A 51,476-nucleotide genomic window follows, 5' to 3' on the forward strand; every position below is an offset into this window, starting at 1 on the left:
TACCCATGAATACCTGCAGGCGCAGGCGCGGGTAGAGCCGCGCAACCTCCTCCTCACTACGACGAGGTGCCGCAGGAGGTGCAGCTAGCCATCCAAGGTTCATTTCTGTTCCTTTCATGCGAGGTTGGTAGCGCATGACAATGCTTGAGCTACTCGACGCCCGCCAGTACATGAGGGAATGCAAAGCATAGGATTACCATCCATATTAGCTAGCGACGGGGGTGTTAATCCTGGAAAAATCCCACAATATCCACAAACCTTTTGCCTAGTTAGTGAGATTTTCCCAGGCCTACAATCATTTCCTACTGCACCGTAGGTGGCTGCGTACGGCAGGAATGTGAAAAATTTCTCATCCAGATTGGAGCGCCTCGTGGCGCAATCCCCCCACGGTTGTGCCACGTGCGTGTTGTGGACGTCGAAAAGCATAAAAAGGGCCGTAAAGATGCAGAATTCACTGCGTCTTTACGGCCCTGATTTTTACGGTCGTTTAGTGTCCACGCTCTTGCTCGATCGGCTGCCCCTCGTTGAAGTAAGGAACGAGTTTGTTATCAAACATGCTCAGCGCAGCACCGATAGCCATGTGCATATCCAGGTACTGATAGGTTCCCAGGCGTCCACCAAAGAGAACCTTGTTATCCCGCGCTTCCGCCGCAGCTAGTTTGCGGTATGCCTCAAGCTTTGCCCGGTCCTCGGGGGTGTTGATCGGGTAATAAGGCTCGTCGCCTTCCTCTGCAAAGCGAGAGAATTCCTTCATAATCACAGTCTTGTCTGAAGGGTACTGCTTGGCGCGCTCTGGGTGGAAGTGACGGAACTCGTGGATGCGGGTGTAAGGGAACTCAGCATCGTTGTAGTTCATCACCGGTGTACCTTGGAAGTCGCCAGTTTCTAGCACTTCGGTCTCAAAGTCGAGGGTGCGCCAACCCAGATCGCCTTCTGCGAAATCAAAGTAGCGATCCAGTGGTCCTGTGTAGACGACGGGCGCGTCAGGGCTTGCAGCACGAATCTCATCGCGTACTTCAAACCAATCTGTGTCCAGAAGGATTTCGATGTTCTCGCTGTCAGCCATCCGCTCTAGCCATGCGGCGTAACCGTCAACGGGCAGTCCCTCGTAATCGTCGTTGAAGTAGCGGTTGTCAAAGGTGTAGCGGACGGGCAAGCGAGTGATGTTTCCAGCGGGAAGTTCCTTGGGATCCGTCTGCCACTGTTTAGCCGTGTAATCGCGGATAAACGCCTCATAGAGCGGGCGACCGATGAGGGAGATCGCCTTCTCTTCCAGGTTGGTTGCTTTATCGGAATCAATCTCAGAAGCCTGCTCAGCAATCAACGCGCGAGCTTCATCTGGCGAGTAATACTTGCCAAAGAACTGGTTGATCAGACCCAAGCCCATGGGGAATTGGTAAGCAGTGCCCTTGTGCATGGCAAACACGCGGTGCTGGTAGCCGGTGAAATCCGTGAATTGATTTACGTACTCCCACACGCGCTTGTTAGAAGTGTGGAAGAGGTGTGCACCGTATTTGTGGATCTCGATGCCAGTCTCAGGTTCTGCTTCAGAATAGGCGTTTCCGCCCATGTGACTACGGCGTTCAACAATGAGCACCTTTTTGTTGAGCTGGCTAGCGGCGCGCTCTGCAATGGTGAGGCCAAAGAGACCTGAGCCTACGACAATGAGATCAAATTCCTTCATGATGCAAAAGCCTATCGGAGTTTTGCACATTATGAACATCCGGGATGCATCTTTAATCGCACATGAATCTCATAACAGCTAACTCCGAATATAAAGCCGCAGCTTAGGGCGATTCTTCAGAGAGAACACACTTCCGCCGTGGGATCACTGCCGGCGCATCGCCGATAAAAGTCACATCTACAGTGGCCTCATAGATATTTTCTATAGTTTCCTCGGTCAGCACTTCCGCCGGGGTTCCGTGTGCGACTATTCGCCCTTGATCCAGCAACGCCACCTCGTCGCTGTACTCCGCTGCCAATGTCAGATCGTGCATGGCCGCAACGACGGTAAGTTGTCGGGTGACGCGGAGCGCGTCGACAAGCTCAAGCACTTCTTGGGCGTGCCCGATGTCCAGGGCTGACGTGGGCTCGTCGAGAAGCAAGACAGCAGGCTCTTGCACCAAAGCGCGCGCTAAGGCCACCCGCTGCAGCTCCCCTCCCGATAGCTGAGTCACAGACGCGCCAACAAAAGGCTCCAGATCAAGGTCGCGGATAGTGTGCTCTATCAGCTCATTGTTGCTGGTGCGATGAGGATAACGACCAAGCTTGATGTAGTCGATCACACCCATCCCTTCAGGAAGCGTAGGGTGCTGCGGCATAAGAGCCACCGTGCGCGCCCATTCTTTCCGGTTCCGCCCCCGCACAGACACACCATCCATGTACACATCGCCCGATGCTTGTCGACGCACCCCCGCAATCACGCTCAGCAACGTCGATTTTCCACACCCGTTAGGCCCGACAAGAGACAACCATCGTCCCGTTGGACACAACACGCTCACGTGTTCCAAGGCCATCTGCTGCGTCCTGGCATAAGAAAAACTGAGGTTGCGTACGTCAAGCATGCTACATCCTTCCGCGACGGTGGCGGTGGAGTACAAAAAGGAAGAAAGGCGCACCCACGAAAGCCGTGACCACACCCACTGGCAGTTCCGCCGGGGCCATCGCGGTTCGCCCCGCGGTATCCGCAGCGAGAAGAAAAATACCTCCCCAGATCACAGTAAGCGGGATAAGTCGCCGGTGAGCTGGCCCCACCACCAGTCGAACCGCATGCGGAACGATAATCCCCACAAACCCGATGAGGCCGGATACCGCAACGACCACCGAGGTTCCCAGCGTGGCCACTCCCACCAGCATGAGCCGTGCGCGTTGCGGGTGCACGCCCAATGCTGCGGCTTCCTCATCACCCAAAGTCATCACGTCAAGCAGACGAACACTTAGGCACAGCAACACGACGCACAACGCCACGGGCAATATCACCAATCCCACCGTTGACCAGCCGGCCGTATTAAGGCTTCCCAGCATCCACGCGTAGATACGTTGAATGGTGTCTATGTTGCGCTGCTGCACAAAGGTCTGCGCCGCAGACGCACACGCCGCCACTGCCACACCTGCGAGAACCACGGTCGTAGCGTCACTCGACGTTGCCTGACCGCCCATCACGCCGGCGCAGACGCATGTCACAGCAACCGCAGCTACGCCGCCCACAAAAGCCGCGCTGATGATTCCCGCGCCGCCAAGGCTAAATCCTATGGTGGCCCCAAAGACCACCGCCAGAGTGACACCAAGCCCCGCACCAGCACTTACTCCCAACAGATAGGGATCTGCGAGGGGATTATGAAACACTGCCTGATATGCGGCACCCGCCGCAGAAAGCATGGCCCCCACGATCACGGCCAGCACGATCCTGGGCAACCGAACGTTGAACAATATCGCATGATGACGTTCGCTCAACACGTGTCCGCCGAGAAGCTCGCGGAGAACGTCGCCAGGGCCGATGCCGACCGCACCCACAAGAGCCGCGGCGATAACCACGCATCCCAGCACGATCATGCTCAACACCATGACCACTGGAAATACCGTTAAAGGGTTTCGTTCTCGCATGGACTAGGACGCAGATTAGTGGGCCACTGGCGCTGCAGAGCCATGGGCAATCACCTCATGAGGAAGCGCCACGAGTTGTTCCGCAACCTGTTTAACCAGCAACGGCAACCGAGTACCCCAACGAGCGGCCAGATCCTGGTCGAGCTGCACTATCGCACCGTTCTTTATGGCCTTGATTGTGCTCCAACCAGGGCGAGCAGCCAGATCCTGCGGGGTGATCTTTTCCGAGCCTTGGTTGGCTTGGAAAATGACGTCCGGGTTGGCGTCGATAACGGCCTCGTTTGTGAGCTGCGGGTAGTCCTTTGTGCCCGACGCTATGGACTTCATACCAAAAAGCGCATAGACCTGACCGATAAACGAGCTATCGGCCGCCGCGTATAACTTGCTACTGATTTCGTGATAGTAGGAGAGATGAGCACCTGTAATGGACTCTGGCACGGTCTTCACCGCTGCCTCAATATCGGACTGCATCTCCGAAACCCGCAAGGTAGCGTCTGCGATATGGCCAGTCGCTACTCCTAGCCTTTCAATTTGCGAGTACACATCGTCGAGTTTCTTTGCGGCAGGCAACACCAACACGGGGATCTTTGCCGCATTTAACCCAGCTACAAAGGTGTCGTCTTCCCGCGAAACCACGACAAGATCTGGGTCGTGGGATACCACTGCCTCAAGGTTGGGCTTAAATCCTGATAGCCCATCGACGATGGGGGTTCCCGCCGGGTAATTGGAGTGTTTGTCTACCGCCACCACGCGTTCTCCTGCGCCGATCGCATAGAGAACTTCAGTGGCACTCGGCGATAAGCTCACGATCCTTGTGGGTTCTTGTTCCAGGGTGACGCTCTCGCCTTCGCCGGAAACTCCTGATTTCACGGTGACGGGAAAGTTCTGTGACGCGTCCGCATTTTTTGTGTTGTTCGATGCTGTTCCGCCGTCGCTAGAGCTGCAGCCAACTAGTGCTGCTGCAGCGATAGCAATGCCGCAGAGGGCACTTCCTACAGCGCGAGCTAACGAGTTCTTGCGTGACATCATTATGGTGCGTGCTGCCTTCTTTTTCTTTGGGGGTACGTGAGGTCTTATCCGCACCCGAGGGAATTCCTTTTTATGAGGTATGGACTTGATTACCGTGCCCTATCTGGCAGGCCCAGCGCGGGCAATGTGCTGGGGTTCACGATACGGTCCACACACGCAAGAAAAACCATTTTTACCCACATCTAGCTGCTGTTTTATCGCTTTAGTTGAGAGCTATTTTTTGAGTTCCCGTGAAGTTTTCCACAATAAAGCTTCGGAATACGGCGCACATCATCCGGATTTTTCCCAGCCTTTTATGCGATCGCGGCAGCGCATACGACTCCCCTATGTGCACAATTCCCTATAAAAATTCCGCCACACCTATCACAAGTGTTCCAACTTTCACATAAATGCACTAGAGTGAACAGGGATTTTGCATTTTCTCAACAGTTCGCAATATTCCCAGACGCACCTCATTAGGGAGTTCACTATCGTGCAGCAACGACGTCGCCTAGTCCCCACACCGACTCGGCCAGTCACTGCCATCGTCTCCGCAGTGGCACTTTTGGCCTCCGCAGCCGTTGGCATTGGCGCCAACCAGATCTTGCATACCGATAACACCGGTATCGACCCCATCGAAACCAGCGTGAGCACAGACAGCCTCGCCTCTGGCCAGAGCGTCACCGTTAACGACGCAGCCATTTCCGCCCAAGGCGAGACAGGTGCTCGCACCGTCAAGCAGTTCCACCGCGACCAGCCATTCTCGCAGTTCGCGATCACGTGGAACGGCGAAAAGGACATCGCAGCTTTCGTCCGCGCTCAGCGTGCCGACGGAACCTGGTCCGAGTGGTACGACACCGAGCCTCTCGATTACGGCGCAGGCGATACAGAAAAACGTGGCACCGACCTGATCTACATCGAGCCAACCAACACAATCCAAGTGTCTATGTCCGGCGTGGATATCACCGGCGGCGCTCCGGCAACACCACCCAATGCTGAGGCAGCACCCCAGCCGGCAGCTGAGCAACCAGCAGCAGATGCCCAGCCAGCAGGCCCCGTGGAAAACCCGGCAGTACATGGCATGGCTCCTTTGCCTTCCAACTTTGGTGACATCAAGCCTGTAGCAGAGGCAACCAATATCACCGCTACCAATGATGTCTCAGAATTCGATGTCGTCTTTATTGAGGGCGGCGAATCTCAGCTACCGGAAAATGGCATACAGATGACCGCCGATTCCGATGGCATGCCCCGGGTTATCTCCCGCAAGGGTTGGGGCGCTAATGAGTCCATCCGATGCCAGCAGCCAAGCTACTTTGACGGCGTCAAGGGCATCACGATTCACCACACCGCAGGCTCCAACAACTACTCCGAGGCACAGGCCCCCGGAATTGTCCGAGGCATCTACCAGTACCACGCACAAACTCTGGGCTGGTGCGACGTGGGATACCAATCGCTAGCGGACAAGTACGGCAACCTGTACGAGGGACGCTACGGCGGATTGAACCGCAACGTATGGGGCGCTCACGCTGGTGGATTCAACGAAAACACCTGGGCTATCTCCATGCTGGGTAACTACGACACTGCTCCTACCACACCGGCGATGATCAAATCTGTCGGCGAGCTTGCCGGATGGCGCTCAGCTGTCGCAGGCATCGATCCCACTGGCTCTGAAACCCATTACTCTGAGGGAACCAGCTACACCCCTTACCCCAAGGGACAAGCAGTGAATCTGCCTAATATCTTTGCCCACCGCGACGTCGGCAACACCGCATGCCCGGGCCAGCACGCCTATGCGCAAATGGGTAATATCCGAACAACCGCCAAGCAGAAGTACGACTCCATCAAGAGAGGCACCGCTCAGTCTGGCGGAATACAGAACACCCCACCGCGCGGTGATACCCCGGCACCGTATCACCCGGCACCCGCTCAGCCGAATGCTCAAGTAGCAAATATCGCCGAGTTGATAAACAAGATGGCTGGATCGTCGATGCCCAAAGATCTTAATTCTGCAGTGGCTGCGGGCGGATCCTTGCTGCTCCTCGCTGCAACCATTGCTTCTACCCAGGGGCTTATCCCTGGCAACCTGGGCACCGTGGGCAATGTGCAGGTGATTAACGGCCTGAAGCTTTCACAGATCCCACCGATTATCACTCGCGTGGTTGATCTGCTCAGCAACTCCCAGATCACGCGCGCATGGAATGACATTAAAACCGTCTTTGGCCCGGTACTAGGCAATCCCCGCTCCGGCGTAGCCACCTATGCGTCCAAGACCGGTGAAGAGGTCGAATACGCTCTCTTTGACAACGGCATCATTGTCTCCACCCCGTCTACCGGCACAAACGCGCTGTGGGGCGCAATCGGTGACGCCTGGGCACAACAGGGCTTCGACGCAGGCCCACTGGGGCTGCCCACCGGAACGCAGTACCAGTCCGGCGAGGAATACCGCGTAGATTTCCAGCACGGTTACATCACGTTCAACCCAGCTACTGGAGCAATAGATATTCACACAAACTAGTGCTCCAGGTGCGTCTTAAAGAAAATGCTTAACGACGAGGACAAGCTACTCACGGCTTGTTCCCGTCGTTTTCTTCTAGAACCAACGATGAAGGACCCTCGCCACACCGGCATCATTGTTGCTCGTGGTTATCTCATCTGCGACCTGCTTAAGCGCCTCATGAGCGTTGCCCATAGCCACGCCGCGCCCTGCCCACTGCAACATTTCTATGTCGTTAGGCATATCGCCAAAGGCTATTGCATCGGAAGGATCCACACCCAGCAACTCACCCAGGTCTTGCAGCCCCGCTGCTTTGTTCACGCCCGGAGCGGAAACTTCTAAAAGCCCGTGGTCAATGGAGAAGGTAACGTGAGCTAGATCTTCGGGGATAGCCGGCGCAGCCAGTGCGTACATCTCGTTGGCAGAGAGGGCGTCGTTACGCAAAAGAAGCTTCATAGCTGGGCGCGACAAGAGTTCATTCTCTGTCTCCATGCCGTGTTCGTCGCTTTCCCACGCATGAACATAGCCCGGCGTCACAGCAAAAAGCTCCGCAGGGTGGTCAAAGGCAGAAGCCCCCGAACGCTCAACGGCAATTCCACAATCAAGATTTTCCCTCACTGCGCTGACCACAGTGCGCAGAACCTCGGGGCTGAGCCTGTGTGCACGCAGGACGCGGTCGCTTTCCGAATCATAAAGAACAGCACCATTGGCGCACACGCAGATAGAGCGAATACTCAACTGATCCAACACATGGTAAATCCACCGCGGAGGACGGCCAGTGGCCAAAGCAAAAAAGACTCCCTGAGCCCCGGCGCGCTCAACAACCTCGCGCAGCTCCGGTAACACCCGCTCCCGAGAATCGAGGAACGTTCCGTCTACGTCGCTCACAATGAGCTTGGGTTCCCACGTCACAATGCGGTCCTCCGGTTCCAAGGGAATGTGAATACGTCACCCATCATTGTCCCGCCCTGACGTGACAATTGTCTAGGGCGGAGACAGCCACGGGGGCAGCAACATAAAGATGACGCCCAGGGCGGTAGCGTGGATAAGCTACTACCCTGGGCGTCAAACGCTAAAAACTCTTATTTCTGTTTCTTAGCCTTTTTCTCTGCGCGAATACGCCGCTGTTCTGCATCAATGCGTTCAGCTTCTTCCACGGTGGGCGCAGAGCCGCCCATGGATGCAGGGCGCCACGGCTCACCACCGGCAAACGGGCCGTAGGCCTTTTCGTACTCCGCGCGTACTCCGTCGAGTAGCTCGATCATCGCTTCGCGGAGGCGTTGCGTGGCTTCTTCCACGGTGCCGTCGAGTGACACGGGTGCGCCGATCCGAATCCACACGGGAATGTGGCTGCGTCCGATATCACGCTTCAGACCTTTAGTCCATACTCGTTGACTACCCCAGACCGCGACGGGAATGAGGGGGGCATTCGCTTGCTGAGCGATGCGCACGGCACCGCTCTTGAGCTCTTTGATCTCAAGACTCCGGGAAATTGTGGCCTCCGGGAAGATACCCACAAGTTGCCCTTGCTGGAGATGCTTAATTGCCTCATCGAGAGCACCTGCGCCGGCAGCCCGGTTGACAGGGATGTGCTTCATAATCCGCACAAGTTTGCCCACTACAGGCACATCGAAGATTTCCTTCTTAGCCATGAATCGGGTCAGTCGCCCACCACGAAGGTTGGCCGCAGCGCCGCTGAAAATAAAGTCGTAATAGCCTGTGTGATTGATCGCCAGCAGCGCCGATCCCTGCGCAGGGACATTTTCCGAGCCCTCTACCGTAAGTTCGATAGCTTGAGCGCGGAGAAGACCTTTTACCAGCCGTGCCACGATTCGGCCGTAAAACCACTCTCGACTTTCTGGATGCCTCGGGACTTTATGCAAGCCCTTTGGCACCCAGCAAATGCCCCGCTTTTCCCATCCACTGTTCATGGTTACCCAAATACCTCTTACTTGATTGGCTCCAAGACGTCCTTACCCACGAATGGGCGCAGAGCTTCAGGAACGATGACTGAGCCATCTGCTTGCTGGTTGTTCTCAAGGATCGCAACCAACCAGCGCGTGGTGGCAAGGGTTCCGTTGAGGGTGGCACAGGTTTGGGCTTTTCCGGACTCATCGCGGTAACGGGTCTGGAGACGACGTGCCTGGAAGGTGGTGCAGTTAGAGGTAGAGGTCAGCTCACGGTAGGTGTTCTGGGTGGGGATCCATGCCTCAGTATCAAATTTACGAGCTGCAGAGGACCCTAGGTCGCCGCCGGCAACGTCGATAACGCGGTACGGAACCTCCACGGCTGCAAGCATGTCGCGTTCCATCTTCAGGAGCGCTTGGTGCTGCTCGACGGCGTCTTCTGGCTTACAGAAAACAAACATCTCAAGCTTGTCAAACTGGTGAACGCGCAGGATACCGCGGGTATCTTTGCCATAAGAGCCGGCTTCACGACGGAAGCAGGAAGACCAACCAGCGTACTTAATCGGCCCTTTGTTGAGGTCAATGATTTCGTCCTTGTGGTAGCCAGCCAAGGCCACCTCGGAGGTTCCCACTAGGTAAAGGTCATCGCGCTCAAGGTAATAAATCTCATCAGAGTGAGCGCCCAAGAAGCCGGTTCCCTGCATGATCTCTGGACGCACCAGCACTGGTGGGATCATCAGCTGGAAGCCATTGTCGCGTGCCTTCTGTGCAGCAAGATTGAGCATTCCCAACTGCAAGAATGCGCCGTCGCCGGTGAGATAGTAGAAACGTGCGCCGCCTACTTTTGTGCCGCGCTTGGTGTCGATCAGTCCCAGAGACTCGCCAAGTTCCAGGTGATCCTTGGGCTCAAAGTCAAAGGTGCGCGGCTCACCAACGTGCTCCAAAACAATGAAGTCATCTTCGCCACCAGCAGGGGCATCGGTAACAACATTGCTAAAGAGCATTTGAAGCTCGTCTACCTTTGCCTCTGCGGCAGACTGAGCATCCTCCGCTTCTTTGACCTTTGTCTTCAACTCATTCGAGCCTTCAAGCAGGGCTGCACGCTCTTCCCGAGCGGCCTGGCCAATCTTCTTGCCAAAGGCCTTGTGCTCGGAGCGGAGCTCGTCTGCAACCTGGATTGCAGCACGTCGTTCTTCATCGGCGACCAGGAGTTTATCTACCAACTCAGGGTCTTCGCCACGAATACGCTGGGATTCGCGGACAATATCGGGGTTCTCGCGGAGGAATTTCAGATCAATCACACATCCGACCTTACCGCCTTCCACTAACTAGTAGGTCACAACATGACCAAAATCATGGCTGGTTATGACCAGCACGGCTACACTGATACCTATGGTCGACACTCGATTGGGGTTGCCCGCCAGAACCCTAACTGACGGAACCAGCACGCCAAAGCACCAACAGCTCAGGGAAATACTGGAAGAACTCTGCCGTACAGAGCTCAAGCCTGGCGACATGTTGCCTGGTGAGCGCGTTTTAGAAGAGGCCTATGGAGTAAGCCGAATTACTGTAAGACGCGCCATCGGCGACCTCGTAGCCACCGGTCAACTCCGCCGCAGCCGCGGCAAGGGCACCTTTGTGGCGCAATCTCCGATGGTCACCCGCCTCCAACTCGCTTCCTTTACGGACGAGATGTCTGCGCGTCGTATCGAGCCCTCCAGCAAGATTTTGGCGTCCGCATGGTCGGCCCCCAATTCCGTGGTCCAAGAATTCTTCCGCACGGACGCCGCCACACCGCATACTCATCTCGTGCGCCTCCGCCTAGGAAATGGCAAGCCTTTCTGCCTCAACGACGCGTGGTACAACTCGACCTTTGCCCCAGATCTCCTAGAAAACGACGTGTATAAGTCCGTTTATCAGATTCTGGAAAATTCCTACAACATTTCCATCACTGGCGCGGAACAAATCACCACAGCAGTCGCTGCGACGGCAGAAACCGCCCGGATTCTCGACGTTGAAGTGGGAGAACCCCTCCTCAAAGTTGAGCGTCACGCCAGCGCGGGCAACCACCCCATCGAGTGGTGTTCCTCTCTTTATCGCACAGATAGATTTGCGTTGCGGACCTTTATTTCAAAGTAAGTAAGTAGACTGAGGTCACTATGACTCAATCTTGGCGCAGTGCTACAGCAGTTCGTATCCTGCTTGTCGGAGCTTTAATCTCCACAGCGGGAGTCGGCGCGTACTCTTTTTCTTCCCAGAGCGAGGGTTCGTCCAAGCAGTCTCAGTCACGCCCTTCCTCAGACAGCAAAACGTCTGCAGCGTCCTTTACCACCGCTGACTCGGGGTCATGTCTCACGTGGAAGGACAACGAGGGAAAAATTACCAATTTTGAGCAAGCCGACTGCGCAGGTGAGCACCGATTCGAGGTCTCTTCCCGCGAAGATCTGCGGGCTTATCCCGCATCCGAGTTTGGCAGCGAGGCTCCGATGCCCGACCTCACCCGCCAAGCCCAACTGCGTGAGGAGTTATGTCTTAACCCCACGATTCAGTACATGAAAGGCACCTTCGACCAGATGGGCAAGTATTCGGTTGCCTCGATTTTGCCGCCGCAAGATGCCTGGTCGAAGGGGGATCGCACCTTGCTCTGTGGTGTACAGGCAACCGATGACCAAGGCACCCTCATCCCCACGTCCGGACGCGCCGCTGAACAAGATCAGTCCCGCATCTTCCGTCCCGGCGAATGCGTGCTTGTCGACGCCGCCAGCGCCACCCGTGTCGTCGATTGCGGTGCCGAGCACCAGCTAGAAATCACCGCCATCGTAGATTTGCAGCCGGTCTTCCCCGAGGGAACCCCCTCCCTTGAGCAGCAAGACAAACATCTCCAGCAGGTGTGCACGCAAGCAGCCCAGGACTATTTGGGAGGCGACGACCCCCTCTACTTCTCCACGCTGCAGCCCTTCTGGACTACCCTCCCCGAAAACTCGTGGGCAGGTGGCTCTCGCAGCGTTAACTGCGCGCTGGTCTTTGGGCAGGATCGTAAATTCGCCACGCTCGCCGGCAGCGCCAAGACCGGATTCACCATCAACGGTCAGCCCCCGGCTTCTCGCCCGGTGCGCGCCCCTATTGTGAACCCCGAAGCGCTCATCGGCCCGCACCCAGAACCAGCACGCTAATGATTCAGATCAGCGATGAGCACTTTGAAGAACTCGTAGACCAGGCGTTATCCGCTATCCCCGAGTCCATCACTGAGCACATCACCAACCTTGCCATCCTCATCGAGGATTATGCCGAGGACTCCCCTTATATCCTGGGCCTCTACCATGGCGTTGCGCTCACCGAGCGCAGCTTTGATCACGCCGGTTTTCTCCCCGACACCATCACTATTTATAGAGAAGCCCTCAAAAAGTACTGTTCTTCCGAGGAAGAACTCGTAGAACAGGTTCGTATCACCGTTATGCACGAGATCGGCCACTACTTTGGGCTCGAAGAAGAAGATCTGCACCGATTGGGCTATGCCTAACCTGGACTAACCTAGCCCAGCCTGCATTTCCATAGACATAGACACGGTTGTGAGGGCTTTGAGGAGCTAACGTCTATGGAAATGCAGGTTCATCCTTGTGTCACGGCAGATTCAGAGGCCTGCTACCCCACATCTCGCAATGCCAGTGGCCGAATTCCCCTTGAGGTTCAATGACCATAAGAGAGGCATTCCCCACGTAAGTATTCCGAGCCACGCTTTCAGGCACGTCGGAAGAATATCGAGTGGCAATGCGGATCGCAGCCCCGTGACTCACCGCGAGATAGTCTTTTCCGGTCTCCCGGCATAGCGTCGCAAGGCTTTCCAAGGGCGCCCGCATCCGAGCAATCACCTCATGCGCGGTTTCGCCTCCCGGCATTGCGGCGTGCAAGTCCCCGCTCATCCAGGCGTCGAGAGCGCGGATATATGCCTCATGGGCCTCAGGTGCCGAGCTTCCTTCTAACTCCCCGGAAAAGACTTCCCGCAGGTGAGGGTCCACGTCGATGGGATAGGTATCCGCCGGAAGCCCCAAGGTTTTTTCATACGCCTTGACCACGGCAACAGCCGTCTGCTGAGTGCGGATTGCGACAGAAGACACCACCCCACCAAGGTTCTGGGTGATATGAGCCAAATCCGCGCCTGCTTCTGTGGCTTGGAGCCGGCCCAGAACAGTCAGTTCCGCCCCAGGTGGCCGCGTATCAAAGATACGAGCAGCGTTAGAAAAAGTGCGCGCATGGCGCATCAGAATAATTCGACCCATGGTTCCCATCCTCTAAAGACGCCCTTCCTTGATGCTACTTACCCACCGGGCGGCTTGATCTATGAGATCAGTATCCGCGGTCAGGGCGGCTTCCCTCGAGTTGGCCTGGTGCGCGGGCCAGGAGCCTAGGAATTGAAGTACGGAACAGCGCAGGTACAGGGCGCGCAGTGCTTCTGCGACGGGGGCGTCGTCGATATGCCCATTAACGTCCACATGGAAGCGGTAATAGCCAAGCCCGCTTTCAATAGGGCGAGATTCAATGCGCGATAAATCGACTCCTCGCAGGGCAAATTCGGAGAGCGCTGCGACCAGGCTCCCTGGCTCGTTTTTCAGAATAAACATGATCGCCGTGCGGTCTGTGCCGGTGCGTGGTGTGGAGCGTGCAGGTTGACCAATCAGAACAAAGCGAGTGCGAGCACCGGCCACGTCGGCTACGTTGTCACTGATCAAGGAAAGGCCATATACCTCGGCTGCGCGTAGTGGGGCGGCCGCAAGGTCTGCTTTCCCCTCGGATACCAGCTGTGCTGCGGCAGCGTTGGAGGTGGCAGCTACGAATTCTGCTTGCGGGGCATGCCGCGCGAGCCAGCCTTTGACTTGCTGGTAGGCCACGGGGTGTGTGGATATGGTCTGTGCGGTAGCGGGGTCTGGGCCCTCAAGGCTCATGATGGCAAAAGCGATGGGGAGATCAATTTCTTCAAAGATCTGCACGTCGTCGGCTGCTGCCAGCGCATCAAAGGTGGGGGTCACGGCACCATCGACGGAGTTCTCTATGGCTACACATGCGTATTCGGCTGCCCCGGAGCGAACCGCATCCACGGCCTCGCGCGGGCTGCGCATAGGAATCGCCCGAACATCCACAAAGCCCTGTCGCTCTGCGAGTTTCCATAGTGCGGCCTCGGTGAATGTGCCCTCAGGGCCTAAATAGGCGATCTTCATGAGCGCTAGTTTATCTGCCTAGTAGTGTGTTCGTCATGGCACTTCATGAGCGAATCGACGCACTCGCAACGCAGGTCGCCGGCTTGTCCGCGCAAGAGCATGGCTTCGCTCATTTCGACGCTGATGCAGCACACCGCCAGGCGGATATGCAGGCAGGCTTAGCACCGCAGCGGCTCTCCGGGTGGATAATCCCAGCCAAGGATCTCTCCGATGTGGCAGGCATGCCTACCAGTTATGGCTCAATCCATCGCAGAGTTATGGCGACGGAAACAGACCCTTTTATAGCCAGATACATGGCGCAGGGTGCGATAGTCCCTGGTAAATCGCTCGTTCCAGAGCTGGGACTCACTGCGTACACAGAGCCTGTGGGGTTGGTGGCCCCGGTTTTTCACGGTCATACGCCCGGTGGTTCTTCGGGAGGTGCCGCGGTGATGGTGGCTCGTGGGTTGGTGCGCGCCGCCCACGCTTCTGATGGCGGTGGTTCGATCCGCGTTCCGGCGGCATGCACGGGAATCGTGGGCTTCAAACCACCCCACGATGCGTCGCGAGCCAACCCCGTAACCCAAGGGTTCCTCACCCGCACGCTTGCCGACGCCGCCTACCTCCACAACATCCGCCCGCTACAGCGCCCGTTGCGCATTGGTGTGCTCACGCAGCCTGTCCACGCAGAGATAGACGTTGCGCCTCATATTCTTGCCGCAGTAGAGGACGCAGCCGCGCGGCTGTCCGCTGCTGGCCACACGGTGAGCGCAGTGAGCAGGCCTTATGGCGACGAGCCCTTTGCGGCTTTTCATGACATTCTGGCGCTAAAATCTACCAAAATTCATGGCTCGGCCTCGCCGCTCGTGGAGTGGCTACGCGACTGCGGGCACCGTGTGTCTCCATCCCGGAAAGCGGAGGCCATGCGGATTTTCGTGGGCGTCGATAAGCTACTGCGCGCTGCCTGGGACATCGACGTCGTGCTCACTCCCACCCTGGCGTTTGATCCGCCACCCGTGGGGCATTTCTCCGCGATGGCACCGGAGGAAGATTTTGCAGCTCAGACCCGCTGGACCCCGTGGGGAACCATGTTCAACATGTCTGGGGACGCCGCGTTATCGATGCCGCACCGTGGGGTGGGAATTCAGCTCGGCGCCGTCCGCGCGACCGTGCCTGAGCTCTTTGGCGTGGCGGAGGCATTATGACTCGCCGCATTCACGTAGAGATCTGGCTGGTTCTTGCTATCACGTTCGGCATGTCCGGACTGCGTTCGCTTTTAAGGCTTATCGACGCCACCCTCTCCCCCATAGCTCTCAACGAACAGAGCACCACTCTTAATTCCTCCCGGGCAGATTCCCCTTGGCTCGACCTTGCGCTGCAGCTGTGCGGCGCAGGAACACTCATCGCGTGGGGGTTGCTCTCCTTATTCCTCCTGGCCACCAATGTCCCTGAGCGCCGCATTTCTGGCCCGTTGCTTCGGCTCGCGTCTGCAAAGGCGTGGCTCACAGAGATCGGCTGGGGCGCTGTGCTCGCGCTTGTTATCGGAGTGCCAGGCCTTGCCTTCTACGCCACCGCGGTGCATCTAGGACTGTCCAAGCAGGTTATTCCAAGCTCGCTCGACATATGGTGGGCGATTCCTATTCTGCTGCTGTATTCGTTTGCCAACGCCTTTGCAGAGGAAATTGTGGTGGTCGGGTGGCTTAGCACGCGCCTTCGACAGCTCGGTATGTCCACCGGCCTCATCCTCCTAGCATCCTCGCTACTACGCGGCTCCTACCACCTCTACCAGGGGTTTTCCGCAGGAATCGGCAATATGATTATGGGGCTTCTCTTTACGTGGTTCTACCTCAGATGGCGCCCGCAGCACGTCTGGCCGCTCATCGTCGGGCACTTCCTTATCGATGCCGTCGCCTTTGTCGGTTACTCCCTCATCGGCGGGAATCTGCAGTTCTTGGGTCTTTAAATGTGAGATAAGTTAGCCGCAAACGGCCTTAACTTACTACGCTTATTCTCATGAACCCACAGGAGCCACAGGCAGGACGCGGATCGCGTGACGAGTTCATGCGCGACTCCCAAGGAAATCCCCTGCTCGATCGCTACGGTCGACCCGTACGTCGCCGAGGTAGGACCGCACCGCAACGACGGCCGCGTCGTAACGCTCAGGTTCCCCAACCGGAGGCAACGCGTTTCGACGCCCCCGCGCAACCGCAACGCCCCCAGCAATACTTCCCGTCGGAGCACGAGCAGCAACAGCTGTCCCAGGGTTACGCCGACCCCCGTGGGTACCAATCCCAGAATTTCCAACCCAATCGCAACTTTGAACGCCACCAGGCTGCCATCCAGCAGCCCAGTGCACCCCGACGCCGCCGGCGGATTCTGCGCCCGCGCGGTTGTCTGTCCAGCTTAACGTGGCTGGTTGTTATTGTCTTGGTCATCGGCATCGCCGGCACGCTCTGGATGGACACCAAACTCAACCGAACCAACGCGCGCCCTGCCAACCGCATCGCCAACACCGCCGGGACAAACTGGCTACTCGTCGGCTCAGATTCCCGCACAGGCCTCAGCGAAGCCGACGCCCAGCGCCTAGGAACCGGTGGCGACCTCGGCTCCATGCGAACCGACACCATCATGCTGCTCCACATACCCACCAGTGGCAAAGCAACCCTGCTGTCTCTCCCCCGCGACTCCTACGTCAGCATTCCCGGGTACGGGATGGATAAAATCAACGCGGCCTTCACCTACGGTGGCGCACCGCTGCTTACCCAAACCGTGGAAGGAGCCACCGGCCTGCGCGTAGACCACTACGCAGAAATCGGCATGGGTGGGCTGGCCAACGTCGTTGACGCAGTTGGCGGCATCGAGGTCTGCCCCGCAGAACCCATCACCGACCCTCTGGCGGCACTGTCCATCAGCGCCGGATGCCAGAAAGTCAACGGACCAACAGCCCTCGGATACGTCCGCACACGAGCCACCCCCCTAGGTGATCTTGACCGTGTGCAGCGCCAACGAGAATTTTTCGCGGCGCTGGTTAATAAACTCACATCCACCAGCACCTTTGCCAACCCATTCCGATTCTTCCCCACCGTAAACAGCGTGGCAGGAAGCTTCACTGTTGGCAGCGAAGACCACGTCTGGCACCTCTTCCGCGTCGCCCTAGCAATACGCGAAGGCGTAGACACCGTCACCGTCCCTTACTCAGGATTTGCCAACTACGACGTAGGAAGCGTGGTCCTCTGGGACAAGGCAGTGGCTGAACAACTATTCGCCTCCTTGCGATAACCATCGCCCTATGAGTGATGCCGTTGTGACTAGAGCAGTCACAACGGCATCACTGTATTTACAGCATCCTAGTGAGCCTTTGGCTCAGGCTTTTGGTGTGCCTTTAACGAGGCAAGAACGGCAGCAACACATGCACCAAACCTGCAAGCAAGCCCACGCCGCCCAAAGACACAATTGCCTTCAACCATGACGGCCACGTGGTGGGAGACCAAGAAATCTGCGGCTTCTGCGGTGATTTAGCAGGCGGAACCTGATCCTTCGTCTCAGGAGTCTTGTTCTCTGTGTCTACCTTGGGCTTTTCTGCATCCGTTTTAGGCTTCTCGGGGGCCGGCTTCTCTGTATCAGCCTTGGGTTTTTCTGGTTTTTCCTGAGGCTTTGGCGCTGGTGAAGTACCATTGAGCGCAACTAATTTTGTCTTGTTCTCCAGAGCTGCCTTGAGAATTTCATCTTTATCGATTTTTTTAGGATCAATAACTTTAGAAGGCGTTAATTGGTTTTCTTCATCTCCTAAATGATGTTCGCCTTTAATCTTTTCGATAAAGCGATCTTGAACATTCCAGTCGAGGATGGAATACGCACTGTACTCATAGGTTTCTTCACCTGACTCCAACTTAGAAATGACCCGTTGTAAGCCATCTGCACCGTTATTCGCGATCTTATGAGTGTTGTTTATCTGAGCTCTATTGGGCGTTCCAGCATCAGCATTCAACGCTAAAATACGATATTTTTCCTCCATAGTCTTCACAAGAGGGAGCGCCTTTTTCGATTCCGCTAAGTCAATACCAACTTGTGAAATATCAATCTCTCGCGCTTGCTGGTTACCTTCTACTTTAAGTATTGCTAGCGATACACGAGCTTTTGCTAGATAACAGGCATTTTCGGATTCTTCATGCGCCTTTCTAATCTCTGGTGACGCTCCAACATAGTTTTCAAACTTTTGTTCCCCTGATGCCGCATGGTACAAATGCCGCATTTTAGCCACCGATACCAAGGATTTTAATTCCGAGACGTACTCACCACCATCCTCAGCCTTATTAATCATCATGTAGTTCCCCGGCATCGCATCGTGAGTCTGCGCGCTAGCCACCGCAGTGACTAATGGCGACGTCGCCGCCAGCGAGGACGCAGTGAACACAGAAGCTGTAGCCAAAGCGCTGATGGTGAGAGAAAGTATGCGGTTGTTTTTCATGTTTATATCCTTTAGAGACCCAAGAAGCTACGAATATGGTTTTGAAAGAAGAAGGAAAGAACGGAAAGCCCGCCCAAGACCCCCAAGACAATGCCGATGATTTTTCCACTGGGTGAGGGCTTTGTTTTCTCGGCTTCACGTCGTTCGATTTCCTTGAGACGGTTTTCGTTGTCAGACTTAGCCACAGGCGGTTTAGACATGTCTGTCATGCGAGTGAGTACGTAGTATTCCTTGAGGTCACCGGTCGATTCATCCAAGGTCTGCACATAAACGTCGCCGTTTTTATTGATTAAAAAGTCACCGTGTCGCCGGTTGGAAGTCTCTCTGCCGTTGGTGATGGGAAGTGACTTCTCCACCTTCAAATCTGCAGGGTTAAGCCAGTTCAGGTTGCCCTTTCTGCCGTCTAGCTGAACGATTTTTCCGTCATGGAAAACTGATCCTGCCCATAGTTCTCCGCCAGAAAGCTGTATGGATTCCGTCATCGGAGAAACATCGCGGTCGGCGTACTTCAGCATTTGTGCCCCGCCCCGACCAAAATGGGTAGACCGCAAAATGGTTTCCCCATCCGTAGATACCCCAGAAAGAGCTGTGCGCTCTAGGTACTGAGACCCCTTCATGTACTTGAAAGCATCATCGGAGGCATTCAAGTCAATGGAGAAAAGGAAACCCTTGGTGGCGATGTCGTTATCTTCCAGCGTGACGGCAGCGCCTGGGTGGAAGATAAAGGTTCCGTCGTTCATCTTCGCGACTTCAGCAAAGTCATCATTATTAAAGATCTTGGCGTACACCGATTCGCCATCGATAACCTTCGCCCCCAGAACTTCTGCAGTCTTTGGAAGAGCTATCGATCGCTTGTCCTGAGACTTATCAAAAATGGTGAGATGCCCACCGCTCTCCCTGGCCGAGTCGTCGCCTGATTCAGCACTAATTGCAAAGAACTTGCCGGAATCTGGATCCACGCCGATTCCCCGGATAGTCTCAGGCACAGTTCCCACGCTGGTAGGCTCACCGATTCCATCTCCAGAGACGGCAACTTTCATGAGCGTCTTCGCATCAGAGGACCCCTCCGATGCTGCGTAAAAGAGCTCACCTGTTGAAGCATTGAAAGCGACCGTGGCCAGCTTATCTATGGGTAATTCTTTTTTAGCTATCAGTCGCAATTCTGCGTCGAGAAGCGTCACTCCGTATTCGGCGGTCGCAATCACAATTTTCTCGCCGTAGAGGAACGGGCGGGAGATGCGATCGTAGTCCTTTGGAGCCGTCCATTTTTGGGCCGCGGTTCGCAGGCCTCCTTGATCGCCGGCAGGGCGCACACCCTTGCCTTTGTATGTGAAACCAAGGGGATCAAGGCCTTCATTCTCGTTATAAAAATCAGAGAACATTTTCACGCCGTCGGGGGTTAGCGCGGTGGCAATATCGGACCAGCTGATCTTGCCTTCACTATCCGTAAATTGCGCTCCCGACGTATATAGGTTTGCAATTCGGACAGGCTTTTCAGGAGAGAAGTACTGCCCCATGGTGTATTGCTTCGAGCGCACAGTGGCTTCCATATAGGAGCCCTCTGGAGCAATGACGACCTTGGGGTTCTTCATGGAGAGGTCAAGCGAGCAATCGTCTTCAACAGGGTCTTTTGTCCCCGCGTTTTTGCAGTACTTCTTGTATAGGACCTCACCTTTGAATTGGGCTTCAAGCTTTGAGGTGGATTCATCGAAAGCCTGGGAGACCAGCGGGAAGGTAAAGGATGTATCGGAGCGGGTGGCACCGTCGGAAAGCTTTGTAGCACCACCGGTGTAATTGTTAAAGCTAGAACGTATTCCCCAAGACAGGGAGCCTTCAGCTGAGGCATCCTGCGAATATGCAACTGGTGTGAGGGAAACGAGGGAGGATGCCATAAACGTTGCCACGATAGTGGCCGTATGGCGTCGCATTCGGTTCAACGCAGTTCCTTTCGAGTTATGCAGTTCACCCGGCCCTAGCCGAGCGCACACAACCATATACCCGTTTTATTAGGCATGCCTAACATTAATTAAAGACGGGGGTACGTGAGCCACGTCGCTTCTTCTTTACCGGCCCAATAAGCTCGGAAAATTAACCCTTAAGGAAAACCTTTTTTATTTTGCATAACACAATGGTTGACCCTGTTACCTGGCACACAAAAACGGGCACCCACAGTGGAGTGCCCGTTAAAGGTTAAGGTTTAAGGTTCGTAGGGTGCGTCGCCAAGCCGGGGATCGATGTGAGCGCCACGCTCCGCGCCAACCGCCTCACGACGCTTCTTACGCTCAACCCAGAAATCGGCATTCTTAATGCCCACGGCATCCGGATCAAAGTCCGGTTCCAACCCGGCTTTCTTTTGCCGGTAATAATCGCGCAAGCACTTAAGTGCAGGCACCTGCAAAATGAGTATTCCGATAACGTTAAGCCACGCAGTAGTACCCACTCCAATATCGCCCAGCGTCCACGCCGCGCCAGGAGTGGAGGTCGCGCCAATAATCACAGACACAATCATGAGTGACCGAAGCGCCCAGATAATAACCCTACGCAGACCCTTGCTGTGCACCCAACGATTTAGATACGCAAAATTGGTCTCCGACAGGTAGTAATACGCAACCACCGTGGTAAAAGCGAAGAACATAATAGCGACCGCAATAAACGACGGCCCCAGACCCGAAGCAACCGAATCAAGACCCGACTGCACAAACCCCGGCCCCACCGGAACACCATCAGGCAGCGAACCCTGGTAAATAACCGCGCCCTCTTCACTCTCGCCGGAAAATACCTTGTACATATCGGTCGAGATGATGATGAATGCCGTTGCAGAACACACAAAAAGCGTATCGACGTACACGGCGAACGCTTGCGCGAAGCCCTGCTTTGCCGGATGCGAGACTTCCGCAGCGGCGGCAGCCTGCGGACCGGTACCCTGACCAGCCTCATTGGAGTAAATGCCACGACGGACACCCCACATGATCGCCGATCCAAAGAGTCCCGAGAATGTGGCTTCAGCATTAAAAGCAGACTTAAAAATCAGCCCAAAGACGTGAGGAATCTGATCAAAGTTCATGAACAAGATGACGATGGCAACCGCGATATAAACAACAGCCATGGCCGGCACCACCATCGTGGCAAAGTTCGCGATACGCTTCACACCGCCGATAATGATCAGAGCAAGCACCACCGCAAGTACCACAGCAGTAATCTTTACATCCACTCCCCATGCATTATTGACCGCCGCAGCCACGCCGTTCGCCTGGATTCCAGGGAGAAAGTAGCTGGTGGAAAAAATCATCGCAACGGCAAAGACAATGCCGTAGACCAGCATGAAAGGAGCAGCCTTGGTGTGGCGATACGCCTTTTCCAGATAAAACGCCGGACCACCGCGGTACTCGCCAGTGTCGCGGTCTTGCTCTTTATAGATCTGGGCGAGGGTACATTCCACAAAAGATGTTGAGGCACCCAAAAAGGCAACCATCCACATCCAGAACACTGCGCCGGGGCCACCGAATGCGATAGCTGTAGCCACACCAGCAATATTGCCCACACCCACGCGACCAGCAAGGGACATCATCAACGATTGAAAAGAGGAGACACCGTTTTCCGATTTTTCACCGCGCCGCAGCTGACGGAGCATGTCTGGAAGACCCCGAAGCTGCACAAAACGGGTGGCGATGGTGAAGTAGATGCCGGCAGCCAAGCACAAAAACACAAGCGCTGGAGACCAGATTATTGAGTTCAGAGTATTCAGTGCATCAGCCATATAAACTCCCTAGATGTGATTGGCATCTCTTTTTGAGGATTTATACATCATGCACCACGATGGCCCGGAATGCACTGATTCCGAGAAAAACGCCACCATGTGGGGGCACGAATACTCTGAAAACGTGCCCCCAGTCAACCACTGTCTAACGTTGCCTAACGCCGTCTAGCGAATAGTCACCTGGCGAGACTTGATGTTCTCCAGCTGGCGACGCTCATCGGGGTTCAGCTGAGAGTCATTGCCCAGCTCAGCCTCAATCTTCTCGTTCAAAGCCACAAGATCGGCGGCATAATCCTCGTGAGAGCGCTCAGGATCCAGATCCCATACCGGAACGGCGAGTCCGTGGGTACGGAAAACGCCGGCAAACTTGGTTTCGTCGCCAAGCTTTAGCTCCCCACGAGCAGCGATGCGGGCAAGTGCACGCAACAACGTGTCTTCTTCCTCGCCGCGCACCCACCGGATGTGAGCCTTCTGGCCTGGGTTAATCCACCATACGGTTCCTGGAACGTCTGCCTCCACACGGTGCGAAGGCAAAACGGAGTCGTTAGCCGCCTGGATTGCCTGAGCATGCATGGGGCTCACGGCGGTACCCTCTGGAATCCACCAGTTGAAATCGCTGAACTCGGTGATCTCGATCTCCTGATCAGCACTAAGCAGCTCGTTCAGTCTTGGCTCCGTGCCATCTGCCACAGCACGAGCCAAGGTCTCCCCTGGCTTAGCGCTCTTCGCCCAGTTCAGGGCATAGGCCAGGTCACGATTCGGATTATTGGAACGGGCCTGGGTCTGCAGAGCGACGAGGACGTCTCCCCCTACTGACTCTTCGCGCACCAATGCCGCGCTGCCACCTGGCAAAACCGTGCACAGCGATACTTCGCCGAGGCCCTCAACCGTAACCTTAGCCACTGCGGAAGGCACGAATTCCTGCATAGCCACCAGATCCGTCTCAAAAGCGAATCCGCCGTACGGACGCGGGTCGCGCTCAAATGCCGCATGTTCTGCAGCGCGAGCAGCAAGCTTAGCCTGACGACGGCTCATGCCCTCAGGAAGCTGTTCCTTCTTTTTGTTCTTCTTAGCCATGCCACACAACTTACCGGTAGTAAGTCCTCAACACCGCCTCAGGGTTTCTTCACCTTGAGACGCTTATCCGCCACGCACTACCTCAAGAGCAATATCGGGGTAATCGGTAGCGATCATATCGACGCCATGCTCAAGCGCCCATCGCATATCCTCACGCTCATTCACAGTCCATATATATGTCCTCTGGCCTTTCCTCCCGACCAATCCCGGACGCAACTTCGCATGAGCGATGGAGAGTCCCCGAGCTGTCGGGTGCGACGGCGCAACATCCAAAGGGTTGTAGCGAGCCTCCCATTCCCTCCGCAGATAAATCGCGTCAATGCCCGGAACCAGCCGACGTATCCTGCTTATCGACGCATGTGAGAAGGAAATAAGGTGAATCCGCGGGTCTGCGAGCAGCCCCCGGTAGCGCAAGCGCATGGCGATGCTTTCCTCTAGCATCGCGCCGTAGCGCAGCGGGTGTTTAGTCTCCACATAAAGGTGTTTGTCTGGGTAGGCGAGCACAATGTCCAGAAGCTCATCAAGAGTAAGAATGCGCTGCGGATTCTCACTGGTCCCGATGTTGGCATGACGCAACTGTTGCAGGGTGGCAGTAGATACCTGCGTCTTCTCACCGGCGGTGCGCAACAAAGTTCGATCATGGTGGCAGACCACGTGTCCGTCGCTCGTTAAACGGACATCGCATTCAACTCCATGAATGGGAAGCTCCAGCGCCTTTTCAAAGGCCTGGGCAGTCATCTCAGGATACGCCGATCTAAAGCCTCGATGGGCGATAATCTGCACGTCACACCCCTATTCTCATACCTTGTTCTGTGGTACTTCCTTTCTTTCCTTAGACTACCTTGCACAAAGCCGGGCCCTTCCTAAGAAGAGACCCGGCTCACGTGCCTACTCAAACCCACAGCACCTTATTTACATAGCGACCACACCAACAATTGCCGCGTTGAGCATGTTGGTAGCAAAACCAGTGATGAGGGCTAGTGGAGCAAGCTTGGCGACTTCACCACGACGCTCCGGAACAAGACCTCCGAGTGCACCGATCTGAATTGCGATGGAGCCGATATTGGCAAAGCCTGCGAGGGCGAAAGTACTGACCATGATGGACTTCGGCGACAGGTTCTCCAGGTTGGCACCAAAGCTGGTGTAGCCCACAAACTCGTTAATAATGGTCTTCTCGCCGATGAAGGATCCCACGAGATGGGCTTCGCTCCAAGGTGCACCGATAAGCCACGCAACAGGAGAGAACAGCACGCCAAAGAGCCCTTCCAAGGACCATCCCTCTTGATCAAAGAGACTGCCGATGCCACCCAAGATCGCAGAAAGCATAGAAATCATCGCGATGAAGGCAATGAGCAAGCAGCCCACAGCAACGGCGATCTGGCCACCACTCATGGCACCACGACCGATGGCGTCGACAACGTTTTTGCTCTCAGTATCGCGTACATCGCGGACACTAGTATCAAGAGTCGATTTCTCTGTTTCCGGCATGAAGGCCTTAGCCACAAGAATAGAACCCGGCGCGTTCATCACACTGGCTGCGAGGAGGTACTCCAGCGGGGCACCAAGCAAGGAATAACCGATGAGGGTCGAACCCGCTACGGAGGCGAAACCACCCGTCATACAGGTAAACATCTCGGAGCGAGTGAGCTTTTTCAGGTACGGCTGAATCACCAAAGGCGCCTCGGATTGGCCCAAGAAAATCACCGTCGCCGCCCATACCGATTCCACCTTGGACGTTCCCAACAGCCACTTTAATGCGCCGCCGACGATGTCCACGAAGAATTGGATCACTCGGAAGTAGTACAAAGCGCCGATGATAGCACCAAGGAAGATGATCACCGGCAGCACGTTGAGAGCAAAAACAAAGGAGTTCTCAGTACTAAAGAGCGATCCGAAGACAAAGGATGTGCCCTCGTTGGTAAAGTCGGTGAGCTTCTGCAGCCCTTTGGATACCGACTTCATTGCATTAAAGCCCACACTCCACTTGAGAACGAGCAGTGACAGCAGAACTTGCAATGCCAGGCCTACCCCGAGGGTCCGCCAGTTGATCTGTTTGCGTGCGCGGGAAAAGAGAATGAGCAATCCTAGGATCGCTACGATTCCTAAAAGTCCCTGAAGCCTTTCCATTATGTGTCCCCTTATAGAGATTCTGGGCCGAAGGAATGCGGAAGAATTGTGGCAAAGTCAACGCTGAGGGAATTGTCACCGTCTTCCACGATGACGCGCTGACAATTGAACTCGCGGAGAACCTGGCGGCACGCGCCACAGGGCCAGCACGGCTCCCCGGCTTTACCGACGATGGCCACCGCCTCAATGCGGAATGGAACTTCATCGCCCGAGCGCGGCTGTCCCCCTACAATTGCGCCACCAATTCCGTTACGCTCAGCACAAATGGTTAATCCATAGGATGCGTTTTCAAAGTTGCATCCGTGGATGAGGCGGCCGTCGTCAAGCAAAAGTGCCGCGCCGACCGGAAAATGTGAATACGGCGAGTAGGAACGTTGGGCAGCAATTCGGGCTTCCGCAAGGAGCTTGTCGTCGGTCCACGTTGCACCGGTTCCCGAGGTCGCGCAGGCGGTCTGACCAGTGGTTGTAGCCTCGGTGGTCATGTCACCACATCCTTTTACATTTGTGCTTTTAACCCTTGACATTCGTGCTACCAGTGATGATAATCAAGAATGTCAAATCGCACAATAGGTTAAGAGAAGTGTTCCACAGCATAATGTGAGTACTCTGGGGGTACTCTAGCCGAGTTGCCATCTAACACTTCCTAAGCCTTAACAGCTCCAATGGAAGGTGATTACCGTGGCCGAGAAGTTCGACGCCGTAGACGTCATCCGCACAAAGCGGGATAAAGGAAAGCTGAGCAAGGGGCAAATCGACTGGATCATCGATGCCTACACTCGCGGTATCGTCGGCGACGACCAAATGGCCGCCCTCAACATGGCAATATTCCTCAACGGTATGGATCGAGAAGAAATCGTCCAGTGGACCCAAGCCATGATCGACTCCGGCGAGACCATGAGCTTTGCCAGCCTTTCCCGCCCCACCACAGACAAGCACTCCACCGGCGGCGTTGGCGATAAAATCACCCTCCCCCTCGCGCCACTCGTTGCCAGCTACGGCGTTGCCGTGCCGCAGCTCTCGGGCAGAGGACTAGGGCACACCGGCGGAACCCTAGACAAGCTAGAAACCATCCCCGGCTGGGAAGCCGACATAGATAACGCCCGCATGATGAAGATCCTGGAAGACCCCGGCTGCGTCGTATGCGCCGCGGGAGCAGGCTTAGCACCTGCAGACAAGAAGATCTATGCACTGCGCGACATCACCGCTACCGTCGACTGCATCCCACTGATCGCCAGCTCCATCATGAGTAAAAAGATCGCCGAAGGAACCGCAAACCTTGTCCTCGACGTCAAAGTCGGTTCCGGTGCCTTTATGAAGGAACTTGACCAGGCCCGCGAGCTCGCCCGAACCATGGTTGACCTCGGACGCGACGCCGGAACCAACATGGTCGCACTCCTCACCGACATGTCCGTCCCGCTAGGCCGCACCATCGGCAACGCCCTGGAAGTTCGCGAGTCCGTAGAAGTCCTCGCAGGTGGCGGACCTTCCGACGTCATAGAGCTCACCTGCGCCCTTGCAACAGAAATGCTTGAGCTCGCCGGTATCCACGACCCCGACGTGCATGAAGCGCTTGCCGACGGCCGCGCGATGGATTCCTGGAAGAAGATGATCCGTGCACAGGGCGGCGACCCCGACGCTGCCCTCCCCACCGCACGCCACACCCACGAGATCACCGCCGACCGCAACGGCTACCTCACGGAAATGGATGCCCTCGCACTAGGTGTAGCCAGCTGGCGACTTGGTGCAGGACGCGCCCGCAAGGAAGACCCAGTCCAGCTCGGCGCTGGCATCGAGATTCATGCAGGACTCGGCGAGAAGGTAACAAAGGGCCAAAAACTCTTCACCCTCCACACCGATGATGAAGATCGCTTCGACCGCGCCCTAGAATCTCTCGAACCCGGCGTAAAGATCGGCGACGAGGCCCCGGCCCCACGCACCTCGGTCATTCTCGACCGAATCAGCTAGCCTGTTCGGCGCGGCGAAAGCTGCGGCGAACTCAGCCAAACACGCACTAAACCTGCATTTCCATAGACATTGCGCCCGCAATCATGCCCACACCGCATGATTGTCTATGGAAATGCAGGTTTTTAGCTCCCAAAGCTGATCAGCTTAAGCCGGGAAGAACTGCCCCTGAATGTCACGCAAGGTATCTGCTGAGTGAGTGAATCGCTCCATCTCATGGTCAGTGAGCTCAAGCTCCACCACTCGGTTGATACCACCACGATTAATCACAGCCGGCGTGCCAATATAGATATTCTCCTGCCCATATTCGCCCTGTAGGAGAGCCGACACAGGCAACGCAACCTCCTGGTTATGGATTACTGCGCGCGTAATACGGGCGAGCCCCATGCCAATGCCATAAGAGGTGGAGCCTTTGGCGTCGATAATGGCGTAAGCGGCGTCGCGGGTTTCCTCGAAGATCTTCTCTAGTTCGGCATCCAAACCGGGGTTTTTCTCCAGCTGGCGGCGCATGGATACACCCGCAACGGTGGCCGAAGAAAGAACCGGAAGCTCTGTATCGCCGTGCTCGCCGATGATATACGCGTGGATCGAGCTGGGTGCGACTTCATAGCGCTCACCAAGCATGTAGCGGAAGCGTGCGGAGTCGAGGACCGTGCCCGAGCCGATCACGCGATGCCAATCCAGCCCCGAATACTTCCACGCAGCATAAGCAAGGATGTCCACGGGGTTAGATGCCACAAGAAGGATGCCATCGAAGTTATTGGCCATGATCTCGTCGACGATGGACTTCATGATCTTCATGTTCTTGTCCACGAGCTGCAGGCGGGTTTCACCGGGCTTCTGCGCAGCCCCCGCGCAGATCACGACCATGGCCGCATCTTCGCAGTCCGCATAGGTGCCCTTGGTAACCCTGGTGCGAGAGGAAGCCCACACAACACCATGGTTGAGGTCCATGACGTTGCCTTCGAGCTTCTTTTCATCAATATCAATAATGGCCAGATGATCGACGGTTCCCTGGTTAACCAACGCATACGCATAGGCGACTCCCACATCACCTGCACCGATGAGCACGACCTTGTTTCCGACGATATCCTTCATGGCTACCTTCCTTAGCGCCCCCGCCAGAGGCGAATCTTGTGAGTTTCTCTAGCCTTCCATTGCCAATTATGCCCGATATTGTGGGATCATGCCCGATGTGATACTTATTTCACACTATTGAATTCCGTTCGGGTTCCGTTTTCACCCATTTTCATCGAGCTTTGCAGCCCCTACCCTAACAAGCTTCTCGACGCCCCTCCAGATCCAACGCCTCCACAGCAAAAGCCACCCCGACGTCATTCATTATCGGGGTGGCGGCAAAGCGAAACTCAGGATTTAAGCGCCGGGAATCCCACAGGCAAGACCCGTGGAATGATGCGGGCAATAGCCTGCCGGATTTTTGTACAGATACTGCTGATGCTCGTCTTCAGCCCTGTAGTACGTGCCGGCGGGAGTGTCTGCAAGCGGGAGAATCTCTGTGGTGATGCGCCCGTGTCCGGCGTCGGCAAGCTTGCGGGCGTAATGCTCTGCAATCTCCCGGGCACGCGCGGCCTGTGCGGTAGCGTTGGGCCCAGCTGTATAGATAGCAGACCGATACTGCGTTCCCACGTCATTCCCCTGGCGATAACCCTGCGTGGGGTCGTGTGCTTCCATTGCTTTGACCACGAGCTCGTCAAAGCTCACTACGGCTGGATCATAAACAATTTCCACGATCTCGGTGTGGTTGGTGCGCCCGCTGCACACCTCACGGTAGGTGGGGTTCGGGGTAATGCCGCCGGCAAAGCCTACAGACGTGGACTCAACCCCTGCGGTCTCCCAGAACATTTTCTCCGCGCCCCAGTAGCAGCCAATGCCCACATAAAGTACTTCTTGCCCCTCTTTCCACGGGCCAGTAATGGGGGTGCGCAATACCGCATGCGGGCGCGGGTGCGACAGCACTGGCTGCGATCCACCCTTGAGCGCCTCGTTATCAGCAACCATCTTCGGTGCGGAACCAAACAACCAACCCATCTTCTTCTCCATTCCTTCTGTATGTACGCCGTTACATGCATGCACACCGCGCAGACCATGCCGCCTTGAACGGCATCCTTCCTGACTGTGCGGTTATTTATTTATACGGTGCACAACCCCGAGTCGGATTGTTTTATTTCCCACCATGAAGTTTTTGGCCAGGCTTCCACGCCTCCTAGCCACACCCCACTCGCACCCTATCCGCACACCCGCGGTGTTCACCCGTGGCAAACTTATTGGAATTTCAATAGATTAACGTTGCGATAATCCAGGTTTGTCCTATCATGGGGTCAAGTCGTCTCACGCGCATGACCAAGTTTCTTTGGTCCGATCACACCTCGAAGTGCGCGTGGCGCTCACCTCAACGAAAGGACCACGGCAATGGCTAAGTATGAACTGCCCGAACTTGATTACGCTTACGATGCTCTCGAGCCTCACATCGCTGCCGAGATCATGGAGCTACATCACTCCAAGCACCACGCAAACTACGTAAACGGTGCTAACACAGCCCTGGAGAAGCTTGCCGACGCCCGCGGTAACGGCTACATCGGCGTCGCCGTTACCGCCCTTACCAAGGACCTCGCCTTTAACCTCGGCGGCCACACCAACCACTCCATCTTCTGGAAGAACCTCTCCCCGAATGGTGGCGGCGAGCCAACCGGCGCACTCGCAGAGGCAATCAGCGCTGAATTCGGTTCCTTTGACAAGTTCAAGGAGCACTTCTCCGCAGCAGCTCTCGGCCTGCAGGGCTCCGGCTGGGCAGTGCTTGGCTACGACCACGTTGGCGAGCGCCTAGTCATCGAGCAGCTTACCGACCAGCAGGGCAACATCTCCGCTAACCTCACCCCACTGCTCATGCTCGACATGTGGGAGCACGCTTTCTATCTGCAGTACAAGAACGTCAAGGCTGACTACGTTAAGGCAGTATGGAACGTCTTCAACTGGGAGGATGTTGCAGCACGTTACGAGGCCGCAACTAAGTAACCCACCAGTGCAGCAATGCACAGGCAACCGTCTTCACGCTTCTGCCAGCACAAAAACGTGAAGACGGTATACAACATCGCCGTCGCGATGCCTAGCCCCTAGGCATGAGCCACACCGCTCGCCTAGGGGCTAGGCATATCTCAACTAAGGAATAGACCAGACAACTTTGAGCGCTACGAGCCTCCTCAATCTGCTTGGCGGAACATGAAAAGAGTGGAAAGAACTAAGTCAATGGAACACTATTATTCAATGGCTTGAACTTGAAGATACTACGCGCATAGACTCGCTGCAAGTATTATTTTTAGTTTTTCTATCCGGGAGATTTTATACCAACATGTCTACCGCATCAACCAAGGTCAGCGTCCTCGTCGGCAGCCTCCGCGAAGGCTCTTTTGCCCGCAAGATCGCACTCAACGCCATCGAGATGCTCCCCAGCGACTGGGATTCCAGCATCCTAGAAATCCGTGATCTACCGCTCTATGATGCCGACTACGACGACCCAGCCATGGCTTCCAAGCCCCTGCCAGAGACCTACACAATCTTCCGGGAAGAGCTCAAAGCCTCCGACGCAGTCCTCTTTGTCACCGCAGAAAACAATCGCACGATCCCCGCCTGCCTCAAAAACGCCATTGACGTCGGATCCAAGCCCAATAGCGACGTTGCCTGGACGGGCCTACCAGGTGGAATCATTAGCCATTCGGTCGGACGCATGGGCGGCTACAGCTCTCACAAGAACCTCCGCCTCGCGCTTTCATACTTTGCAATGCCGCTCACCGGCCAGCCAGAGGCATTCATCGGCCAGTCCAATACGCTTATCGACGACAACGGCGCCATCTCCAACGAAGACACCCGCGCGTTCATCCAGCGCTACCTTGACACCTTTGTGGAACTAGTTAAGACAAACCCGCGTAAGCGCTAGCCACAAGCGCGGGACTGCGGTCGAGGATAAACGTGCGGAATTGCTCGACCGCAGGCGCTGGCTGCGATTCTTTCCGCCACACCATGCCAAGCTCCCGCTTGGCCACCGGAGTGAGGGGACGCAACACCACATTCTTGGGCACCAGGTAGGGGTCGTCTAGAGGCACCAGACCAACTCCCAATCCCGCCCCAACCAGGCCTATCACCGTAGTAAGCTCCATCGACTCAAAAACTAACCGTGGCGTAAAACCGGCACGGTGGGCGAGGTCGTCGAGAAGCATACGAGTACCAAATCCCGGCAGCATTCCCACAAAGGGAACATCGCGAGCTTCCTCCAGCCTGATGGGTGAGTTCTTCCTTGCGAGTGGATGGTCGAGCGGGATTGCGAGAGCCAAGCGCTGCGAAAAGAGAGGTGCCCAACCAGAGGGAGCGTCGAAAAGCTTAGGGCGTGGGGCTATAAGGGCAAGATCAGATTCTCCGGAAAGTACGCGGCTCGTGAGGTCCTGCGCTGCACCTTGGTGCAGCTGAAAGTCCACGTGCGGGTGTTCCGCCCGGTAGGCGCGAAGAAAATCTGGCACCATCCAGGTACCCAAGGAATGCATGAAATCGAGGCGCACCGTACCATGCTCCGGATCCAGCAATCTCTGCACCTCTTTACGCGCATTCACAAGTTCTTGATCCGCCCGGCGCGCGTGCAGCAAAACCACGCGGCCTCGCATATTGAGTTCAATACCCCTGCCATTGCGTTCAAAAAGCGTGCCACCAAAAGCTCGTTCTACGCGGGCGATCCTGCGTGAAAGGGTGGGTTGCGACATCCCAAGCGAATCAGCCACCGCGCTCACATGACCCATGTCTGCAACGGCAATGAAGCTGCGAAGATCCTCACTATTTATGTTCACAGAGACCTCACCGTTCAAATCATGTACATAATGCATGAATTCTGCTTATTTTTTCATTTTACACATATTCAGAGGTGAGCAACCATAGATGTATGCCTTTGTCAGAGCCATCGCAAGCATCCGGACCGGAAGGGCTGCGTCAAGGTAGCACTGATTACCGACGCGCCGTAGTCGCCTCCCTAGCTGCAGGCCTTGCTACCTTCAATGCCTTGTATTGCACACAAGCTATCCTCCCCAGGCTTGTGACAAGCTTTGATGTCAATCCCACAACAGCAGCACTCACCATCTCTGCAACAACAGGGGCCCTAGCGATCTGTATAGTTCCTGCTTCCATCCTCTCGGAACGGTTCGGGCGTAGCCGGGTTCTCGTCATCTCTGCACTTTTAGCCACCACGCTGGGCTTGTGTCTTCCACTAGCGTCCTCTATGTGGGTTCTTATTGTCCTCCGCGCGCTCCAGGGCGTTTTCATTGCCGGAGTCCCAGCAGTGGCAATGACTTGGCTCAGCGAAGAGATTCATCCCGAAGACCTAGCCAAGGCCATGGGAATTTATATCGCAGGCAACACAGTAGGAGGCCTCTCAGGCAGGCTGATCCCCGCACTTTTCCTTGAAGTCACCACATGGCAATGGGCCTTGTTTGCTACAACCCTATGCGCTTTCACCATGGCGATAACCATGGCAATCATGCTGCCCAAACAGCGCCGATTCCAACCACGAACGTTGAGCATTAAAAACGAAAGCTCAGCGATGCTCATCCACTGGGCCACGCCATCCCTGGCGCTTTTATTCGCCACTGCTTTTATCAGCCTCGGCGTTTCCGTGTCGGTGTATAACTACATCGGATTCCGCATGATCCACACATTCAGGTTTTCCGAGGCCTTGGTGGGCGTTGTATTCCTCATGTATCTGGCGGGGACGTGGAGTTCCGCTCGCGCAGGAGCATGGACCAGACGTATAGGACGCGGTCAGGGAATGATGTACGGTGCCCTTGCCATGCTTCTGGGTCTGATCCTCATGCTCTGGGATTTCCTCGCGCTCACGCTTATAGGATTGTTCGTCTTCACAGCAGCGTTCTTCCTCATCCATTCCATCGCATCCGGCTGGGTGGGATTAATAGCCACATCGCACCGAGCTGCGGGTGCAAGCATGTATCTACTCAGCTATTACGTTGGATCGTCCGTCGTGGGATGGATGTCCGGATACGCTTTTGATTCACTGAGTTGGCATGGGTTTATCGGTTGGCTCAGCCTGTGGACCTTAGCACTTTTAGGCATAGCAGTTGCTTTACGACGCTTCGCGGTCTGAAGCATCCCCGCCGCTGAGGAGAAGGGCAGGTGGGAGAATTGTTACGATAGATAAATATTCCCGTGCACTAAAAGCACTAACTGTTGCATCAGTGGCTAAGGAGACCTAGGTGAGAATGCAAAAACCTGAGATCGCAAAGGTCCCTTACGCCGAGGACGAACTGACGCTTTTTATTAATAACCTCCGGAATCAAGACACCCCTGCAGGTGCTGCACGCGCGACTTTTCTCTTGGATTACCCAACTGTCTACATAATTCACGACAAATCTACGAATTCTAGTGCTAAACCAAGCTCCTACAGCGTTTATGTTGGGGAAACCACCGATATTCATCGCCGTACACTCCAACATGTCAAAAAAGGACTTCAAAAACGTCCCGATTGGCAGCATTTCGCTGATTCAAACACCGCAGAAATGTACGTAGTTGGTCATCCTTTATTTAATAAGTCTTTAACCTTAGATATTGAACATCGACTAATTCACTACATGTTGTCAATGGACACTGTAAGTACAGTGCTTAACAGCCGAGGCAACCAACAAAATAAGTACTACACCCAGGAACACTTTGATCAGGTCTTCACCAAAATATGGAAAGGCCTTCGGACGCATGATAGTGTCTTTTTCCCCACAGAAAAGGTCATCAAAGATTCTGCACTGTTTAAAGCTTCACCATTTCATAAACTAACTCGCGAGCAGATTGAGGCGAAAAAAGAAGTTCTCCACGTTATCGAAGATGCTCTACGTTCTGATGCCACCGGACAACTTATTAGAATTCACGGCGAAGCTGGATCGGGGAAAACTGTACTTCTCAGCAGCCTTTTCTATGAACTAACGCAGGGAAAGACCTCTGCTTCAGACCCTGGTGATGCTTTTATCGACCCCATGGACTACCAACCTTGGAATGCCTTTTTATTGGTTAACCACATCGAACAGCTCACTGTTTACCAGCAAATTGCACAAAAACTAATGATTGTCCCACGTGGGGATAAACGTATTAGTCGGCCTACAACGTTCATCAACAACAATTCACCGGAAAAAGCTAGCGACATCGACGTCGTCTTGATCGACGAAGCTCACCTTTTGTGGACTCAGGGAAAACAATCTTACCGAGGAAAAAATCAACTACTCGACATCCTCGAAAGAGCCCGGGTGGTTGTGGCAATCTTTGACGAAAAACAAATTCTACAAACCAATCAGTATTGGGAAAACCATGCTATCGAAGAATTAGAGAAACGCACGACTAAAAACCATCCATCTCAAAAACCAAATGCGCATCGATGCGGATGCAGGAACAGTATCTTGGATCCGCAGCATCATCGACGACGGTATCATCGGCGATATTTCACTAAATGAAAACAACCGCGATTCTAAAAATTACGAGATCAAGATTTTTGATTCTCCTACCGCCTTGCACACTGAGGTCAAGGCTAAAGCGTCTTCAGTAGAACAAGGACTATCACGTCTTATCGCGACTTTTGACTGGAAATACTCCAGTACCGCACCCACCGATGGCTCCCCTACGTGGAATGTAACCATCGGTGATTTCTCCATCCCTTGGAACTTAGAGACGAATCGAAGCCTTACGCCTTCGCAGAAACGTAGATACTCGCATCAGGCATGGGCTGAACGTGACTACACAGTCGATGAAATAGGCTCACGTTCACTATTCAAGGATTCGACCTCAACTACGCTGGGGTTATCCTTGGTCCTTCTGTGATTTACAGAGATGGAAAGATTCGTTTTGGTCCTTCTAAGAGCGCAAATAAAAATGCCACTAACAAACGCACCACGTTGAACAAAGAAAAAATTGATTTAGGCGCCCAACTAATCCGTAACGAGTTGAATGTTTTACTCACACGCGGGATTCATGGTCTCTATGTTTCTGCAAAAGTCAACAGCTCATATGGCACCTCTCATGCGCTACCTAAGCGATAATTGATTCATGTCTACTCAGGATGAAACATTACGAGCCTTATTGTCTTTCCGTGAGGAACGAAACTGGGCGCAGTTCCACCGTCCAGCCAACCTGGCTAAATCAGTAGCTATTGAGGCTGGTGAACTCTTGGAATGTTTCCAGTGGGATGATGAGGTCACAGACATCAATGCTGTGCGCGATGAATTAGCCGATGTTCTCTCTTATGCGTATCTTCTCGCGCACGAACTTGGGTCGAACCCGCATGACCTCATAATCAATAAGATGAAACAAACAGCAATCAAATATCCTGCAGCCCAAACACACCCCGCTAAAAAGAATACGACGTAAAAAGCACGTAGGAGTCACCGAATAGGTGTTGGGCAAGGTTCCAGCGCATAGGTGCACCGTCGTAGCGCGGTGCAGCAAGACCCACATCAACCATGCGAGTACCGCAAAAACGAGGAGGCTTGCTAAAGCCCACAAGGCGGTGTGAATCTCCAGCTGTGTGAACGATACGGGCCACCCCCACATACATGAGCCCATCGAAATGACTGCTATCGTGGCACAAACTACGACTACCGAGTCGTTCATTGCGATCCGAATTTCAGACACGTATGTATCCCCAGGTATTACGCATGCGATAACTAGAAAAGCATGCCTAGGGTACGCAGATTTCGTATACGAAGCAGGCAGAAAAGTGGAAAATAACTAACTTTCCATAAACTCACGCTTTGAGTTCACTACCGCCGAAAGAGACTCATGAACACGACCTCCCGCAGTACTCGCGTATCCCTAGCATTACTGTGCATTGGAAACCTCCCAGTGCTGACCGCGTGTGGGAACCTCATAAACATCAAACAGGTAGGCTCCGCCGCTATAGTTCAAGAACCTGACGGGGAGGTCTCTCTTGCTGTACAAACCTGCGGCTCTTCCGTGCTAAGCATACAATCATCAGATTTGAATGCAGCTGAAGAATCCCAGTCCCTAGACGAGGTGATCTTTGAGGAACCCAAAAGCGGAAGATTTAACGTCCCACTCCCCCAACTTCGCGATGCATTAAATAGTGCCCAGTCTCGCGATGTCTATCTCCTCATCGACGTCTGCGTTAAGCGCAGCTGGAAAGATTCCCTCCCGTTTACTGCCGATCCTTACGTCCCTCCAGTACAACTTCATTCTGCAGATTTTGGCAGTTTCACCCCCAGGAACGCTGGTCAAATCCTCCGTAAACCCCGATAGCACCGACTACCTAAGAGTTGCTACGACGGCGCAGGAGCTTCGCAAGGCTTGCCAAAAATAGCGTAGTGACAAGACGCGTACGCACACACCCTCACTAAAAAGGATACGACGTAAAAAGCACGTACGCGCTCACCACAGCCCATCCCACAGCCACCGCATATGTGACGTTCCCTAGCGCTTTTCCGGCGGTCATTCCCCATGGCTTGATAAACCAAACGCTCATAGCCACGAGCACGAGGATCGCCATAAGCACGTAGGAATCACCGAATAGGTGTTGGGCGAGGTTCCAGCGCATAGGTGCGCCGTCGTAACGCGGCAGCAGCCAGTGTCCACTGCAGACGGTGATAACAACAGCCCAAACACTGCCAGCCATCAATGGGTAAGCAGCGGCAGACGCTCCCCAGCTGCGGGCGGCCACCACAATAGCCACGGCAACAGCTACGACAACCCACACCCAGTGATGCGACCATGATACTGGGGAGCACAGAAGCGCCAATAGGGAATTGACACAGAGCGCTGCGGCCGTATGATCGCGGCGCAACAAGGCCCACATCAACCATGCGAGTACCGCAAAAACGAGGAGGCTTGCTAAAGCCCACAAGCCGGTGTGCGATTCCTGGCCAAAGAAGCGGGCGATCACGCCCCGGAAGGATTGGTTACTTGGCCAGGTGAGGTCTCCGATCCGGCCTGGGTCGCTCAGGGTCTCAAACCAGTAGGTTGTGGAGGTCTGCGGTGCGATCAGCCACGTGAGGAGGGTGACACCGATACCAGAGGCAACACTCCAAGCTGCGGCTTTGTAGTCCTTTTTCACCAGGAAGTACAGGCCAAAGACCGCAGGTGTCAGTTTGATAGCAGCCGCGATTCCTACCAGGCTGCCGCGTGGGAGTACCGTGCGACGGGCAAGAACATCGATGATAACGAGCAGCATAAGAAGCACATTGAACTGCGCAAACCCAATGGTGTCTCTGACGGGTTCCATGAGAAGTGCGATGCTCAGAATCACTGCGGCAAAGCCGTACACTGATGCCTTGCCCCACTCGGGCATAACGCTGCGCGTTGCCAGAACCACGCACCACCACAGCGCAAGTGCAGACGTTAAGCATAAAATCGTGGCACCAAAATTGACGCTGAGCAGCGTAAAGGGCACGAATACGAGTGCCGCAAAGGGCGGATATGTGAATGGCAGGGAGACGCCACCAACTGAGTAACCGCGGGTGTAGAGGTTATCGCCAGCGAGGAAGGCCTTGGCGCCTTCGCGATATACGTCGAAGTCGATGTGGTACCGGAAGTACGCATCAAAGTTTTGAGGGATGGCTCGGAAAAACAGGATGTCTTTACTGATCAGCCACAGGCCTAGGATAATAACGCTAAGCACTATCGACGTCGCCCAGGTCGAGCGCCGCGCCGGCACTCTGGCGAGGGTTGCCGCTAATTGTGGGCCGGAACTGGGCGTTTGTTTACTCACAGCAGCAACAGTATTCAGGGCACCAAATTCAAGGCAAATTCTATTAGCAATCTTCCAGTGCAGGAACACCCGGTGCGCCCTCAGCCAACCAGCGGCGTACGGCAGCTGTGGCACGGCAATCGTCGCCGTTGTAGCTCAGGAGGGTAGCCTGAGCGGCCTCAAGATCGACCCCGGCAACGTCTCCCGTGGCTTCCCGATAAAGATGCACGCTTGTCTCGCCATCGACGTCGTCGGCATCCCAATGGAACCCCGCTGCTGGGGCGACCACTTTGAGTCCTAGCCCTTTGGGGCCAGCCAACTGCTTCTTGACCGCGACAAAAACATCCTGCCATTCGCCGGAAGCAATAAACGCAGAGACCTCGGCTTCGCTAGGAACTCCCTCATAGCGCCCGTGGAAGCGACGCGCGGAGAACCTGAGCCAGTGATTTTCCCCGTGCGAGGAATAGCAAAACACGCCTACGGTTTTACCAGCTGCAATTGCAGCTTCACGACGCTGCTTGAGCCACGTCCACATCCGTGCAAAGGCCTGCGCCTCAGCCTCTCCGCCAAGCCCTTCCCACGTAACAAAGGGTCGATACTCTTCGCCATCGTATGTACCCCACAGGTAGGCCCCTGGTCCAGGTACGCCTCCACATCAATGTCGATCTCTACATCAAAACGCGGGAAAGTTACCTCGGGCGACTTCCGGACTATGTCCACCCCATCCCGCCATGCCCGCGCGAGCTGCGAGGGTGCCCCTAGGTTGGCGTCGGCAAGCCCATTCACAGTAGTAATTCCGCGTTCCCGATAGGAATCACCGCGATCACCAGAAAGGAAAAGGCTGAGGTCATCGGAAGCTTTAAGCTCTTGCTCGCAGAACTCCCAATACCTACAGCTCGCGCATTCTTTCACGCGACGAGCGTGATCCGGGTTCGGAACAACGAGAGCAACATCAAGGCCCTGCTGAAAGAAGTCCGTGTTCAAAAGGAAAACCAGTTCACGGTCCTGCCCAATCAGCCCGGCGCGACTGCTCTCCACTCCGAGGCGATCAAGCGCGCGTGCCGCCAAACCCAAAGCATAGGAATAGGAATCTGAGGCATGGTGTTTGAGCTTAAAGTGGGCGGAGTAGGGAGTTCCCAAGCCCAGACGCGCCGTGGCCATGACCTTGATTGTTTTCTGAGGATGCGGCCTGGCCATCCGGTGGTTAGAGACAAGAACAGGCATATAGGTTCCCTCGGGCCTACGCACGAGCGCATCCAGGCGCACTCGCCACGCCCGCCCGTTGTCTTTCCCCAGGAGGACGGGATTAGTAATGATGGTGGCCTGCGCAGCAAGAGCCTCCAATGTGGCAAACCACGGCGCGTCTGGATCCGCATCGACGGCATCCGCGTCGTCCCTCCCTTGCGGGGGGGATATCAATACGCAGGAAATTCCGGGGATCCCCCATGCTCGGGGCCGTGGGGAAAAAGGCGCGCGCCTCTTCCTTTGCTTGCACACGACGCTCGTACCTGAGCTGGGAATTGTGCGTTGGCGATACACCTGGGTGCCGGCTAGCTTGCACGAGCCGGTAGCGGCAGCCCACCAAGTCAGAAGGCTGCAGGCATATATCGGTGTTCACAAGTACACCAGCCTATTGCACGAGTACGGGTACTGTGGAATTTGACTGGGTTCTGGTGCGGATCACCGGACATGCCGCTACGTAAGCGAGGTATCGTCTCCCGCCTCCCACCGATCCCCTTAGAATCGAGAGACGAGCATACGCACGAGTGAAGGAAACAACCATGGGATTGTTTGAATCTATCCGTAAGGCACGCGCCAAAACCAAGGCAGAGATCAAGGCCGCTAAGGTTCGCGCACGCCAGGAAGCCAAGGAAGCCGCCAAACTCGAGTACAAACGCGATAAGTTCCTTGCCCGGCAGGAAAAGAAACTGCTGAAGGAAGAGAAGAAAGGCCTCAAGGCCAAGCGTAAGCACGACGAGAAAATGGCTAAGAACACTCTCGAGCAGCTCAAGGCCGGTAAATTTAACAAGAACAACGTGCTGCGTTATGCGGGAGCAGCCCGAGCAGTCATCCCAGTTGCGCTCCCCCTCATTTACCGAGGCATCACAATGGCAAAAGAAGAGGCCGCCAAGCGTCGTGCGATGAAGCTGGGAGTCAGCGCAGACGATCTAGGCCGTTTCAGCGGACACGGTGCAGAAATTAAGGCACGTATCGCGGGAATGCGTAGCTCCGTCAAACTCTCTTCCCTGCCCAAGGGCTTTGTTACCGACGTTGAACAGCGTCTTCAGGACCTCGACTTTGCCGTCGATAACGCAGAGTTCATGACTCCAGAGCTGCGTCAGCGTAGTCACCGCAGCATCCATAAGGATCTGGACCAACTCGGACGCCAAATTCAAAACAAGATTGAGGGCTAAAATCCCTCACTAACTCCTCGTTACTTTGCATCGACGCGGGGAGTCTCAATGAGCCAAATCAGTGATTTGGCTCATTTTTTCATCGCTCTATCGCCCGAATCTCCTAGGAAAGACGCTAAATTCCATAATTTTTATATTGCCACTTCCCACTATATGAAGTAAGTAAATTAAAACTCTCACTGTGGAAAATTTTAAATATTACGCAAAGCCCCACAAAGACTATTGCATTCACATGCACACCACAGTGCATTAATAATGAAAATAACTAGCAGAATTCCAAAGGATTAAATAAATAGAAATCAAACTCAACCGGGAAGCTCTAACAAAAATAAGCTTTTATTAGAAAAGTGCAGATAGTAATTACGGCTTTTGGGATATACCATATTGAATTAGTTCATCCCAAAGTACATTCTTTGTTACTTGTATGCCTTTGAGTTTGAATTTAGCAATGATGGCAACTGTCTCTTTGTTACAAACGCTTACCTGCAGATGGTTAAGCACACTTAGCGATTAATAGTAAAGGGGCACTAACGTGGCACGCCGAGAAATCACCCAGTTCTTTGATGACCTAGATAACCGTCCACTCGATGAGTCCGAGGTTCACGTCATTTCTTTCAGCTTTGATGGGGAAGACTTCATCATCGATCTCTCAGAGGAAAACGCAGAAAAATTCCGCGAGGCAATCCGCCCGTACATGGACAAGGCCACCAAAGCTATAGGCCAACGCACCCCCGTGGGACACGACCCCAAGGATGTGCGTCAATGGGCTAAGTCTAAAAAACTAGATGTTGCGGCACGCGGCAAGATCCCACAAGAGATCATCGACGCATTCGTGCAGGCACACAAGCGATAAGCGACTACAACACGCGCCTTACCTCTAAGCAGGGAAGGCGCGTGTTACTCTTTGGCGCTATAAAACGCCCTGTTCACGGGCGATAGCAACAGCCGAGGTACGCGAGCGAACACCCAACTTGTCATAGATATGAACAAGGTGGCTCTTGACTGTCGCCTCAGAGAGCAATAGGACACGACCAATATCTCGATTGGAAGAACCCCCAGCAACCAATTTCAAGACCTCTAGCTCACGCGGAGTCAGTGAGGTACGCGGGGTGCGCACGCGGGTCATCAGCCGGTTGGCCACCGTGGGGGAAAGCGTGGAGTCTCCTTCTGCCGCAGAACGAACAGCAGCAAGCAGCTCTTCCGGCGGAGCATCCTTCAGCAAATAACCGAGTGCTCCTGCTTCGATAGCCCCCAAGATGTCTGCATCGGTGTCATAGTTGGTCACAACCAACACGTGAGGGGATTTTTCCATGGTGCGCTTAATCTCAGCGGTCGCATCAGCACCATTGGTCAGGCGTGTGCCTTCCACCCCTGGCCCAAAGCGTAGGTCCATGAGGATCACATCGATTCCCCCCGCTTGGGCTGCTGCTATAGCGCCTTCTGCGGTGGCTACCTCCCCGATAACCTCGATATCGTCCGCGCTTTCCAGGACTGCGCGCAGGCCAAGTCGAACGATCTCGTGGTCGTCGGCAAGCAAAACTCGAATCATGTGATGATCACGCCTTTCTTTTTCCTGCTACGCCACGCGCTGGCGGGGCAGACACACAACTAACTTAGCCCACCCTTGTAGCTAATTCTATATCGTGTCACCTGCCGCTTTACCCCATCTATAAGCAAGCCGCAGTACTTTACGGGTTATGAGTCCGCGCGTATGGGAAGTGCCACAGATACGGCGGTGCCATCGCCCGGCGCAGATTCCACTTCCAGAGTTCCACCCTGTTCCTCTGCGCGCTGCCTCATCGCATTAATTCCAATGTGCCCTAGCCCGGCCGGGCGGTTAGCCACGTGTTCGGGATCGAATCCTTGCCCGTTGTCCACAACGTCCAGGCGTACTTCATCATCCGCGTACGTGAGCGTCACTTGGCATCTCTCCGCCTGAGAATGCTTTGCGACGTTACCCAACGCCCCCTGACCAATACGCAACAACGCGGCCTCTGTGCGCATGGGCAACTGCCGTTCTACCCCTTCCACCAGAATAGAAATCTCCGGCGAAACAATCTGCTCAGCGACGCGATGCAAAGCGCCTTCCAAGGAGGTTTTACTCAACGCCGCCGGTTGCAGTGCAGCGATCATCGCGCGTGCCTCACTCAGATTATCTGCCGCGGTGGTGCGAGCTAGCTCCATCCGCTTCAAGGGAACAGCTTGTTCCTCCTCGCTCATACTGGAGTTTTTAATATCTTGCTCTGACACCCGCAGCAGCATCTGAATGCTCGATAGTCCTTGCGCCAACGTATCGTGAATTTCATGGGCAATGCGCTGTCGCTCGGCAGCCACGCCTGCCGCGCGCTCCGTCTCCGCCAGCTGCGAACGCGTAGAAATAAGCTCTCGGATCAATAAATCACGCTCCCGCGCACCTTTCCAGATCGCCTCAAAAGCAAAGTGAATCGCAATCACCACAAGAGCGGACACCAGCGGCCCCATAACCGCACCTAAAGTCAGGTCTGGCATCTGGCTAAAGATCGCTATGAGGGTTGCTCCCACAACCGCAATAATCCCCCGTATGTCCGGCAATACGCGCAGGTATAAGAAAAACAACGGAAACACCATGTACACAGACACCGGCACGATGGGAAGCATGAGCACCCACACCAGGGTCAACGCCCCAAGAAAAATCAGGATCTGCCATAACTTGGTGTACTGGCGAAGCACAATGAGCGAGTAAATAAGCGCAAAAAAGGCGCTGAGCACGACCGCAATCATCGCTGATCGAATGTCTAATCGTACAACCCCGCCCACGGAGACGATCAACAAAACCGTAGTCAAAATGTTCATCGCCCGGTAGTACAGCGCTGCACCAGGCTGCCCCACGTGATCTTCTAAGCGAACGTCCATGTGATCCCCGCCTGCGACGTCGAAAAGCTTCGATAGTGCGTCCCCCGCAAATTTTTCATCGCCATGGTGCCCTCTCTCGCGGCGGAGACGTGCACTCTTAGGGTCGTGAGGATCTAGGCTTAGTCGCATGAGACGTACCTTACTGCCTGTAGCTCTTATTGCAGTGGCACTGACGGCAGCCGGATGTGGAAACAGCACAACTTCGTCATCTGGCGCCGCTTCCGCCTCTGCAACCGGGGGAGCTAACGAGGCCCCTGTCCCCGATTCGGGACTCCCAGCAGAGGCCCTCCCGGAAATCCCCGAGGGAAAAAATGGCTGGACAGAGTGCCCTTATCTCGATTCCAATTGGGTTGCAGACACCAACGGACAGCGCATGGTTGCCCAAGGCGTGGATTCTCGCTTTGATACCCCCGCCTGCGTTTTCTGGTCTTATCCTGAGGACCCCCAAGCCACAGTGATCGTGCGGCACATGGCCACCGAACAAGACGCTATCAAAGTCGTCGATTGGGCCGCCCCGATCGACACCACCGAGCCTGCCGAAGAACCCGCGGGTTGGTCAGGCGGACGCATCGGCAATGAGAAAGGCGCCACCTACGCGGTGCAAAAGGGCAACGTGGCGGTAGTGGTCTTTAGCAATCAGCCGCAGTCTCTCAAAGCAGAATTGATTGCCAAGGAAGCCATCTCCAGATTGGCGCTTTAGAAACACCGAGGAGAAAAAAGAGGCTACCGATTAACTCGGTAGCCTCTCGCGCTATGCAGCGTTCACTCACATGTTTAAACTGCCACGTCGTTATAAGGCATGAGGGTGGATACCCAGGGGAAAACAACCTCCATGAGGAAAAAGAAAACCGCCACAGCAACGGCGAGGGCAAGAAGAACTTTTACCGGCCAAGGCCCAGGTAAGCAGCGCCAAAATAATCCGTACATTTACTTCTCCTCCAGTGCAGCGGGTTTCTCCCCGGAGCCGTTCTTAGGGATCGTCTCAGTAAGCATTGCGTGAACGATCATGCGTTCTGCGTTAGAGAACTGTGGGTGGCAGGTGGTCATCGTCATCACACTCTCCATCTCGTCTCCAGCTGTGGTGATGTCTGTCCCAGGAAGAGAGCTAATCGTATTCACGTCACCGGGGGTGGTGATGTATCGACCACTGATGCTGGAATAATCACCGTGAGCAACGCGCTCGATCTGCTCTGGAGTCAAACAGCGCTCAGCCTCAGCACGACGCTGTTCGCCGAAGGAATCGATGGGGAGAACCCGATACACATTCCATGCGTTCTGGGTTTCCACGACTACTGCGTCGCATGCGCGTAAGTTCCCTAAGTCATTAAAGGGAGCGCCCTTGCCCACCCGGTGGCCCGCGACAGCAAAATTGCCTTTCTCTCCCGGCAACTGCGTGTCGTGGTAATGGCCAGGGCCGGCCTCTAGATCGGTGTCCGAGGTTCCCTCAACGATCGCAAATTGGAAGTCCGAGCCAAAGGCCGGTATGTACATCCGGGCAAACGCCGTACCAAGCTCGGGGGTGATCTTCTTACGCGGGTTCACTCGCTCGTTGTCCCACTGGTTCTGCAGCTGGTTATTAGCCTCATTCTGGGCCTTCCCAGACGCAATATTGGTCCAATAGGACTCATAGAACGCGAAGAGGAAGAAAAGGATGCCAGCGGTCAGCAAAATCTCACCCAGGATTTGGGTGAAGGTCACGCGTGAACGCTTCTTATGGCTTCCGGCTGTTGACCCAGGCGCGCTGTGTCGACCGACTCCATGTCTATGTTGCGGTTCTTCCCCAGCGGGAGTACCTGGGGCTGTAGGACTGGTCATTGCTTCCTTAACTTCTTTAATCCAGATAAATACTAGATAGGTAGAAGTAGTGTAGCCCGCTTTTTCCCGTCTTCCACTACTACGCGTACTCTTTTTATTGTTCTTTTACTACGCTGAGCTTGTAACCAGAGCTACCGCACCGGTGTATTCATAGCTCGTCGATGCGCATTATGCGCACGCAGGTTGGAATGGAGACAGTACCGATCGTGATAGGGATATTTATCTACCCAGTATCTGGGGTGATGAAGCTTTGGCACCTCTTCTTGGCCAACATGCTCGGCGTGTCAGCTTCACTGGCATGGGCTTTGTCCTTGTTTGCCCTCGTTATCACGGTGCGCGGCATCGTAGCGCCGTTTACGTGGATGCAGCTCAAATCCGGTCGTGCCAGTATTCTCATGCGTCCCAAACTCAAGCGGCTGCAGGAAGAATACGAGGAAAAGACGGATAAGGAGTCAATTCTCGAATTCCAGCAGAAACAAAAGGATCTACGCAAGGAGTATGGGTACAGCGTTAAAGCGGGCTGTGTCCCTGCACTGATCCAAATTCCGGTCTTCCTTGGCCTCTACCAGGTGTTGCTGCGTATGGCACGGCCCGTTGAGGGGTTGGATGCGAACAAGCACGCCCCCATCGGTCTGCTTTCCTCGGATGATGTCAGTGCTTTCCTGGACTCACGAGTCTCTGATGTGCCGCTTCCGGCATATAACGCTATGTCTGCCGAGCAATTTACCCGGCTTAACACCACATACGATGCCGTCCATGCTTTTGTTACTCCGCTCATCATCGCGGCATGCGTGTTTACCGTGATCAATCTGATCATTTCTGTCGTGCGCAATAACTACGCGGTAGATCACGACTCGGGTCTGTCGGTGCAGCTCAACCGCTTCTTAATCATCATGATCTTTTTCACCCCGCTGACGCTAATCAGTTTGGGGCTGAGGTCCCCTATTCCCGCAGCTATTTGCATGTATTGGGTGGCTAACAACCTGTGGACGCTGATACAAAACGCGCTGATGTATCTGGTGCTGCGCATCAAATATCCTTTCGACGAGGAGCACCAGGCTTTTCAAGCTCATCGACGCCACCAGCGCCGCCAACGCATCCGGGAGAAAAAAGCCCGCACCCGTGCTTTACGACGCAAGCGCCTTGCCGCGATCATCATGCCCTGGCGTTTCTCTCTCTATCGGGCAGAGATCGCGGAGATTAAAGAGGAGCGTCGTGTAGCTAAGGCGGAAGAAAAAGCCCGTAGAAAGGCCCTCGCACAAGAGCGAAAAGTGGCTCGCGAGGAGATTGACAAGGAGCGAGCCGAGGAGCGGAAGCAAGCAGCGGAGAAAAGACGCGCTGAGCGGGCCGCCGCACGCGCCAAGAAGTCAGCTGAAAAATCTGCTGAGGAAACTGAGGAAACCGCCTAGATTGAGTAATCGGCGGGGGGCGCAGACAAGAGCTGCACAGCTAGGTCACGGGCGGTTTTGAGTGATTCCAGTGAATGATTCAAACGCCCGCCAGCGAGACCGCCGTCAAGGAAAATCATCAGCTGCTGTGCCTGGGTGGTTCCGGGATAACCGTTCTTCTCTGTCAGTAGATCGGTGAGCGTTGTCAGACACCAGTCGCGATGCTCTTTGACCGCCAGCACGATCCCTTTTTCCATATCCGTTTCTGGGCGAGGATACTCATTAGCAGCGTTTTGGAAATGGGATCCCCTGTAATGCTTCTGAGGTTCTTCTTCGATGCACTGATCAAAAAAGGCCAGAATTTTATCTTCGGGCTGGACCATGTTTTTTGTGCGTTCGTAGTAGGACGCACGCCATTGTTCATCCAGGTTCTCTATATATGCGATGACCAGCGCGTCTTTAGAACCAAAAAGTGAGTACAGGCTAGCTTTGGCCACGTCCGCTTCTCTGAGGATCCGGTCGATGCCGATGACCCGGATTCCCTCGGTGGTAAAAAGACGTGTAGCGCTTTCTAAGAGGCGTTGTCTCGGACTCGGACGGTTACGGCGACGCCCCGCAGTTTTCGCACTCTTCGCCTCGGCCAAAAGAGCCACTTCCTTCCCATGGGAGCTAGTAACAACGAATGTAAAGGGTACTACGTGCAACTACTGTCAGCCCATTCCAGTAGACACGTACAGACTAGTCTACCCACTTAGCTCAGGGAAACTGACTACAAGGAATAGCCGGCTATAATTTCCCGCCTCTGTTATGGCACGATACGATCCATGACTATTTCGGATCCCCTCAACCCTGGGCAGGGCGCAGCCGATCAATCCGCTGCGTCCGTCACCAACCCAGACCCTTCCAAACCGGCACGCTTCATCGCCGTGCAACGCAGCTATTATCCGTTGCTGCTCACGCTATTCGTTGCTATCTTCCTCATCTCTAACATCAACGCCACCAAAGGCGTAGCCCTCGGCCCCATCATCACCGACGGCGCATTCTTCCTTTTCCCTGCCGCCTATGTCATCGGCGACGTCCTTTCCGAGTGCTACGGTTTCCGCGCTACTCGACGCGCCATCTGGACCGGTTTCTTTGTCATGCTCGTGGCCGTCATCTCCTTCTACGTGGCGATCTGGCTCCCCTCGGCTGACTTCTACACCGGCCAAGAAGCCTTCGCTGCCACTCTAGGATTGGTGCCACGCATCGTCTTAGCCTCGCTTGCAGGTTATCTCGTCGGACAGCTCCTCAACTCATACGTGCTCGTGGCTATCAAAAAGCGCACTGGAGAACGATCTCTATGGGTCCGCCTTATAGGCTCAACCATCGTTGGAGAATTCGGCGATACGCTGATTTTCTGCCTCATCGCAGCGCCAGTCATCGGCATCACTACCTTTGCAGACACCGCGAACTACACTCTCGTGGGATTCTTCTGGAAAACGGCAGTAGAAATCCTTGTTCTACCCATCACATATGCGGCTATTGCATGGGTGAAAAAGAAAGAAAATTACTAATTCCATAGCAAAAGGACGGACGAGAAACCTCGTCCGTCCTTATTTTGTTGATCCGCTACTTGCGGACCATCTGAACAATACTGAGCAAAATCACCGCACCAAGCAAGCAGGTAAGGAAGCTAAAGATGAGGCCACCGCCGGCAACATCTACACCAAAGAGCTTCAGGAGCCAGCCACCAAGAAGACCGCCGACAACACCGACGAGAATATTGAGGCCAATACCTTGCTGAGCATCAGTGCCCTTGATCTTGGAGGCAATCCAGCCAGCAAGACCACCAATAATGATCCAACCGATAATTCCTAGACCTAGCATGTTGACTCCTTCAATGATGTCTATTCGAGCTCCGTCTTCGGACTTTACGTCCTAAAAGTCCAGTGCTCACTTGCTACCTACCACGCTAGGCCGAAAACTACGTTTGTGTTGACCTTCTCCGCCCCAAAAGCCTTGTACACACCCGCAGTTTGCCGATTTGTAACCCAAAAACTGCCACACCGAGCCGCATATATTCATTAAAGATAACAATTGAACAAAGAATAGTTAATCTGAGGGATTTTCCAGGCTTTTCTCGGAGCAGCCCCCAATCACGGTCGTTTTTTGGTGAACAAGAACACAAAAAGAACGCAAAAACCGGCCCCGCGTCACGGAGGCCGGTTTTATGTCAGACGCTTATTAGCCGTTATCAGTCGGGCGTACTACCACCATCGGGCACGGAGCCGACTGGAGTAGCGCACGAGAAGTGGATCCCAACAGCATGCCGCGGAAACCACCGCGCCCGTGAGAACCAACCACCAGCAACTGCGCATCCTTCGCAGAATCTTCCAATGCACGAATCGGACGGTCCCTGGTAATCACCATGTCCACATCCACGTCTGGGAAGCGTTCCAACAACGGTTGAATGCGGTCGTGGAGAAGCTGCGTCTGCTCATCCTCAATCACATTCCATTCCTGCTGCGCTGCTGCCAAGCCTGCCAGAGAAGCCTGCACCTGCATGTCCATCCACGTGTGGATAGCAACAAGCTTTGCGCCTCGGGCCTGGGCCTCTTCAAACGCGAATTCGGTTGCACGCTGGGAAACCTCTGAACCGTCAACACCGACCACGACAGGGCCGTACTTGTTGGTGTCAGTTACCTGGTTATCCTCACGAACCACCACCACCGGGCACTTGGCGTGGCTCACCACAGCGGCGGAAACGGATCCCATCACCATGCCAGACAGGCCGCCCAAGCCACGAGAGCCCATCACGATCATGGTGACGTCACTAGACATCTCCAGGAGCATGTCGATGGGGCTTCCCTCTGCAATGGTGTAACCAATCTTGATGTCTGGCGCCACCTCATGAGCGATGGTTCGAGCAGCCTCGACGGTCTCCATGGTCTCCGTCTGGAGCTCGTCGAAAAGCTCCTGTGGCGGAACCATTCCCTCGGCGTAGAGGAACTGGGGCATGGTGTAGCTGGCGGCCAAGCGCAGTGGAACACCACGCTTGTTTGCGGTGTTTGCCGCCCAGCGAACCGCATTATTTGATGCTTCAGAGCCGTCAACTGCGACGACGATGTTCTCGGCAGTCATTTTCCTGAGCCTTTCTTCACGGGGGCGACACGGAATCTCCGCATCCACGGTGGCCTCACAACCAAGGCCGATTCAACCATCATAGGTGGCCAATCACACTTTCCATGTTAGCGCTCGACGGCGCCACATACCACTGGTTGTAACTAGTCTGAGGGTAGCTGCGGAATAACGCAATAGAAAACGGCGCTCAATAGCGATCAATCGCTAGGAAATACCTACTTCCCTTCAGGAAGCGTTGCTGCAGGTGCGTTCGCAGGGTAGAAGAAGGAATAGATCGCCTGAAGAATGTTCGCAATAACTCGGCCAATACCTTGGCTAAAGAAGTCCATGACTGGAAGCAAGATAGCATTAATGTCCATGGAAGATAGGGTAGTACACGTTCCCCGCGGTCAAGCACCTTTACCGGTAAAAGATGGCCTCAACCCCACCAGAGTGAGGGTACCCGAAGAATACGCCGGAATAAGCGCCTACGAGTTCGCATGGAACCTTATAGCGTCGCAACGCCGTCGCCACCCCGAGGACACCCCTGAAGCGCTTCTCACGCGCTTTCAGCAGGATCAGGTCATCATTGGACCTAAGTTCCGCATCGCCAGCCCAGATACGGTGCTCAAAGCCAACGAGGATATCTGGTTCTACCGCACCCCCGCCCCAGAAACGCCAGTCCCCTACAGCTGTGAAACCATCTACGAGGACGAGAACCTCCTCGTGGTGAATAAGCCCCCCTTCCTGGCTACCATGCCGCGGGGGAAGCACATCACGCAAACCGCCACCGTGCAGATGCGTCGTGCGACTGGCAACGGCGAGCTCTCACCCGTGCACCGTCTGGACCGACTCACCTCTGGCATTTTGGTTTTCACCAAGAATCGTAAAGTTCGCGGCGCTTATCAAAGCCTCTTTGCCGAGCAAAAAGTAACCAAAACCTACCACGCAATCGCCCCCTTCAGGAACGATCTACCCGGCAACACTCTCTGGCGCGACCACATGATCAAGACACCAGGAGACATGCAAGGACACATCGTCCCAGGCCCCCCAAACGCCGAGAGTTTGCTTGTCGACGTCACCGAGCTAGGCGCACAAGAAACAGCACAGTTACAACAGCTTCACGACGTCACCACGCCCCTGGCACGCTATACGCTTCAACCACACACAGGACGCACCCACCAGCTACGCCTCCACATGTGGGCAGCCGGCGTTCCCATCCTAGGCGATCCGGCCTACCCCACTATCCTCCCAGAAGAGGAGGAAGACTTCCGCGTGCCCATGCATCTTACGGCTTATCAGTTAACCTTCTGCGACCCTATCAGTGATATCCTCCGGTGTTTTACCCTGGAATAACACCACCACATCCCACCCCTTCATCAAGGAGGTGGGTACGAAAAAAAAAAGGGAAGAGAGTCTAGGCACCACACCCACCCCCAAGGGGGTAAGGCATCATACCTAGACTCTCTTCCTACATATCAAATTTTTTGGTTGGCGGCGACCTACTCTCCCACACCCTCCCAGGT

General features: G+C 54.9%; 48 protein-coding genes and 2 pseudogenes (1 of these 50 only partly in view). 20 read left to right on the forward strand and 30 right to left on the reverse strand.

The window, feature by feature from the left end:
• The 5 genes from ET810_RS09605 to ET810_RS09625 form a co-directional block, all read right to left on the reverse strand.
• Window positions 1-103 carry the beginning of an MFS transporter gene (locus tag ET810_RS09605; RefSeq protein ID WP_087454694.1) on the reverse strand. It extends 1,268 nt beyond the left edge of the window, so only the first 103 of its 1,371 coding nucleotides appear in the window; it begins with the start codon at window positions 101-103; its stop codon lies off the left edge, out of view.
• Between the two features lie 384 nt (window positions 104-487).
• Complete coding sequence (gene glf, locus ET810_RS09610; protein ID WP_087454695.1) at window positions 488-1,684, reverse strand: UDP-galactopyranose mutase; 1,197 nt, start codon at window positions 1,682-1,684, stop codon at window positions 488-490.
• A gap of 103 nt (window positions 1,685-1,787) precedes the next feature.
• The gene (locus ET810_RS09615) at window positions 1,788-2,564 is read right to left on the reverse strand and encodes an ABC transporter ATP-binding protein (RefSeq protein ID WP_087454696.1); all 777 of its coding nucleotides are present in this window, start codon (window positions 2,562-2,564) and stop codon (window positions 1,788-1,790) included.
• Window position 2,565: 1 nt separating this feature from the next.
• Entirely contained in the window at window positions 2,566-3,603 is a 1,038-nt protein-coding gene (locus ET810_RS09620; RefSeq protein WP_087454697.1) for a FecCD family ABC transporter permease, read from the reverse strand.
• Between the two features lie 15 nt (window positions 3,604-3,618).
• The gene (locus tag ET810_RS09625; RefSeq protein WP_134316266.1) at window positions 3,619-4,632 is read right to left on the reverse strand and encodes an ABC transporter substrate-binding protein; all 1,014 of its coding nucleotides are present in this window, start codon (window positions 4,630-4,632) and stop codon (window positions 3,619-3,621) included.
• A 472-nt stretch (window positions 4,633-5,104) separates the two neighbouring features.
• Here ET810_RS09625 and ET810_RS09630 point away from each other — a divergent pair, with 472 nt between their 5' ends.
• Complete coding sequence (locus ET810_RS09630) at window positions 5,105-7,126, forward strand: N-acetylmuramoyl-L-alanine amidase (protein ID WP_087454699.1); 2,022 nt, start codon at window positions 5,105-5,107, stop codon at window positions 7,124-7,126.
• A gap of 75 nt (window positions 7,127-7,201) precedes the next feature.
• Here ET810_RS09630 and ET810_RS09635 read toward each other — a convergent pair whose 3' ends face one another.
• The 3 genes from ET810_RS09635 to serS all read right to left on the reverse strand — a co-directional run bounded on the left by ET810_RS09635 (window position 7,202) and on the right by serS (window position 10,313).
• A complete protein-coding gene (locus ET810_RS09635; protein ID WP_087454700.1) occupies window positions 7,202-8,038 on the reverse strand; it encodes a Cof-type HAD-IIB family hydrolase in 837 nt (278 codons plus the stop codon).
• Between the two features lie 149 nt (window positions 8,039-8,187).
• Window positions 8,188-9,036, reverse strand: coding sequence for a lysophospholipid acyltransferase family protein (locus tag ET810_RS09640; RefSeq protein ID WP_087454701.1), 849 nt, complete (start codon window positions 9,034-9,036; stop codon window positions 8,188-8,190).
• A 17-nt stretch (window positions 9,037-9,053) separates the two neighbouring features.
• Window positions 9,054-10,313, reverse strand: coding sequence for a serine--tRNA ligase (serS, locus tag ET810_RS09645; protein WP_087454702.1), 1,260 nt, complete (start codon window positions 10,311-10,313; stop codon window positions 9,054-9,056).
• Between the two features lie 64 nt (window positions 10,314-10,377).
• Between serS and ET810_RS09650 the strand changes: the two genes are divergently transcribed.
• Genes ET810_RS09650 through ET810_RS09660 form a run of 3 tightly spaced genes read left to right on the forward strand, consistent with a single transcriptional unit; the run spans window position 10,378 to window position 12,532 of the window.
• A complete protein-coding gene (locus ET810_RS09650) occupies window positions 10,378-11,151 on the forward strand; it encodes a GntR family transcriptional regulator (protein WP_087454703.1) in 774 nt (257 codons plus the stop codon).
• A 20-nt stretch (window positions 11,152-11,171) separates the two neighbouring features.
• Window positions 11,172-12,185 carry a septum formation family protein gene (locus tag ET810_RS09655; RefSeq protein ID WP_087454704.1) on the forward strand — a complete coding sequence of 338 codons (1,014 nt, stop codon included), beginning with the start codon at window positions 11,172-11,174 and terminating at the stop codon, window positions 12,183-12,185.
• Window positions 12,185-12,532, forward strand: coding sequence for a metallopeptidase family protein (locus tag ET810_RS09660; RefSeq protein WP_013912553.1), 348 nt, complete (start codon window positions 12,185-12,187; stop codon window positions 12,530-12,532). The genes ET810_RS09655 and ET810_RS09660 overlap by 1 nt, the downstream gene beginning before the upstream one ends.
• Window positions 12,533-12,632: 100 nt before the next feature.
• On the opposite strand, the gene ET810_RS09665 is transcribed toward ET810_RS09660, so the two are convergent.
• Entirely contained in the window at window positions 12,633-13,298 is a 666-nt protein-coding gene (locus tag ET810_RS09665; RefSeq protein ID WP_087454705.1) for a histidine phosphatase family protein, read from the reverse strand.
• Window positions 13,299-13,301: 3 nt separating this feature from the next.
• Window positions 13,302-14,225, reverse strand: coding sequence for a prephenate dehydratase (pheA, locus tag ET810_RS09670; RefSeq protein WP_134316267.1), 924 nt, complete (start codon window positions 14,223-14,225; stop codon window positions 13,302-13,304).
• 35 nt (window positions 14,226-14,260) lie between these two features.
• On the opposite strand from pheA, the gene ET810_RS09675 reads away from it, so the two are divergent.
• The 3 genes from ET810_RS09675 to ET810_RS09685 are packed head-to-tail and all read left to right on the forward strand — an operon-like array spanning window position 14,261 to window position 17,483.
• On the forward strand, window positions 14,261-15,409 hold the full coding sequence (locus ET810_RS09675) for an amidase (protein WP_134316268.1): 1,149 nt from the start codon (window positions 14,261-14,263) through the stop codon (window positions 15,407-15,409).
• Window positions 15,406-16,167: a CPBP family intramembrane glutamic endopeptidase gene (locus ET810_RS09680; RefSeq protein WP_087454707.1), complete on the forward strand. Its 762-nt coding sequence runs from the start codon at window positions 15,406-15,408 to the stop codon at window positions 16,165-16,167. Before ET810_RS09675 ends, ET810_RS09680 begins: the two co-directional genes overlap by 4 nt.
• Before the next feature lie 50 nt (window positions 16,168-16,217).
• The gene (locus ET810_RS09685; protein WP_087454708.1) at window positions 16,218-17,483 is read left to right on the forward strand and encodes an LCP family protein; all 1,266 of its coding nucleotides are present in this window, start codon (window positions 16,218-16,220) and stop codon (window positions 17,481-17,483) included.
• A gap of 103 nt (window positions 17,484-17,586) precedes the next feature.
• Here the strand turns inward: ET810_RS09685 and ET810_RS09690 are convergent, their stop codons facing one another.
• From ET810_RS09690 to ET810_RS09720, 7 genes are all read right to left on the reverse strand, one after another.
• Window positions 17,587-18,672 carry a hypothetical protein gene (locus tag ET810_RS09690; RefSeq protein ID WP_087454709.1) on the reverse strand — a complete coding sequence of 362 codons (1,086 nt, stop codon included), beginning with the start codon at window positions 18,670-18,672 and terminating at the stop codon, window positions 17,587-17,589.
• Window positions 18,673-18,683: 11 nt separating this feature from the next.
• Window positions 18,684-20,600, reverse strand: coding sequence for an HtaA domain-containing protein (locus ET810_RS09695; RefSeq protein WP_171483278.1), 1,917 nt, complete (start codon window positions 20,598-20,600; stop codon window positions 18,684-18,686).
• 269 nt (window positions 20,601-20,869) lie between these two features.
• Entirely contained in the window at window positions 20,870-22,429 is a 1,560-nt protein-coding gene (locus ET810_RS09700; protein WP_134316269.1) for an alanine/glycine:cation symporter family protein, read from the reverse strand.
• 165 nt (window positions 22,430-22,594) lie between these two features.
• Window positions 22,595-23,506: a DUF5926 family protein gene (locus ET810_RS09705; protein ID WP_087454711.1), complete on the reverse strand. Its 912-nt coding sequence runs from the start codon at window positions 23,504-23,506 to the stop codon at window positions 22,595-22,597.
• A 63-nt stretch (window positions 23,507-23,569) separates the two neighbouring features.
• Window positions 23,570-24,289: a glycerophosphodiester phosphodiesterase gene (locus ET810_RS09710; protein ID WP_087454712.1), complete on the reverse strand. Its 720-nt coding sequence runs from the start codon at window positions 24,287-24,289 to the stop codon at window positions 23,570-23,572.
• 129 nt (window positions 24,290-24,418) lie between these two features.
• Complete coding sequence (locus ET810_RS09715; protein WP_134316270.1) at window positions 24,419-25,633, reverse strand: NupC/NupG family nucleoside CNT transporter; 1,215 nt, start codon at window positions 25,631-25,633, stop codon at window positions 24,419-24,421.
• An 11-nt stretch (window positions 25,634-25,644) separates the two neighbouring features.
• A complete protein-coding gene (locus ET810_RS09720; protein ID WP_087454714.1) occupies window positions 25,645-26,115 on the reverse strand; it encodes a cytidine deaminase in 471 nt (156 codons plus the stop codon).
• A gap of 196 nt (window positions 26,116-26,311) precedes the next feature.
• On the opposite strand from ET810_RS09720, the gene ET810_RS09725 reads away from it, so the two are divergent.
• Window positions 26,312-27,598 (forward strand): thymidine phosphorylase, encoded by a 1,287-nt coding sequence (locus ET810_RS09725; protein WP_134316271.1) that lies wholly within the window; start codon window positions 26,312-26,314, stop codon window positions 27,596-27,598.
• 144 nt (window positions 27,599-27,742) lie between these two features.
• Here the strand turns inward: ET810_RS09725 and ET810_RS09730 are convergent, their stop codons facing one another.
• Both ET810_RS09730 and msrA read right to left on the reverse strand, forming a co-directional pair.
• Complete coding sequence (locus ET810_RS09730; protein WP_087454715.1) at window positions 27,743-28,693, reverse strand: L-lactate dehydrogenase; 951 nt, start codon at window positions 28,691-28,693, stop codon at window positions 27,743-27,745.
• 276 nt (window positions 28,694-28,969) lie between these two features.
• Window positions 28,970-29,644: a peptide-methionine (S)-S-oxide reductase MsrA gene (msrA, locus tag ET810_RS09735; protein WP_087454716.1), complete on the reverse strand. Its 675-nt coding sequence runs from the start codon at window positions 29,642-29,644 to the stop codon at window positions 28,970-28,972.
• Between the two features lie 381 nt (window positions 29,645-30,025).
• On the opposite strand from msrA, the gene ET810_RS09740 reads away from it, so the two are divergent.
• Entirely contained in the window at window positions 30,026-30,628 is a 603-nt protein-coding gene (locus tag ET810_RS09740; RefSeq protein WP_087454717.1) for a superoxide dismutase, read from the forward strand.
• Between the two features lie 334 nt (window positions 30,629-30,962).
• Window positions 30,963-31,547 carry an NADPH-dependent FMN reductase gene (locus tag ET810_RS09745; RefSeq protein ID WP_087454718.1) on the forward strand — a complete coding sequence of 195 codons (585 nt, stop codon included), beginning with the start codon at window positions 30,963-30,965 and terminating at the stop codon, window positions 31,545-31,547.
• Here ET810_RS09745 and ET810_RS09750 read toward each other — a convergent pair.
• Window positions 31,522-32,481: a LysR family transcriptional regulator gene (locus tag ET810_RS09750; protein ID WP_171487375.1), complete on the reverse strand. Its 960-nt coding sequence runs from the start codon at window positions 32,479-32,481 to the stop codon at window positions 31,522-31,524. The genes ET810_RS09745 and ET810_RS09750 overlap by 26 nt on opposite strands.
• A gap of 56 nt (window positions 32,482-32,537) precedes the next feature.
• Between ET810_RS09750 and ET810_RS09755 the strand changes: the two genes are divergently transcribed.
• The 4 genes and pseudogenes from ET810_RS09755 (at window position 32,538) to ET810_RS09770 (ending at window position 36,898) form a co-directional block, all read left to right on the forward strand.
• Window positions 32,538-33,749: an MFS transporter gene (locus ET810_RS09755; RefSeq protein WP_134316272.1), complete on the forward strand. Its 1,212-nt coding sequence runs from the start codon at window positions 32,538-32,540 to the stop codon at window positions 33,747-33,749.
• A gap of 493 nt (window positions 33,750-34,242) precedes the next feature.
• Window positions 34,243-35,682 (forward strand): annotated as a pseudogene (locus ET810_RS09760) (DUF2075 domain-containing protein).
• A 7-nt stretch (window positions 35,683-35,689) separates the two neighbouring features.
• Entirely contained in the window at window positions 35,690-36,010 is a 321-nt protein-coding gene (locus ET810_RS09765; RefSeq protein ID WP_134316273.1) for a nucleotide pyrophosphohydrolase, read from the forward strand.
• A gap of 411 nt (window positions 36,011-36,421) precedes the next feature.
• A complete protein-coding gene (locus ET810_RS09770) occupies window positions 36,422-36,898 on the forward strand; it encodes a hypothetical protein (protein ID WP_225870168.1) in 477 nt (158 codons plus the stop codon).
• Between the two features lie 94 nt (window positions 36,899-36,992).
• Here ET810_RS09770 and ET810_RS09775 read toward each other — a convergent pair whose 3' ends face one another.
• Window positions 36,993-38,363 carry a glycosyltransferase 87 family protein gene (locus tag ET810_RS09775; protein ID WP_134316274.1) on the reverse strand — a complete coding sequence of 457 codons (1,371 nt, stop codon included), beginning with the start codon at window positions 38,361-38,363 and terminating at the stop codon, window positions 36,993-36,995.
• A 43-nt stretch (window positions 38,364-38,406) separates the two neighbouring features.
• Window positions 38,407-39,960 (reverse strand): annotated as a pseudogene (locus ET810_RS09780) (TM0106 family RecB-like putative nuclease).
• Window positions 39,961-40,123: 163 nt separating this feature from the next.
• Between ET810_RS09780 and ET810_RS09785 the strand changes: the two are divergent.
• Both ET810_RS09785 and ET810_RS09790 read left to right on the forward strand, forming a co-directional pair.
• A complete protein-coding gene (locus ET810_RS09785; RefSeq protein WP_014836927.1) occupies window positions 40,124-40,756 on the forward strand; it encodes a DUF6474 family protein in 633 nt (210 codons plus the stop codon).
• A 532-nt stretch (window positions 40,757-41,288) separates the two neighbouring features.
• Complete coding sequence (locus ET810_RS09790) at window positions 41,289-41,609, forward strand: histone-like nucleoid-structuring protein Lsr2 (RefSeq protein WP_087454720.1); 321 nt, start codon at window positions 41,289-41,291, stop codon at window positions 41,607-41,609.
• A 57-nt stretch (window positions 41,610-41,666) separates the two neighbouring features.
• Here ET810_RS09790 and ET810_RS09795 read toward each other — a convergent pair whose 3' ends face one another.
• Together ET810_RS09795 and ET810_RS09800 are read right to left on the reverse strand one after the other, a co-directional pair.
• Window positions 41,667-42,305: a response regulator gene (locus ET810_RS09795; protein ID WP_013242864.1), complete on the reverse strand. Its 639-nt coding sequence runs from the start codon at window positions 42,303-42,305 to the stop codon at window positions 41,667-41,669.
• 146 nt (window positions 42,306-42,451) lie between these two features.
• A complete protein-coding gene (locus tag ET810_RS09800; RefSeq protein ID WP_087454721.1) occupies window positions 42,452-43,777 on the reverse strand; it encodes a sensor histidine kinase in 1,326 nt (441 codons plus the stop codon).
• On the opposite strand from ET810_RS09800, the gene ET810_RS09805 reads away from it, so the two are divergent.
• Complete coding sequence (locus ET810_RS09805) at window positions 43,776-44,348, forward strand: DUF2020 domain-containing protein (RefSeq protein ID WP_087454722.1); 573 nt, start codon at window positions 43,776-43,778, stop codon at window positions 44,346-44,348. The two genes, ET810_RS09800 and ET810_RS09805, sit on opposite strands and share 2 nt — an antisense overlap.
• Window positions 44,349-44,422: 74 nt before the next feature.
• Here the strand turns inward: ET810_RS09805 and ET810_RS12090 are convergent, their stop codons facing one another.
• Both ET810_RS12090 and ET810_RS09810 read right to left on the reverse strand, forming a co-directional pair.
• Window positions 44,423-44,575 (reverse strand): hypothetical protein, encoded by a 153-nt coding sequence (locus tag ET810_RS12090; RefSeq protein ID WP_087454723.1) that lies wholly within the window; start codon window positions 44,573-44,575, stop codon window positions 44,423-44,425.
• On the reverse strand, window positions 44,576-45,463 hold the full coding sequence (locus ET810_RS09810) for a class E sortase (protein ID WP_087454724.1): 888 nt from the start codon (window positions 45,461-45,463) through the stop codon (window positions 44,576-44,578).
• A 161-nt stretch (window positions 45,464-45,624) separates the two neighbouring features.
• Here ET810_RS09810 and yidC point away from each other — a divergent pair, with 161 nt between their 5' ends.
• On the forward strand, window positions 45,625-46,872 hold the full coding sequence (gene yidC / locus ET810_RS09815) for a membrane protein insertase YidC (RefSeq protein ID WP_087454725.1): 1,248 nt from the start codon (window positions 45,625-45,627) through the stop codon (window positions 46,870-46,872).
• On the opposite strand, the gene ET810_RS09820 is transcribed toward yidC, so the two are convergent.
• Window positions 46,869-47,495 (reverse strand): TetR/AcrR family transcriptional regulator, encoded by a 627-nt coding sequence (locus ET810_RS09820; protein WP_087454953.1) that lies wholly within the window; start codon window positions 47,493-47,495, stop codon window positions 46,869-46,871. The two genes, yidC and ET810_RS09820, sit on opposite strands and share 4 nt — an antisense overlap.
• A gap of 180 nt (window positions 47,496-47,675) precedes the next feature.
• On the opposite strand from ET810_RS09820, the gene ET810_RS09825 reads away from it, so the two are divergent.
• A complete protein-coding gene (locus ET810_RS09825) occupies window positions 47,676-48,404 on the forward strand; it encodes a queuosine precursor transporter (protein ID WP_087454726.1) in 729 nt (242 codons plus the stop codon).
• 55 nt (window positions 48,405-48,459) lie between these two features.
• Here the strand turns inward: ET810_RS09825 and ET810_RS09830 are convergent, their stop codons facing one another.
• The 3 genes from ET810_RS09830 to ET810_RS12095 all read right to left on the reverse strand — a co-directional run bounded on the left by ET810_RS09830 (window position 48,460) and on the right by ET810_RS12095 (window position 50,330).
• Window positions 48,460-48,717, reverse strand: a complete 258-nt coding sequence (locus ET810_RS09830; protein WP_013912590.1) for a GlsB/YeaQ/YmgE family stress response membrane protein — start codon at window positions 48,715-48,717, stop codon at window positions 48,460-48,462.
• Window positions 48,718-49,074: 357 nt separating this feature from the next.
• Window positions 49,075-49,971, reverse strand: coding sequence for a universal stress protein (locus tag ET810_RS09835; RefSeq protein WP_087454727.1), 897 nt, complete (start codon window positions 49,969-49,971; stop codon window positions 49,075-49,077).
• A 215-nt stretch (window positions 49,972-50,186) separates the two neighbouring features.
• Window positions 50,187-50,330, reverse strand: a complete 144-nt coding sequence (locus tag ET810_RS12095) for a hypothetical protein (RefSeq protein WP_166741048.1) — start codon at window positions 50,328-50,330, stop codon at window positions 50,187-50,189.
• Here ET810_RS12095 and ET810_RS09840 point away from each other — a divergent pair.
• Window positions 50,323-51,306, forward strand: coding sequence for a pseudouridine synthase (locus tag ET810_RS09840; RefSeq protein ID WP_087454728.1), 984 nt, complete (start codon window positions 50,323-50,325; stop codon window positions 51,304-51,306). The genes ET810_RS12095 and ET810_RS09840 overlap by 8 nt on opposite strands.
• Window positions 51,307-51,476 lie beyond the last annotated feature (170 nt).

Origin of the sequence: Corynebacterium silvaticum, assembly GCF_004382825.2 — a bacterium.
GTDB lineage: Bacteria > Actinomycetota > Actinomycetes > Mycobacteriales > Mycobacteriaceae > Corynebacterium > Corynebacterium silvaticum.

Bases quoted from the DNA above. Each gene is read 5' to 3' on its own strand.
- ET810_RS12095 (WP_166741048.1), bottom strand. From the start codon at position 50,330: ATGGACATTAATGCTATCTTGCTTCCAGTCATGGACTTCTTTAGCCAA.
- yidC (WP_087454725.1), top strand. From the start codon at position 45,625: ATGCGCATTATGCGCACGCAGGTTGGAATGGAGACAGTACCGATCGTG.
- ET810_RS09720 (WP_087454714.1), bottom strand. From the start codon at position 26,115: ATGACCACCGAGGCTACAACCACTGGTCAGACCGCCTGCGCGACCTCG.
- glf (WP_087454695.1), bottom strand. From the start codon at position 1,684: ATGAAGGAATTTGATCTCATTGTCGTAGGCTCAGGTCTCTTTGGCCTC.
- ET810_RS09795 (WP_013242864.1), bottom strand. From the start codon at position 42,305: ATGATTCGAGTTTTGCTTGCCGACGACCACGAGATCGTTCGACTTGGC.
- ET810_RS09825 (WP_087454726.1), top strand. From the start codon at position 47,676: ATGACTATTTCGGATCCCCTCAACCCTGGGCAGGGCGCAGCCGATCAA.
- ET810_RS12090 (WP_087454723.1), bottom strand. From the start codon at position 44,575: ATGTACGGATTATTTTGGCGCTGCTTACCTGGGCCTTGGCCGGTAAAA.
- ET810_RS09655 (WP_087454704.1), top strand. From the start codon at position 11,172: ATGACTCAATCTTGGCGCAGTGCTACAGCAGTTCGTATCCTGCTTGTC.
- ET810_RS09695 (WP_171483278.1), bottom strand. From the start codon at position 20,600: ATGCGACGCCATACGGCCACTATCGTGGCAACGTTTATGGCATCCTCC.
- ET810_RS09730 (WP_087454715.1), bottom strand. From the start codon at position 28,693: ATGAAGGATATCGTCGGAAACAAGGTCGTGCTCATCGGTGCAGGTGAT.
- ET810_RS09745 (WP_087454718.1), top strand. From the start codon at position 30,963: ATGTCTACCGCATCAACCAAGGTCAGCGTCCTCGTCGGCAGCCTCCGC.
- ET810_RS09705 (WP_087454711.1), bottom strand. From the start codon at position 23,506: ATGGCTAAGAAGAACAAAAAGAAGGAACAGCTTCCTGAGGGCATGAGC.
- pheA (WP_134316267.1), bottom strand. From the start codon at position 14,225: ATGAAGATCGCCTATTTAGGCCCTGAGGGCACATTCACCGAGGCCGCA.
- ET810_RS09835 (WP_087454727.1), bottom strand. From the start codon at position 49,971: ATGACTGCCGAGAACATCGTCGTCGCAGTTGACGGCTCTGAAGCATCA.
- ET810_RS09685 (WP_087454708.1), top strand. From the start codon at position 16,218: ATGAACCCACAGGAGCCACAGGCAGGACGCGGATCGCGTGACGAGTTC.
- ET810_RS09830 (WP_013912590.1), bottom strand. From the start codon at position 48,717: ATGCTAGGTCTAGGAATTATCGGTTGGATCATTATTGGTGGTCTTGCT.
- ET810_RS09690 (WP_087454709.1), bottom strand. From the start codon at position 18,672: ATGAAAAACAACCGCATACTTTCTCTCACCATCAGCGCTTTGGCTACA.
- ET810_RS09800 (WP_087454721.1), bottom strand. From the start codon at position 43,777: ATGCGACTAAGCCTAGATCCTCACGACCCTAAGAGTGCACGTCTCCGC.
- ET810_RS09770 (WP_225870168.1), top strand. From the start codon at position 36,422: ATGAACACGACCTCCCGCAGTACTCGCGTATCCCTAGCATTACTGTGC.
- ET810_RS09700 (WP_134316269.1), bottom strand. From the start codon at position 22,429: ATGGCTGATGCACTGAATACTCTGAACTCAATAATCTGGTCTCCAGCG.
- ET810_RS09785 (WP_014836927.1), top strand. From the start codon at position 40,124: ATGGGATTGTTTGAATCTATCCGTAAGGCACGCGCCAAAACCAAGGCA.
- ET810_RS09765 (WP_134316273.1), top strand. From the start codon at position 35,690: ATGTCTACTCAGGATGAAACATTACGAGCCTTATTGTCTTTCCGTGAG.
- ET810_RS09665 (WP_087454705.1), bottom strand. From the start codon at position 13,298: ATGGGAACCATGGGTCGAATTATTCTGATGCGCCATGCGCGCACTTTT.
- ET810_RS09810 (WP_087454724.1), bottom strand. From the start codon at position 45,463: ATGACCAGTCCTACAGCCCCAGGTACTCCCGCTGGGGAAGAACCGCAA.
- ET810_RS09625 (WP_134316266.1), bottom strand. From the start codon at position 4,632: ATGATGTCACGCAAGAACTCGTTAGCTCGCGCTGTAGGAAGTGCCCTC.
- ET810_RS09840 (WP_087454728.1), top strand. From the start codon at position 50,323: ATGTCCATGGAAGATAGGGTAGTACACGTTCCCCGCGGTCAAGCACCT.
- ET810_RS09615 (WP_087454696.1), bottom strand. From the start codon at position 2,564: ATGCTTGACGTACGCAACCTCAGTTTTTCTTATGCCAGGACGCAGCAG.
- ET810_RS09660 (WP_013912553.1), top strand. From the start codon at position 12,185: ATGATTCAGATCAGCGATGAGCACTTTGAAGAACTCGTAGACCAGGCG.
- ET810_RS09675 (WP_134316268.1), top strand. From the start codon at position 14,261: ATGGCACTTCATGAGCGAATCGACGCACTCGCAACGCAGGTCGCCGGC.
- msrA (WP_087454716.1), bottom strand. From the start codon at position 29,644: ATGGGTTGGTTGTTTGGTTCCGCACCGAAGATGGTTGCTGATAACGAG.
- ET810_RS09715 (WP_134316270.1), bottom strand. From the start codon at position 25,633: ATGGAAAGGCTTCAGGGACTTTTAGGAATCGTAGCGATCCTAGGATTG.
- ET810_RS09755 (WP_134316272.1), top strand. From the start codon at position 32,538: ATGCCTTTGTCAGAGCCATCGCAAGCATCCGGACCGGAAGGGCTGCGT.
- ET810_RS09620 (WP_087454697.1), bottom strand. From the start codon at position 3,603: ATGCGAGAACGAAACCCTTTAACGGTATTTCCAGTGGTCATGGTGTTG.
- ET810_RS09805 (WP_087454722.1), top strand. From the start codon at position 43,776: ATGAGACGTACCTTACTGCCTGTAGCTCTTATTGCAGTGGCACTGACG.
- ET810_RS09680 (WP_087454707.1), top strand. From the start codon at position 15,406: ATGACTCGCCGCATTCACGTAGAGATCTGGCTGGTTCTTGCTATCACG.
- ET810_RS09750 (WP_171487375.1), bottom strand. From the start codon at position 32,481: ATGCATTATGTACATGATTTGAACGGTGAGGTCTCTGTGAACATAAAT.
- ET810_RS09740 (WP_087454717.1), top strand. From the start codon at position 30,026: ATGGCTAAGTATGAACTGCCCGAACTTGATTACGCTTACGATGCTCTC.
- ET810_RS09640 (WP_087454701.1), bottom strand. From the start codon at position 9,036: ATGAACAGTGGATGGGAAAAGCGGGGCATTTGCTGGGTGCCAAAGGGC.
- ET810_RS09650 (WP_087454703.1), top strand. From the start codon at position 10,378: ATGACCAGCACGGCTACACTGATACCTATGGTCGACACTCGATTGGGG.